The sequence below is a fragment of the Paraburkholderia dipogonis genome (assembly GCF_046027395.1).
Classification (GTDB): Bacteria; Pseudomonadota; Gammaproteobacteria; order Burkholderiales; family Burkholderiaceae; genus Paraburkholderia; species Paraburkholderia dipogonis_A.
Genome location: NZ_JAQQEG010000024.1, coordinates 56,164 through 113,834 on the forward strand (window position 1 = coordinate 56,164; position 57,671 = coordinate 113,834).

At 62.5% G+C, this 57,671-nt stretch carries 46 protein-coding genes (1 of these 46 running past the window's edge); 32 read left to right on the forward strand and 14 right to left on the reverse strand.

Annotated elements, in window-relative coordinates; translation table 11 throughout:
• The first annotated feature begins 4 nt into the window (after positions 1-4).
• The 4 genes from PQR32_RS24400 (at position 5) to PQR32_RS24415 (ending at position 4,587) form a co-directional block, all read left to right on the forward strand.
• A complete protein-coding gene (locus tag PQR32_RS24400) occupies positions 5-940 on the forward strand; it encodes a LysR family transcriptional regulator (RefSeq protein ID WP_408232722.1) in 936 nt (311 codons plus the stop codon).
• A 111-nt stretch (positions 941-1,051) separates the two neighbouring features.
• On the forward strand, positions 1,052-2,245 hold the full coding sequence (locus PQR32_RS24405; protein ID WP_408213521.1) for a CaiB/BaiF CoA transferase family protein: 1,194 nt from the start codon (positions 1,052-1,054) through the stop codon (positions 2,243-2,245).
• Positions 2,242-3,195: a hydroxymethylglutaryl-CoA lyase gene (locus PQR32_RS24410; protein WP_408232725.1), complete on the forward strand. Its 954-nt coding sequence runs from the start codon at positions 2,242-2,244 to the stop codon at positions 3,193-3,195. The genes PQR32_RS24405 and PQR32_RS24410 overlap by 4 nt, the downstream gene beginning before the upstream one ends.
• Positions 3,196-3,255: 60 nt before the next feature.
• Positions 3,256-4,587, forward strand: a complete 1,332-nt coding sequence (locus PQR32_RS24415; protein WP_408232728.1) for an MFS transporter — start codon at positions 3,256-3,258, stop codon at positions 4,585-4,587.
• A gap of 21 nt (positions 4,588-4,608) precedes the next feature.
• On the opposite strand, the gene PQR32_RS24420 is transcribed toward PQR32_RS24415, so the two are convergent.
• Positions 4,609-6,195: a Na+/H+ antiporter gene (locus PQR32_RS24420; protein ID WP_408232731.1), complete on the reverse strand. Its 1,587-nt coding sequence runs from the start codon at positions 6,193-6,195 to the stop codon at positions 4,609-4,611.
• A 423-nt stretch (positions 6,196-6,618) separates the two neighbouring features.
• Between PQR32_RS24420 and PQR32_RS24425 the strand changes: the two genes are divergently transcribed.
• Both PQR32_RS24425 and PQR32_RS24430 read left to right on the forward strand, forming a co-directional pair.
• A complete protein-coding gene (locus tag PQR32_RS24425) occupies positions 6,619-9,048 on the forward strand; it encodes a DUF6531 domain-containing protein (protein WP_408232734.1) in 2,430 nt (809 codons plus the stop codon).
• A gap of 20 nt (positions 9,049-9,068) precedes the next feature.
• On the forward strand, positions 9,069-9,503 hold the full coding sequence (locus PQR32_RS24430; protein WP_408232737.1) for a hypothetical protein: 435 nt from the start codon (positions 9,069-9,071) through the stop codon (positions 9,501-9,503).
• Between the two features lie 393 nt (positions 9,504-9,896).
• On the opposite strand, the gene PQR32_RS24435 is transcribed toward PQR32_RS24430, so the two are convergent.
• Complete coding sequence (locus PQR32_RS24435; RefSeq protein WP_408232740.1) at positions 9,897-10,622, reverse strand: GntR family transcriptional regulator; 726 nt, start codon at positions 10,620-10,622, stop codon at positions 9,897-9,899.
• 162 nt (positions 10,623-10,784) lie between these two features.
• On the opposite strand from PQR32_RS24435, the gene PQR32_RS24440 reads away from it, so the two are divergent.
• The 4 genes from PQR32_RS24440 to PQR32_RS24455 all read left to right on the forward strand — a co-directional run bounded on the left by PQR32_RS24440 (position 10,785) and on the right by PQR32_RS24455 (position 17,307).
• Positions 10,785-12,005, forward strand: a complete 1,221-nt coding sequence (locus PQR32_RS24440; protein ID WP_408232743.1) for a pyridoxal-phosphate-dependent aminotransferase family protein — start codon at positions 10,785-10,787, stop codon at positions 12,003-12,005.
• Between the two features lie 169 nt (positions 12,006-12,174).
• Positions 12,175-13,461: an MFS transporter gene (locus tag PQR32_RS24445; RefSeq protein WP_408232746.1), complete on the forward strand. Its 1,287-nt coding sequence runs from the start codon at positions 12,175-12,177 to the stop codon at positions 13,459-13,461.
• Between the two features lie 39 nt (positions 13,462-13,500).
• Entirely contained in the window at positions 13,501-14,250 is a 750-nt protein-coding gene (locus PQR32_RS24450) for a 2-keto-4-pentenoate hydratase (RefSeq protein ID WP_408232749.1), read from the forward strand.
• 33 nt (positions 14,251-14,283) lie between these two features.
• Positions 14,284-17,307, forward strand: a complete 3,024-nt coding sequence (locus tag PQR32_RS24455; protein ID WP_408232752.1) for an FAD-binding and (Fe-S)-binding domain-containing protein — start codon at positions 14,284-14,286, stop codon at positions 17,305-17,307.
• A gap of 40 nt (positions 17,308-17,347) precedes the next feature.
• Here the strand turns inward: PQR32_RS24455 and PQR32_RS24460 are convergent, their stop codons facing one another.
• Positions 17,348-18,265 (reverse strand): helix-turn-helix domain-containing protein, encoded by a 918-nt coding sequence (locus PQR32_RS24460; RefSeq protein WP_494471423.1) that lies wholly within the window; start codon positions 18,263-18,265, stop codon positions 17,348-17,350.
• Between the two features lie 158 nt (positions 18,266-18,423).
• Between PQR32_RS24460 and PQR32_RS24465 the strand changes: the two genes are divergently transcribed.
• From PQR32_RS24465 to PQR32_RS24485, 5 genes are all read left to right on the forward strand, one after another.
• Positions 18,424-19,323: a DMT family transporter gene (locus tag PQR32_RS24465; protein ID WP_408232758.1), complete on the forward strand. Its 900-nt coding sequence runs from the start codon at positions 18,424-18,426 to the stop codon at positions 19,321-19,323.
• 661 nt (positions 19,324-19,984) lie between these two features.
• The gene (locus PQR32_RS24470) at positions 19,985-20,701 is read left to right on the forward strand and encodes an ABC transporter permease (RefSeq protein WP_408232761.1); all 717 of its coding nucleotides are present in this window, start codon (positions 19,985-19,987) and stop codon (positions 20,699-20,701) included.
• Positions 20,698-21,594 carry a glycine betaine ABC transporter substrate-binding protein gene (locus tag PQR32_RS24475; RefSeq protein WP_408232764.1) on the forward strand — a complete coding sequence of 299 codons (897 nt, stop codon included), beginning with the start codon at positions 20,698-20,700 and terminating at the stop codon, positions 21,592-21,594. Before PQR32_RS24470 ends, PQR32_RS24475 begins: the two co-directional genes overlap by 4 nt.
• 15 nt (positions 21,595-21,609) lie before the next feature.
• Positions 21,610-22,263, forward strand: a complete 654-nt coding sequence (locus tag PQR32_RS24480; RefSeq protein ID WP_408232767.1) for an ABC transporter permease — start codon at positions 21,610-21,612, stop codon at positions 22,261-22,263.
• Positions 22,260-23,468 carry an osmoprotectant ABC transporter ATP-binding protein OsmV gene (locus PQR32_RS24485; protein ID WP_408232770.1) on the forward strand — a complete coding sequence of 403 codons (1,209 nt, stop codon included), beginning with the start codon at positions 22,260-22,262 and terminating at the stop codon, positions 23,466-23,468. Before PQR32_RS24480 ends, PQR32_RS24485 begins: the two co-directional genes overlap by 4 nt.
• Positions 23,469-23,478: 10 nt before the next feature.
• Here the strand turns inward: PQR32_RS24485 and PQR32_RS24490 are convergent, their stop codons facing one another.
• Both PQR32_RS24490 and PQR32_RS24495 read right to left on the reverse strand, forming a co-directional pair.
• Positions 23,479-24,468, reverse strand: a complete 990-nt coding sequence (locus PQR32_RS24490) for a LysR family transcriptional regulator (protein ID WP_408232773.1) — start codon at positions 24,466-24,468, stop codon at positions 23,479-23,481.
• On the reverse strand, positions 24,465-25,889 hold the full coding sequence (locus PQR32_RS24495) for an MFS transporter (protein WP_408232776.1): 1,425 nt from the start codon (positions 25,887-25,889) through the stop codon (positions 24,465-24,467). The genes PQR32_RS24490 and PQR32_RS24495 overlap by 4 nt, the downstream gene beginning before the upstream one ends.
• An 86-nt stretch (positions 25,890-25,975) precedes the next feature.
• Here PQR32_RS24495 and PQR32_RS24500 point away from each other — a divergent pair, with 86 nt between their 5' ends.
• The 4 genes from PQR32_RS24500 (at position 25,976) to PQR32_RS24515 (ending at position 30,177) form a co-directional block, all read left to right on the forward strand.
• Positions 25,976-26,620 carry a helix-turn-helix transcriptional regulator gene (locus PQR32_RS24500; protein ID WP_408232779.1) on the forward strand — a complete coding sequence of 215 codons (645 nt, stop codon included), beginning with the start codon at positions 25,976-25,978 and terminating at the stop codon, positions 26,618-26,620.
• 214 nt (positions 26,621-26,834) lie between these two features.
• Complete coding sequence (locus PQR32_RS24505; protein ID WP_408232782.1) at positions 26,835-29,018, forward strand: NHL repeat-containing protein; 2,184 nt, start codon at positions 26,835-26,837, stop codon at positions 29,016-29,018.
• A 110-nt stretch (positions 29,019-29,128) separates the two neighbouring features.
• Entirely contained in the window at positions 29,129-29,386 is a 258-nt protein-coding gene (locus PQR32_RS24510; RefSeq protein WP_012428738.1) for a hypothetical protein, read from the forward strand.
• A gap of 191 nt (positions 29,387-29,577) precedes the next feature.
• A complete protein-coding gene (locus tag PQR32_RS24515; RefSeq protein ID WP_408232785.1) occupies positions 29,578-30,177 on the forward strand; it encodes a LysE family translocator in 600 nt (199 codons plus the stop codon).
• Positions 30,178-30,197: 20 nt separating this feature from the next.
• On the opposite strand, the gene PQR32_RS24520 is transcribed toward PQR32_RS24515, so the two are convergent.
• From PQR32_RS24520 to PQR32_RS24550, 7 genes are all read right to left on the reverse strand, one after another.
• Complete coding sequence (locus tag PQR32_RS24520; RefSeq protein WP_408232788.1) at positions 30,198-31,433, reverse strand: winged helix-turn-helix domain-containing protein; 1,236 nt, start codon at positions 31,431-31,433, stop codon at positions 30,198-30,200.
• Positions 31,434-31,530: 97 nt separating this feature from the next.
• A complete protein-coding gene (locus PQR32_RS24525) occupies positions 31,531-31,803 on the reverse strand; it encodes a hypothetical protein (protein WP_408232795.1) in 273 nt (90 codons plus the stop codon).
• A 165-nt stretch (positions 31,804-31,968) separates the two neighbouring features.
• On the reverse strand, positions 31,969-33,699 hold the full coding sequence (locus tag PQR32_RS24530) for an FAD-dependent oxidoreductase (RefSeq protein ID WP_408232798.1): 1,731 nt from the start codon (positions 33,697-33,699) through the stop codon (positions 31,969-31,971).
• A gap of 90 nt (positions 33,700-33,789) precedes the next feature.
• Positions 33,790-34,782 carry a DedA family protein/thiosulfate sulfurtransferase GlpE gene (locus PQR32_RS24535; protein ID WP_408232801.1) on the reverse strand — a complete coding sequence of 331 codons (993 nt, stop codon included), beginning with the start codon at positions 34,780-34,782 and terminating at the stop codon, positions 33,790-33,792.
• Positions 34,783-35,123: 341 nt separating this feature from the next.
• Positions 35,124-35,375: a hypothetical protein gene (locus tag PQR32_RS24540; protein WP_408232803.1), complete on the reverse strand. Its 252-nt coding sequence runs from the start codon at positions 35,373-35,375 to the stop codon at positions 35,124-35,126.
• Positions 35,376-35,706: 331 nt separating this feature from the next.
• Positions 35,707-36,279, reverse strand: a complete 573-nt coding sequence (locus PQR32_RS24545; RefSeq protein ID WP_408232806.1) for a DinB family protein — start codon at positions 36,277-36,279, stop codon at positions 35,707-35,709.
• Positions 36,280-36,687: 408 nt separating this feature from the next.
• Entirely contained in the window at positions 36,688-38,388 is a 1,701-nt protein-coding gene (locus PQR32_RS24550; RefSeq protein WP_408232809.1) for a methyl-accepting chemotaxis protein, read from the reverse strand.
• A gap of 299 nt (positions 38,389-38,687) precedes the next feature.
• On the opposite strand from PQR32_RS24550, the gene PQR32_RS24555 reads away from it, so the two are divergent.
• The gene (locus PQR32_RS24555; RefSeq protein WP_408232812.1) at positions 38,688-42,275 is read left to right on the forward strand and encodes an ATP-binding protein; all 3,588 of its coding nucleotides are present in this window, start codon (positions 38,688-38,690) and stop codon (positions 42,273-42,275) included.
• Between the two features lie 25 nt (positions 42,276-42,300).
• On the opposite strand, the gene PQR32_RS24560 is transcribed toward PQR32_RS24555, so the two are convergent.
• Together PQR32_RS24560 and PQR32_RS24565 are read right to left on the reverse strand one after the other, a co-directional pair.
• A complete protein-coding gene (locus PQR32_RS24560) occupies positions 42,301-42,702 on the reverse strand; it encodes a RidA family protein (protein ID WP_408232815.1) in 402 nt (133 codons plus the stop codon).
• Between the two features lie 102 nt (positions 42,703-42,804).
• A complete protein-coding gene (locus PQR32_RS24565; protein WP_132383494.1) occupies positions 42,805-44,205 on the reverse strand; it encodes a GntP family permease in 1,401 nt (466 codons plus the stop codon).
• A 313-nt stretch (positions 44,206-44,518) separates the two neighbouring features.
• Here PQR32_RS24565 and PQR32_RS24570 point away from each other — a divergent pair, with 313 nt between their 5' ends.
• The 12 genes from PQR32_RS24570 to PQR32_RS24625 form a co-directional block, all read left to right on the forward strand.
• Complete coding sequence (locus PQR32_RS24570) at positions 44,519-46,000, forward strand: sigma-54 interaction domain-containing protein (protein ID WP_408232818.1); 1,482 nt, start codon at positions 44,519-44,521, stop codon at positions 45,998-46,000.
• A gap of 87 nt (positions 46,001-46,087) precedes the next feature.
• Positions 46,088-46,348, forward strand: a complete 261-nt coding sequence (locus PQR32_RS24575; RefSeq protein WP_408219477.1) for a hypothetical protein — start codon at positions 46,088-46,090, stop codon at positions 46,346-46,348.
• A 515-nt stretch (positions 46,349-46,863) separates the two neighbouring features.
• Entirely contained in the window at positions 46,864-47,067 is a 204-nt protein-coding gene (locus PQR32_RS24580; protein WP_408219583.1) for a hypothetical protein, read from the forward strand.
• A gap of 248 nt (positions 47,068-47,315) precedes the next feature.
• Positions 47,316-48,515 (forward strand): serine hydrolase domain-containing protein, encoded by a 1,200-nt coding sequence (locus PQR32_RS24585; protein WP_408232821.1) that lies wholly within the window; start codon positions 47,316-47,318, stop codon positions 48,513-48,515.
• Between the two features lie 135 nt (positions 48,516-48,650).
• Positions 48,651-48,941 carry an H-NS histone family protein gene (locus tag PQR32_RS24590; RefSeq protein ID WP_408219482.1) on the forward strand — a complete coding sequence of 97 codons (291 nt, stop codon included), beginning with the start codon at positions 48,651-48,653 and terminating at the stop codon, positions 48,939-48,941.
• Between the two features lie 614 nt (positions 48,942-49,555).
• On the forward strand, positions 49,556-50,080 hold the full coding sequence (gene fae, locus PQR32_RS24595) for a formaldehyde-activating enzyme (RefSeq protein WP_408232824.1): 525 nt from the start codon (positions 49,556-49,558) through the stop codon (positions 50,078-50,080).
• A gap of 88 nt (positions 50,081-50,168) precedes the next feature.
• The gene (locus tag PQR32_RS24600) at positions 50,169-51,206 is read left to right on the forward strand and encodes an aldo/keto reductase (RefSeq protein ID WP_408232827.1); all 1,038 of its coding nucleotides are present in this window, start codon (positions 50,169-50,171) and stop codon (positions 51,204-51,206) included.
• Positions 51,203-52,642, forward strand: coding sequence for an NAD-dependent succinate-semialdehyde dehydrogenase (locus PQR32_RS24605; protein ID WP_408232830.1), 1,440 nt, complete (start codon positions 51,203-51,205; stop codon positions 52,640-52,642). The genes PQR32_RS24600 and PQR32_RS24605 overlap by 4 nt, the downstream gene beginning before the upstream one ends.
• 80 nt (positions 52,643-52,722) lie before the next feature.
• Complete coding sequence (locus PQR32_RS24610) at positions 52,723-54,105, forward strand: MFS transporter (protein WP_408232833.1); 1,383 nt, start codon at positions 52,723-52,725, stop codon at positions 54,103-54,105.
• 435 nt (positions 54,106-54,540) lie between these two features.
• A complete protein-coding gene (locus tag PQR32_RS24615) occupies positions 54,541-55,110 on the forward strand; it encodes a fimbrial protein (RefSeq protein ID WP_408232836.1) in 570 nt (189 codons plus the stop codon).
• Positions 55,111-55,205: 95 nt separating this feature from the next.
• Positions 55,206-55,949 (forward strand): fimbria/pilus periplasmic chaperone, encoded by a 744-nt coding sequence (locus PQR32_RS24620; protein WP_408232839.1) that lies wholly within the window; start codon positions 55,206-55,208, stop codon positions 55,947-55,949.
• A 228-nt stretch (positions 55,950-56,177) separates the two neighbouring features.
• Positions 56,178-57,671, forward strand: the 5' portion of a protein-coding gene (locus PQR32_RS24625) for a fimbria/pilus outer membrane usher protein (protein ID WP_408232842.1). Its footprint extends 1,110 nt past the window's final position; 1,494 of the gene's 2,604 nt are visible here — the first part of the coding sequence; its start codon is at positions 56,178-56,180; the stop codon falls past the right edge of the window.

Here is a 57,671-nt window from a genome sequence, read left to right on the forward strand (position 1 = left end):
CGCCATGGTAATCAAAAACCTTCTCCGAAGGCTCGACCTCACCACGCTGCAACTCTTCCTCGCGGTTTACGAAGAAGGCACCCTCACACGTGCCGCCGAGCGCGAGGCGATTGCCGTGTCCGCGGCAAGCAAGCGTCTGCTCGAACTCGAACAGGCGGTTGGCGCCACGCTGTTCCAACGCAACGCGCGCGGCATGACGCTCACGCCGGCTGGCGAAACGCTGCTGCATCACGCGCGCCGCGTGATGCGCGACATCGAAAACATCGGCATCGAACTGGCCGGTCATGCGAGCGGCGTGCGCGGCTATGTCCGCATGATGGCCAACCTGTCGGCGATCGTCGAATTCCTGCCGGAGGATTTGCGCGCGTTCCAGTTGCAGCACGAGCGCGTCAAGCTCGATCTGGAAGAGCGGCCGAGCGGCGGCGTGGTCGAAGCCGTCGACGACAGCCTCGTCGACGTCGGCATCTGTTCCGGCGACGCCGACACGCGCGACCTGCACGTCGAACACTACCGGCACGATTCGCTGGTGCTCGTGATGCGCGACGATCATCCGTTGGCGGCGCGCGAAAGCGTCGCCTTCGTCGAAACGCTGGACGGCGATCACGTCGGTCTGCACGCCGCGAGTTCGATCAATGCTCGCACGCATCTCGCCGCGCGTCAGGCGGGCAAGCCGCTGCGGCTGCGCATCCACGTGCCCGGCTTCGACGCGGTCTGCCGGATGGTGCAGGCCGGCATGGGCGTCGGCGTGTTGCCGCTCAAGGTGTATCAACTCATGGGTCGTCCGCTGGGTCTCGTCGGCGCACCGCTCGAAGACGACTGGTCGGAACGCAGCCTCGTGCTGGTGGTGCGCGACGTCGACGCATTGTCGCCGGTGAGCCGCCTGCTGTTCGACCATCTGCGCTCGATCGAAGCCTCGGAAGCCCCGCCCACCACCGCTTGACGAGGAGCGTTCGCCGCTCGCGAACGGTCGTTGGCGAATTGCGGTTGGACGATGCGGCCGCGCCGCTCATAAGCTGTCTCTCAACACGAAACCAGCATCGGAGACAGCATTATGGGTGGACCTCTTCAGGGTATCCGCGTCATCGAGATCGGAACCCTCATCGCCGCGCCGTTTGCCGCGCGCCTCATGGCCGAGTTCGGCGCCGACGTCATCAAGATCGAAGCGCCCGAGACCGGCGATCCCCTTCGCAAATGGCGCAAGTTGCATGAGGGCACCTCGCTCTGGTGGTACCTGCAGTCGCGCAACAAGAAGTCCATCTGCGTGAACCTGAAGTCGGCGGACGGTGTCGAGATCGTCAAACGGCTCGCGGCCGACGCCGATGTCGTGATCGAAAACCTCCGTCCCGGCGCGCTCGAAAAGCTCGGCCTCGGCTGGGACGTGCTGCACGCCATCAATCCGAAACTGACGATGGTCCGCATTTCCGGCTACGGCCAGAGCGGCCCGTATCGTGATCGTCCGGGCTTCGGCGCGATCGGCGAAGCGATGGGCGGCATCCGCTACACGACCGGCGACGTGGACGGCGCGCCGGCGCGCGTCGGCGTGAGTCTCGGCGATTCGCTCGCCTCGCTGCATGGCGTGATCGGTGCGCTGATGTCGCTGCTGCGCGTAAAGACGGGTCAGGGCGAGGGCCAGGTGGTCGATGTCTCGCTCGTCGAGAGCGTGTTCAATCTGATGGAAAGCCTCGTGCCCGAATACGATCTGCTCGGTCATGTGCGCGAGCGCAGCGGCGGCGCGTTGCCGGGCATCGCGCCGTCGAATACGTATCGCACAGAAGACGAAGGCTTCGTCGTGATCGCCGGCAACAGCGACCCGATTTTCAAACGCTTGATGCAGGTGATCGGCCGTCCCGATCTCGCCGACGATCCCGCGTTGGCGCGCAACGACGGCCGCGTTCAACACTGCGCGATGCTCGATCAGGCGATCACCGCGTGGACCTCGCATCACTCCACTGACGACGTGTTGGCCGCGCTCGAACGTGCTGAAGTGCCGTCGGGGCGTATCTATTCGGTAGCCGACATCGTCGCCGATCCGCATTACCAGGCGCGGGACATGTTGTTGAACGCGCAACTGCCGGGCGGCGCGTCGGTGAAGATGCCGGGGATCGTGCCGAAGCTCTCGGACACGCCGGGCGAAGTGCGCTGGCAAGGGCCGGCGCTCGGCGAGCATACCGGCAGCGTGCTCAGCGAACTCGGATTCGCCAACGAAGATATCGAGCGGCTGCGCCGCGAAGGAGCCGTGCAATGACTGGCGTTTTGAACACCCCGCACTACGACAAACTGATCGTGCAGGAAGTGGCGCCGCGCGACGGCTTGCAGATCGAACCCACCTGGGTCGACACGCCCGACAAGATCGCGCTGATCAACGCGCTATCCACCGCGGGCTTCACGCGCATCGAGGCCGGCTCGTTCGTTTCGCCGAAAGCGATTCCTGCATTGCGTGACGGCGAGGCCGTGTTCCAGCAGATCGAGCGGCAACCGGGCGTGATCTACGTCGCGCTGATCCCGAATCTGAAGGGCGCCGAACGCGCGCTGGCTTCGCGTGCCGACGAACTGAACCTGGTGATGTCCGCGAGTCAGACCCACAACCGCGCCAACATGCGGATGAGCTGCGAGTCGTCGCTGGTGGCGTTCGGCGATATCGTGCGGCACGTGAAGGGCTCGGGCGTGCTGTTGAACGGATCGGTGGCGACTACATTCGGCTGCCCGTTCGAAGGCAAGATCGACGAAGACCGCGTGGTCAGCATTGTCGATACATATTGCGAGATGGGGATCGAGGGCATCACGCTCGCCGATACGACCGGCATGGCGAACCCGCGCCAGGTGACACGACTGGTCACGCGCGTGCTCGAACGACTGCCGGCCGCCGCGCTCACATTGCACTTTCACAACACGCGCGGGTTGGGGCTTGCGAATGTGCTGGCGGCATACGAAGCCGGCGCACGCCGCTTCGACGCCGCGTTGGGCGGTCTCGGCGGTTGTCCGTTCGCGCCGGGCGCGTCCGGCAACATCTGCACGGAAGATCTCGTGAACATGTGCGATGAAATGGGCATTCCCACCGGGATCGATCTGGGAAAGCTGATCGCGTTGTCGCGCGGCTTGCCCGCTTTGCTCGGCCACGACGTGCCGGGGCAACTAGCGAAAGCGGGCCGTAACTGCGACCTGCATCCCGTACCCGAATACGTTCTACAAATCTGACCCTCCCCTAATCGATTAAACGACCGGACGGCTTCGCCGAATCCGGCATTGGAGACGAACATGAGTGACCTGGGCGCAGTCGCAACCGGCAACCGTGAGCACAGCGCGAACGATGCTTCGGCCATCATCCGCAAAGTGGCGTGGCGGTTGATGCCGTTGATCATGATCTGCTATCTGTTTGCGTTCTTCGACCGCATCAACATCAGCTTCGCGAAGTTCCAGTTGCAGAGCGACCTCGGCTTGTCCGATACCGCATACGGTCTCGGTGCGAGCCTGTTCGTGATCGGCTACGTGCTGTTCGAAGTCCCGAGCAATCTGTTTCTGTACAAAGTCGGCGCGCGGCGCTGGATCGCGCGGATCATGATCTCGTGGGGACTGGCGACGGCCGCGATGGTGTTCGTCAGCAACGAATGGCAGTTCTACGGGCTGCGTTTCGTGATCGGCGCAATGGAAGCGGGCTTCGCGCCGGGCGTGTTGTACTACCTGACGCTGTGGTTTCCGCCGAGCCATCGCGGGCGTATCACGTCGATGCTATTTCTGGCGTCCGCGTTTTCCGGCCTGGTCGGCGCGCCGCTCGCGGGACTGGTGATCGGACACATGAACGGCGTGCTGGGCATGGCGGGCTGGCACTGGCTGTTTCTGCTCGGCGGTTTGCCTTGCATCGTGCTCGGCTATCTGGTGCTGAAACTGCTGAAGGATCGTATCGAAGACGCGGGTTGGCTGTCGCCGGCAGAAAAGTCCTTTCTGTCGGGGCAGATTGCGCAGCAAAGCCGTCATCCAGACACCGGACATTCGTTGATGGGGGCCATCAGAACGCCGGGCTTTCTCACGCTGGGGCTGGTATATTTCCTGATTCAGGTGGCGTCGTACGGCTTGAATTTCTGGGCGCCGCATCTGATTCACGTGGCGGGCACGAACAATCCGACGGTGATCGGTTTGTTGACGGCGGTGCCTTATATTGCCGGCGCAATCTGCACGGTGGTGGTGGGGCGCTTGTCCGATGCGAGCGGCGAACGGCGCAAGTTCGTGTTCGGCTTGCTCGTGATGTCGGCGATCGGCTTCTTTGCCGCTGGGTTCTTCGACAAGCAGACGGCGTTGCTGGTCGTCGCGCTGGCTGTGATGGGCGCGGGCGTGGTCGCTTCGATTCCGGCGTTCTGGGCGCTGCCGCCGAAGCTCGTCACAGGTGCCGGCGCGGCCGGTGGGATTGCCTTGATCAACACGCTCGGGCAACTCGGCGGGATTGTGAGCCCGATCATGGTGGGGCGCGTGCGAGACCTGACCGGTAGCACGACGCCGGCCTTGTATGTGATCGGTGCGATGAGCCTGGTGTGCGCGTTGATCGTGCTGTACGGATTGCCCGATGCATTGCGACGCAAGGAAGCCGCGCGATAAAGGCTGACCTGACGCGATCGGTCAGCCCCTGCTATGCAACGCGGCGATTTCCTGCAGGTCCAGATCGTGTTCGAGGACGGTTAGCAGTTCATCGTGAAGCAAGCCCGTTCGATGCAGATGCAATAGCTCGACACGTGCCGCCGAAACGGCTGCCAGCACCACATCGAAGTGCGCGGCGCGTTCTTCCGGGGGAAAGGCGGCTTCGTTTTGATAGGCCTCGGTAATGCGCGCACGATAGCTGTACTGTTCCAGCAAGCGTGGATGAATCACGCTGCCATCCGGCCCATGCACGAGCGGCTGGATGGCGGCGAGCTGCGCGGCTTCGAGCCGCGCCCACGCTTGCGGCTCGGTCAGATGCTGCGCGTTTCGGTCGGACGCGTGGTCGGGATTGACCCATTGGATCAGCGATCCGATCGTCGTGCCTTGACCGAGCACCGTCACCAGAATCACGGCGAATGAGGCGACCAGAATCAGATCGCGGCCGGGCATCGTCTCAGGCAAGGAGAGCGCGATAGCCAGCGTGACCACGCCACGCATGCCGGCCCAGCTCGTGACGGTGGCCGAGCGCCAGTCGGACGTGTCGCCCGCGCGGCGCGTCAATTTGCACGCCAGCGCTTTCAACCATTCCACAGCGAAGACCCACACGAAACGCGACAGCACGACCACCGCAAGCACCGCGCCGACGGCCGGCGCGAACGCCGTCAACGTGTCGCCGACGCCGCCTAGCCGCACGATCACGCCGCGCAGCGACAGTCCGATCAGAATGAAGACCAGCGCTTCCATCAGGAAGATCACGACCTGCCAGAAGGCCGTGCCGCGCATACGTACCGCCGCCGAGAAGATTTCGTGCTGATGCCAGCCGAGCACCATCCCGCAACTCACGGTCGCGATCACGCCCGACACGTCCAGCGTGTCGCCGACGATGTAGCTGATCCAAGCGGACAAGGTCGATGCGGTGATGATGAGGTACGCGTCGTCGAGATAGCGCAGCAGCTTGACGACCACAAAGCCGACCGCCACGCCCACCGCCACGCCGCCAAGGGCGAGCACGGCGAAGCGTCCGGCCGCATGCTCCGCGCTGAACGTGCCGGTCAGTGCGGCCGCGACTGCAAAGCGGAACAGCACGAGGCCGGCGGCGTCGTTGAGGAGGCTCTCGCCTTCGAGCAGCACCATCAGCCGGCGCGGCAGCGCGACGCGTTCGAGCACCGCCTTCGCGGCGACGGCGTCGGGCGGCGAGACGATCGCACCCAACGCGAAGCACGCGCCCCACGGCAGGGCGGGCACGACCCAATGCACGACCAGACCGACCGTGAGCGTGGTGAACGCGACGGCGCCGATCGCGAGCAGCAGGATGCCGCCGAGATTGCCCTTGAACTCGTCCCACACGGAGAAGTAGGCACCGTCCATGAGGAGCGGCGGCAGGAACACGATCAGGACCAGTTCGGGATCGAGATTGAAGCGTGGCAGTCCGGGCACGAAGGCCATCGCGGCGCCGCCGACCAGCAGCGCCGCGGCTGGCGGCAGACGTAGCCGCTTGGCGAGCAGTTCGAGACCGATGATCGCGACGAGCGACAGCAGGACGACTTTGAAGCCCATGACGGACGACATGTTCGGCCTCGGTAGATGGCTGGCGAATTACTTTTTATCACACGGCGGGTGGGGTGCCTGTGGTTGCGCCGGGACGGGATAGTCCTGTGGCGTCAGACACTTGGGTGGACTGTGCGCAGGTTGTCCACAGGCTTCTGACCAATTTGTGGGGATAAGTTTGGAGGGGTGTTAGCTCAGACGGTCCGCGCTTGGACTGAGCGCCTGTGAGATTTTCTTCATTTTGAACCTCCCGTTATCCTCGTGACGACGGGGTGATAGCCGACAAACGCCTGCATGTTTTCCTACGCAGTGAGTGGTGCGTAGTAAGGCATTGCTTGCGTAAAACGAAGGCAATTGTAATTTTAGGAGTTGTCGGATAGTCGGGATGCAACGCTCCTTATAGGGTGCTTGGGCTTCAAACAAGTACAACCAATAAGGATGCCTATGAAAAACAACAGAATCACTGAGGGGCAGGCGAGTGTGGTGGCTCGCCTGCTGATCGCATTCATGCTGCTCGTGGTCGCGTTCGGCGCAAACGCGGCTGATTGCAACGCGGTGTGGGCGGCTACTGGCGCAAAACCAGGCTCGCCCACCTGCCGCTGGGATGCCTATGCCGGCGTGCCTGGCGGCATACAGTACTACAACTGCGTTAGCTTGCCGCTTATCGACGCGTGGTGTGCGACACCGCCTGCCGACCAGCCGGAAGCCAGTTGTCCGGTTGCTGATCCGGTTCTTCCCGGCAGTGGAGCCGTCACGTTGACCGAGGCTGACTTTGTCAGCGGCGACGACATTCCATTGCAGTTCACGCGAACCTACCGATCGAAGTCGTTGGGTACCACCGCTGCCGGGATGGGACCGGTCTGGTTTCATAACTGGCAACGCAATCTAGGCCTGACAAACGCTAACAGCGGTAGCTCATCTAAGGTATTTGCCTATCGCGGGAACGGCGATCCCGTCACATTCAACTGGTCAGCGGGCACGTGGCGTTCTGCAGGCGGCAGTGGGCTTTCGTTGAGCCAATTCGGTTCTGGATGGACGCTCGTCGATCTCAAGACAGATACTGTCGAGTCGTATTCGACGCAGGGTGTACTGCTTTCGGAGAGCACGAAGACTGGATTTGTCCGTACGTTGACCTACGACGGTTCGGGACTGCTGACGACGATCACGCAGCATGCAGCAGGGACGGATGCGAACAAGGACATTACCCTCCGTCTCGACTATGACGACAAACGCCGTCTGTCACGCCTGAATGACCCGCTGGGTCGGATGACGCAATACGGGTACGACGCGAACGGTAATCTGATTGCAGTTACCTGGCCTGACGGCTATGCCCATCGCTACCTTTACGACGATGCGCGCTTCAAGAATGCGCTGACCGGCGAGATCGATGAAGTTGGCAACCGCGTTGCAACGTGGAGCTACGACGCTCAAGGTCGGGCAACGGCGGTTAGTCACGCTGATGCGTCCCGCAATGCACAGTTCAACTACGGACCTGGGACAACTTCCGTCACCGACAACAAGCGCACGACAACATTGAATTTCTCTTCCGTCGGCGGCATGCTGCGGCCCACTTCGAGCAGTTCTGCTGATGGTGCCATCAGTCTGACGTGGGATGCGTCCGGCAATTTGTTGAAAGACACGGGCGCAAACGGCAATTCCGAATATAGCTACGACGACGCGGGGCGACCGGTTCGGATAACAGTCAATAGCGCGTCCGGCGCGTTGATTACAACGATCCGATACGCGGATGCGGCAAGCCTGCATCCGCTGACCGTTGCGTCGCCCAGTGTGATTCAGTCCTTCGTCTACGACGCTCAGGGCAATGCGGCCGGTATGAGCGAAACGCCCACTACGGACAGCACGGGGGCACGCGGGTTTGAGGCGGCAAAGTCGGACGGCACGACCCGTGCATACGGCATGGTGTACGACGCATTTAACCGGCTTACTTTCGTGCAGATGTATGAAGGTGACGCGTTGGTGGGGCAGTGGAAGGTCGTGCGCGACTCTACCGGCAATGTTTATGCAATCGTACTTCAACAGCAGTTTCCGCAAGCGACGGAAATGGCGTCTCGCGATGCCGCGCACCGAGTTGAATATGGGTTCAACCCGACCGGCGATTTCAACCTTCACTATGATCGACGCGGTCGCATTGACAACTTCAAATTTAATGAATACGCGAGCCCGTCAAACGGCGGTGTAAGACGCGTTTTTAAGGTGAAGTTTGGCTATTCGCCGAACGGCGAGATCGCTTTACGTACGGGTACTGTCGCGAAGAATGGCAGCATTCTTGACATGGGTGACGGCACGGACATTCCGATCTCTAGCCAGGAGATTGACGAGTGGATCGACAACTACAACTTCGGAGAAGCCCCTGTAGGACCGCCGGCCAACCTTCAGGGCACGAGCCGGTTGCTCGGCGATAACTTCCTTGGCACGTCGACGGTATGCAGCGGTTGCCACTTTTCGGCTGGTCTGCCGGACGGCATTCTGCGTGGCATCTTGTTTGTCTGGCGACTGGTTCAGTATCCGGCAGTCCGCTATGGCATTGGGCAAGGCGCAAGAAAGGCTGCAGAAACAATCGAGCGTATCAAGGAGCAATGCAAGCCAGTTGTTAAGGATACGTCGGAGATAAACTTCGGGCGAAATGAAAATCAGCTCAACCACACGTTCCGTCACCTTGATGCAGAAGGTATTCCCCGCCAGCCGGTCATTGAGGCGATCACAAAAGACGTCGCGGAAAACAGCGGTGCAAATTTAGCGGTGGGAGACGGCGAAACTTTCTATGTCACCGTCGATAACATGCAGATCGGGTACTCTGCGCATCGGCAGTCCGCGAACGTCGTTCGGGTTGGCTCGATTCGGCCGCCACAGTAATTCAGCAGTGGAGTATATCTATGCAACGAACTTTCAAACCTCAAGAACGCCGGCTGGTCGAGTTTCTGATATCGGTCAACGCGTCGTTGTATCGCAGCGACGCACCGCGCTGGATGGATCAAATTCGAAACAGTACTGTTTGCGAAGTTAACGTTCCATATTGCCTTTCGATCAGCCACGCAGAGGAAAGTTTTGGAGGCTGGGAAAATTCCTACACGCTCGGACGTGAATTGATCGCACTCGATGAAGGAGTTCCGGTGCTTATCTACGCAATAGTCCACAGCACGCAAGTTGGTTTGGTCTTGGACTCTTTCAACATTGACCGCCTTGATGGCGAGCCGCTTGTTGCTTATCCTGAGCCAGGTGATAGCCTCATGATCGTGGAGGCAGGGAGACGCATAGGTGGGGCAGATTTGCGACATGTGTACAAGGAGTCGGACCGCCCCCCGCACTAAACTTTGCAAGCCTTTTAGTCACTCGGATCACGCGGTATGACAGCTGACTGATCCGATACAACACACTTTAGAAGTTCGGGCCAGCGCCCCTGTTTCTCGGGCGCGGTGGCCCTAGCTACTGACGGAAAATCATAGGGTGTGATTTGTGACCATAGTTTGAGAGGCCGTGCATTTCTGTAACCCATTGCTGGCGTCGCCTATTGCAAAGTCCCGCCTCTTGCTCACGCATCACCCGCAACCCAATACGTCCATCACATCAACCACTTGCCTGGGATGTAAGAAGGTTGTCCACAGGCTTGCCAACATTTTAGGTGGACAAGTTTTGCCTTCGGCGCGGACATGCAGACCACGCCGACGCCGAAAGCAAATGCCGCTTAGATACCTTAACTCAACTCAAGTCTTCAACGGCGACGCCGCCACCTCTTCCCGCGACTGCACCTGCAAAACCGCATCACGCTTATCAAGCAGATGCTGCCGAAGAATCGCGCTCAGCTTCTTACCATCCCGCGCTTCAAGTGCCTTCAGCATCTCATCGTGATCATGAATCGCGCTATCCCACTTAGGGACCTGGAAGTTCGACCGAAACCTGAGCGCCTGCAATCGCCGATTCACCGCGACATAAGTCTGCCGCAGTGCTGAATTCCTGGCCGCCTCATTGATCTTGTCGTGAATCGCCTGATTGCGACTGTAGTACCCGGCCAGATCATTCTGCGTACGACACGCGAGCATCGCGTAGTGCAGCGCCTTGATCTCGGCGAGTTCAGCAGCCGTCATCCGCTCTGCCGCCAACTCGCCGGAAAAAGCCTCGAGACCACTCATCAGTTCGAAGGTCTCGCGCAACTCAGCCTCCGACATCTTCCACACCGACGCGCCACGATTCGGCGAAATCTCGATCAACCCTTCCGCGGCCAACACCTTCAGCGCCTCGCGCAGCGGCGTGCGCGAAATGCCGAGCGTTTCGCACAGCTCGCGCTCGTTCAGTTTCTTGCCCGGCTCGAGCACGCCTTCGACGATGAAGCGCCGAATGTGTTCCACCACCGTGTCGTGCAAGCGCTGCCGCTCGACCTTCGGCATCAACGGGGAAGTAGCGACGCTCGCCTCGAAATCCGAATTTTGCATACAAAAACCCTCAACATCCCATTAGCTCAGATTTTATAGGAAGCTGAAAGATTAGTTAATAGCACGGGTAAACACCGGTGCCGACAGGCAATTTTCGCCTTGGGATCATCACGGTTCGTCTGATATAGTTTTTTGAATGCAAAATTCAATCGGAGGAGCCCAATGCTCAAGCTAGACTTTCACCCCGCTGGCCGTCACTTTTTGCAGATTCCGGGTCCGAGCCCGGTGCCCGACCGTATCCTCCGGGCGATGAGCTACCCGACCATCGACCACCGCGGTCCGGAGTTCGGCGAACTTGGTCTGAAGGTGCTCGACGGCATCAAGAAAATCTTCAAGACGCAGCAGCCGGTGGTGATTTACCCGGCCTCGGGCACGGGCGCCTGGGAAGCGGCGCTCTCGAACACATTGAGCCCCGGTGACCACGTGCTGATGTTCGAAACCGGCCACTTCGCCACGCTGTGGAAAAAGATGGCGGAAAGCCTCGGGCTGAAGCCGGAGTTTCTCGGCCTGCCGGGCATTGAAGGCTGGCGTCGCGGCGTGCAGCCGCAAATGATCGAGGAGCGTCTGCGCGCCGACACGCAACACGCGATCAAGGCGGTGTGCGTGGTGCACAACGAAACGTCCACGGGCGTGACCTCCGATATCGCCGCCGTGCGCCGCGCGATCGACGCTGCGGGTCACCCAGCCTTGCTGCTGGTCGACACGATCTCGGGCCTCGCCTGTGCCGACTACCGTCACGACGAATGGGGCGTCGACGTCACCGTCTCGGGCTCGCAAAAGGGTTTGATGCTGCCGCCGGGCATCAGCTTCAACGCGATCTCGCCGAAAGCCGTGGCCGCCAGCAAGCAGGCAAAACTGCCGCGCAGCTTCTGGGACTGGACTGACATCGTCGAGATGAACAAGACCGGCTACTGGCCGTACACGCCGAACACGAACCTGCTTTACGGACTTAATGAAGCGCTCGAGATGATTCTCGGCGAAGGGCTCGACAACGTGTTCGCCCGTCACGAACGTCTCGCCGAAGCGACCCGCCGCGCGGTGCGCGCATGGGGCCTGGAGATTCAGTGTGCGGATCCGTCGGTGTACAGCCCGGTGCTCACGGGCGTGATGATGCCCGATGGCATCGATGCCGATGCGGTGCGCAAGCTCATCTACGAACGCTTCGACATGTCGCTTGGCACGGGCCTCGGCAAGATGAAAGGGCGCATGTTCCGCATCGGCCATCTCGGCGACTGCAACGACCTGATGCTGCTGGCCACGCTGGCCGGCTGCGAAATGGGTCTGCGGCTCGCGGGCGTGCCGCTCAAGGAAAGCGGCATGCCTGCCGCTATGGAATGGTTGAGCCAGCCGACGAAGGCATCAGGCCTGAAAGCCGCAGCCTGAGCGCCGCGCACAGCCAACGACTCGCAAAAAAAAGGGACTCCCCCTCACGAAGCCGCGCATAGAACGCGGCCCCGATCAAATGCGATGGTCCCGCGGCGCGAGCCGCTGCCGGGCAACGACGCAGCGCGCCATCTCAGGCCGCCGTCGACACATGCAATGGAGAGAGACGATGAAGCGGTTTCGTGTGACCAGTGCGACCAGTATCGTTCTAGTGATGCTATGCATCATGTACTTCATCACCTACCTCGACCGCGTCAACGTCAGCACCGCGGCTGCGGGTTTCGGCAAGGAATTCCATCTCTCGCATACGGAAGTCGGCCTGGTGTTCTCGGCCTTCGCGTATCCGTATCTGATCTTTCAGATCATCGGCGGATGGGTCAGTGATCGCTTCGGTGCGAAACGCACGTTGATTTTTTGCGGCGCAATCTGGGGCGTCGCGACTTTGCTGACGGGTTTTGCCGGCGGCCTCGTTTCGCTGCTGGCCGCGCGTGTGCTGCTCGGCTTCGGCGAGGGCGCGACGTTTCCCGCCGCCACTTCCGCAATGGCGCGCTGGGTCGCCAAAGAAAAGCGCGGTTTCGCGCAGGGCATCACGCATGCGGCGTCGCGGATCGGCAATGCGGTGGCACCCGGCCTGATCGTGCTCGTCATGGCGACCTGGGGTTGGCGCGAGTCGTTCTATATCTGCGGTGTGTTCAGCTTGTTGTGGGTCGCCGTGTGGACCATCACCTTCACCGAACATCCGAAAGATCATCCGCGTATCACGAACGACGAGCTCGCCGCGCTCCCCGCGCCGAAGCCGAAAGTCGCTGGCGTGCCGTGGGGCAAACTGTTTCGCCGCATGTGGCCGGTCACGATCGTGTATTTCTGCTATGGCTGGACACTCTGGCTGTTCCTGAGCTGGATTCCCCAATACTTTCTGCACAGCTATCACCTGCAACTTCAGAAGTCGGCGATCTTCGCTTCGGTGGTGTTTTTCGCCGGCGTGATCGGCGACACGCTTGGCGGCATCGTGACCGACTGGATCTTCACGCGCACTGGCAACTTGAAGCGTGCACGCAGCTGGATGGTATCGGTCTGCATGTTCTTTTGCCTGCTTTCGCTGATTCCGCTGATGTTCACGCACAGCCTGTATCTGTCGATGGCGTGTCTCGCGTCCGGCTTCTTCTTTGCTGAAATGACGATCGGTCCGATGTGGGCGATTCCGATGGACATCGCGCCGGAATACTCGGGCACGGCGAGCGGCATGATGAACACGGGCTCGGCTTTGGCCGCGATCATCTCGCCGGTGGTCGGCGGCTTCCTGATCGACTACTTCGGTAGCTGGGAATTGCCGTTCGTCGGCAGCATGCTGTTGATGGCAATCGGCGTGGTGCTCGCGTTCCGCATGCAGCCGGAAAGCAAATTTGCCCTCAACGCAGCCGACAAGGCGCACGTCCCCACCGGCATGGGCGTTTGAGCGCACTACACCGTTCCCTCTCTCTTCGCCTTTGATGATATGACGACAGCACTCAGCCGGCTTCTTGCCGACGCACGCCGCAATCACGCCACGCTCGACACGTTGCCGGCGGAGCAAACACCCGCCGACGCCGCTGCGGCGTACGCGATCCAGCACGAAATCCTGGACGCATGCGGCGCGCGGATCGCCGGCTGGAAGATCGGCGCGAAGTCCGAAAGCGGTCCGATCCAGGGCGCGCCGTTGCCCGACATCGACTTGCATGCAGACGGTGCCCGTTTGCCGCGCGAAGTCTTCGCGCCGTTGGGCCTCGAACTGGAAATCGCGTTTCGCTTCGGACGCCGCTTTGAAGTTTCCACCACGCCTTATAGCGAGGCTGAAGTGCTGGCGGGCATCGGCTGGATCGGCGCGACCATCGAAATCGTGGCGAGCCGCTACGCGGAATGGCCCGCTGTCGACAAGCTCGCCCAACTCGCGGATTTGCAGAACCACGGCGCGCTGATCGTGAGCGAATTCACGCCGTATCGCGAGGACTTTCCGTTCGTGGCGCCGTCGCTGCATTTCAATTTCGACGGAAACGATGTGGTTAAAGCAACGCCTGCCAATCCGGCCGGCGATCCGCGGCGCCTGCTGACGTGGCTCGTCAATCACGCCACCTCGCGCGGCATTGCCGTGGCGCCGGAGATGATCGTCACAGCCGGTTCATATACCGGCATGTTCTTTCCGCAGACGGCGGGCACGGCGAGCGGGCGCATTGAAGGACTCGCGCCGGTCAGCCTCACGCTGTACTAGCCGCTTCCCCTGTATTTGCCATAGACCGACGATATGACGAACCCCACTTCCGCTTTACTCGTCAAGCCGATCCACCTGGTTCCGTCTTCCGCGCGCCTGACGAGTCCGCTCGCGCAGCATCTGCGCAAATCATTGCGTGGCGACGTGCTGTTCGATGCGGCGAGCCGTGGCCGCTACGCGACCGACGCGTCGATCTACCAGATCACGCCCATCGGCGTGGTGGTGCCGCGCGACCAGGACGATCTGCGCATCGCACTGGAAATCGCGCGCAGCGAGAAAGTGCCGCTGCTCGCGCGCGGCGCGGGCACAAGCCAATGCGGTCAGACGGTCGGCGAAGCGCTGGTGATCGATACGAGCAAGTGGTTGAACAACATCGTCGCCTTCGATGCCGAAGCGCGCACGGTGACGGTCGAGCCGGGCGTCGTGCTGGATCACCTGAACGCCTGGCTCAAGCCGCACGGTCTCTGGTTTCCGGTGGACGTGTCGACGGCCGCGCAATGCACGATCGGCGGCATGGCCGGCAATAATTCGTGTGGCTCGCGTTCGATCGAATACGGCAACATGGTGCACAACGTCGACGCAATCGACGCGATTCTCGCCGACGGCAGCGAAGCGCGTTTCGCCTCGCTGCGTGAAGCGCCGCAAGGCGCGCGCCTGGAGCAGATACTCGCGGGCGTGAAGCAGATCGCCGAACGCGAGCGCGACGAAATCGTGGCGCGTGTGCCGAAGGTTTTGCGCCGCGTGGCAGGCTACAACATCGACGTGTTCGATTGCCAGAACCCGCGCGCTTATACCGACGACGGCGTCGCGAACCTCGCGCATCTGCTGGTCGGTTCGGAGGGCACGCTCGCGTTCAGCCGGCAATTGACGCTCAGGCTCGCGCCGCTGCCCGCGCATAAAACGCTGGGCGTAGTCAACTTCCCGACCTTCTGGCAGTCGATGGATCTGACGCAGCATATCGTCAAGCTGAAGCCGGTGGCGGTGGAACTGGTCGATCGCACCATGATCGATCTGGCCATGAGCAATCCGGCGTTTCGTCCGGTGATCGGCAAGGCGCTGGTCGGCGAGCCGCAAGCCATTCTGCTGGTGGAGTTCGCGGGCGAGGACCGCGACGCGCAGCTCGTGTCGCTCAAGCAACTCACGGAACTGATGGCCGATCTCGGCTTGCCCGATTCGGTCGTCGAGATGCCGGACGCGAACGAGCAGAAAGCATTGTGGGAAGTCCGTAAGGCCGGTCTCAACATCATGATGAGCATGAAGGGCGACGGGAAGCCGGTGTCCTTCATCGAAGATTGCGCGGTGCCGCTCGAACATCTCGCTGAGTACACGAGCCGCCTGACCGAGGTGTTCCATCGGCATGGCACGGAAGGCACGTGGTATGCACACGCGAGCGTCGGCACGCTGCACGTGCGGCCGATTCTCGACATGCGGCGCGACGGTGCGCAGAAGATGCGCGCGATCGCCGATGAAGCGGCGGCCCTCGTGCGCGAGTACAAGGGCGCGTATTCCGGTGAACACGGCGACGGACTGTGCCGCGGCGAATGGGTTGCGTGGCAATACGGGCCGCGTCTGAATCAGGCGTTCAGCGAGATCAAGGCTTTGTTCGATCCGGACAACCGCTTCAATCCCGACAAGATCGTGCGTCCGCCGAAGATGGACGACGCGCGCAATTTCCGCTTCGCACCCGGCTACAAGGAACATCGCATCGACACGGCGCTCGACTGGTCGGCATGGAATGTCGAACGCGATCCGCTGACCGGACAGGTGACCTTGCCGGGCAGCGGCAACGATCTGTCCGGCGGGCTCGCGAAGGCCGTCGAGATGTGCAATAACAACGGCCACTGCCGCAAGTTCGACGCGGGCACCATGTGCCCGAGCTATCGCGTGACGAAAGACGAACAGCACGTCACACGCGGACGCGCGAACACGTTGCGCCTCGCGATTTCCGGTCAACTCGGCGAAGCGGGTCTCGCGAGCGACGACGTGAAAGAGACGCTCGATCTGTGCGTCTCGTGCAAGGGCTGCAAGCGCGATTGCCCGACGGGCGTCGATATGGCGAAGTTCAAGATCGAGGCACGGGCGGCGCGGGTCAAACGCCACGGGCTGCGTCTGCGTGACAAGCTGGTGGCTTTTATGCCGCGTTACGCGTCGACGGCGGGCCGCATGCCGGGGTTGATGGCGTTGGCCGACAACGTGCCGGTGCTGTCAGCTTGGTTCAAGCGGGCCGTGGGCTTCGCGCCCGAGCGTAGCTTGCCGCGCTTCAAGAAGTCGTTTTTGGCAGACGCGGTGCCGCCGTGCAAAGCATCTCAAGGCGCCTCGCTCAAAGAAGTGTTGCTGTTCGTCGATACGTTCAACAACAACATGGAGCCGGAGAACGCGCGCGCTGCGCACCAGGTGCTGGAGGCCGCGGGTTACACGGTGCACTTCAATACGCGCCAGGGCGAGCGGCCCGTGTGCTGCGGCCGCACGTTCCTCGCGGCGGGTCTGGTCGATGAAGCGAAGCAGGAAGCGCGGCGCATGCTTGATCTGTTCAAGCCGTTCGTGGAGCGCGGTGTGCCGATCGTCGGACTGGAGCCGTCGTGTTTGCTGTCGTTGCGCGATGAATTCCTGCACTATGGCTTTGGCGAAGAAGCGCAGCAACTCTCGAAGCAGGCGTTCCTATTCGAAGAGTTTCTCGTGGGCGAGGAAAAGGCCGGACGTTTGCAGCTTGCGTTGAAGCCTTTGGCGAAGCAGCAGGCGCTGGTGCACGGCCACTGCCATCAAAAGGCCTTCGACGCCTTCACGCCCGTGCAAACCGTGTTGAAGTGGATTCCTGAATTAAAGGTATCGACGGTGGAATCGTCGTGCTGCGGGATGGCGGGCAGTTTCGGCTATGAGGCGGAGCATTACGCGACATCGCAGGCCATGGCGGAGCTGTCACTGCTGCCGGCGGTGCGCAAGATGGACGGCAACACGCTCATGGTCGCGGACGGCACGAGTTGCCGGCATCAGATCCACGACGGCGCGGGCGTCGACGCAATCCATGTGGCGCGTGTGCTGGCGATGGCGTTGCAGTAAATGCAGTAGCAGCAGCAACGCAGAGCGCGCCGGCCCGCGCTCAGGCGGCGATAGCCTGCCGATACGCAGTCGGTGCGACACCGACACTCTCGCGGAAACGGTGGCTGAAATGGCTGGCGTTGGCATAGCCGCACTGCTCGGCGACCTGCGCGAGCGGCAGCGTCGTGGTGCGCAATAGCGTGCGGGCGCGTTCGAGCCGCTGCTGCGCGATCCACGCGGCGGGTGGCAGTCCGAACGAAGTGTGGAACATGCGCGCAAGATGAAATTCCGACAACGCCGCTACGCCGGCCAGTTCGCCGAGTGTGAGCGTCTGCGAGAGATGGCTTTCGATATAGTCATGCAGCCGCCGGCGAGTCGCGACCGACAAACCGCCTTTGAGCGACGCATCCGGGCGGCGCACGCCTTGCGCGCGCAACAGCAGACTCAGCACCTGATGCGCGGTCTCATTGGTGCGCAGCAAGCCGTCGGGGTCCTGCCAGTCTTCGTTCGCAAGCGATTGACACAACGTGGCGATGCGGGCGTCTTCGAAATACGTGCGATCGGCGAGCGTCAGTTCGCGCGGCTCGAGGTCGAGTTCCTGAACAGCGCGCTGCGTGAAGTGCTCCGGCAGGAAGTACAGGTGCATGAAATGCATGTGCCCGCGCACCCACCAGCGTGATTCGTGCTCGCCGGGCAGCGCACAGAGCCGCGACGGCGCGCCATAATGCCCCGGCATTTTCTGACGCTCGGTGCGATAGCCGCCGTCCAGATAGCACGACAACGTGTGATGTCCGGGCCGCTCGTAGACGGTCTCGGCTTCTTCCGTGTCGCGAGTCCAGACGGCGATGGCCAGCCGGTCGCCGAGCCACGCGAAGCGGTCCAGATTCGCATTGGCGCTGCTCAGCGTATGACACACCGAATGAAGGCCGAACGGCGTTTCGGTAGGGTGGGTCGCGTGGGCGGGCGGTCTGGCGTTCACGAAGCGGGCGAAATACTCGTCAGGACTGGATAAGCGCCAGTATACGGCCGCCCGTGCGCGGCGGCTTGCCACTCCGAAAAAGTGCGCAATCCTGGACAAGTGCGGCCGGCCAGGCTGCGGCATAGTGGGCTTCCGTATTTGCTGCTGCAGGCTTGACCATGAATTTGTCCCTTTATGCCGCCACCGTTTTGATTTGGGGCACCACGTGGATCGCGATCAAATGGCAACTGGGGGCGGTGCCGCCGCCGGTATCCATTGCCTGGCGTTTCTGGATCGCGGCGCTGGTGTTGTTCGCGTTGCTGCGTATCATGCGTCGGCCGATCTGGCCGCCGCGCGCTGCATGGCGATTCCTGGTCGCGCAAGGGTTGGCGCTCTTCTGCCTGAACTTTCTGTGTTTCTACTACGCTGAACAGGTGGTGCCGAGCGGCCTGGTGGCGGTGGTGTTCTCCACCGCGCCGCTGCTGAATTCGATCAACGGCCGCCTGTTCATGGGCCGGCCGTTGCAACCCACGGCGATCGCGGGGGCAGCGTTGGGGCTCGTCGGTATCGTGTGCCTGTTCGTTCAGCAGATGACCGGACACCTCGGCGATCATGCCGCGTGGTTCGGTCTCGGCATCGCGTTTCTTGGAACCCTGTGCTTTTCGGCCGGCAACCTGTTGTCGAGCCGCATGCAATCGATGGGCTTGCACCCGTTCGCCACGAATAGCTGGGCGATGCTGATCGGCGCAGGTGTCCTGACGGTGGGAAGCGTATTGGCCGGCTTCTCGTTCGCCGTCGAGCCGTCCGCACGTTATCTTGGCGCGCTGGCCTATCTCGCGATATTCGGTTCGGTGATTGGCTTCACGGCCTATCTGATGCTGGTCGGGCGCATCGGACCCGAGCGGGCTGCTTACTGCACGGTGTTGTTTCCGATCGTGGCGCTGGCGGTGTCGACGGTATTCGAAGGCTATCGGTGGTCCGCGCTGGCCGTCGTCGGATTGTTGCTGGTGGTGGCCGGCAATCTGGTGGCGTTCGATCTCACGCGGCGTATCTTCGTGCGGCGGGTGCGGACTTCTTGAGGGACGTTTTCCCGGCGAGGCGGCGCGCTAATCCGCCGCCGTGCCGAGAGTGCCGAAGAGACACCGGTTGCCAACGCGCCCCTTGATCAACGGTGATGAATCAGGTTGACCCGGCGGCACTTGCGAGTGTTTGAGGTGAGTATTTTCGGGAGCTCAAAAAGCAGTGAAGGAAGCCACGGGTGAGCTTTTTCAGGAGTGCGGAAATCAAGCAAAAATCAAAGCCAGCACCGTCACCACTTCGTCCGCATTAACCACATGGGTAGACGAAGCCACCCAACGCCCGTATAATCCCAGCACCCTAACCGCGAAATCGCAGCTAAATAAGCCAAGTTAGAAGGGGTTGTATGCAAACTAGCAGCACTTGCATCGTGGCCCATTGCCGGTAAAAAACCGGTATTCATAGGGGGCCCAAATCCCCGCCGGACAAGCAGCCCAGCGCTGCTGCCCAACTTCATCGATGGATCTGGCACCAGTTTTGCTGACTGGTCCGCCACCGAAGGCGAAACCCCATCGCCTTCGCGCCGGGCAAAGAAAACCCCGGCACCACTCGGTTCACCTCGCGGCATCTGCCGCGTCCCGAACTTCCCATTCGCAGCGTCATCTCGACGCCTGTGCGGCGCGGCTATTTCCGCGCGTCGCTCGAACAAGGAGGCGCATCTTCATGATTCAACGTCCTGCCAGACTGATCGGCAGTCTTGTAGCCATCGGTGTTGTCGTCGCGTTGCTGTGTCGCGCGATCGACCCCAGCGCGCTGCATCAGTACGCGCCTGATCTCGTCTACTACACGAAACGGCATCTGCTGCTCGTCGGCTATTCGATGGCTCTCGCGCTGCTGGTCGGCATTCCCGCCGGCGTATTGCTGAGCCGCCCGTCGTTCGCGCGTCACGCCGAACGCTTCATGCAGATCTTCAACATCGGCAACACGATTCCCTCGCTGGCCGTGCTGGCGATCGCGCTCGGCATCTTCGGCATCGGCGATATTCCGGCGCTCGTGGCGCTGTTTCTCGCATCGCTGCTGCCCATTACACGCAATGCCTACGAAGGCATGAAGAACGTCTCGCCAGCGCTGCGAGAAGCGGCGCGCGGTCTCGGCATGACGGGCTGGCAGTCGCTGTTGCGCGTGGAGTTGCCTAATGCCATGCCGATCATCATCGGTGGCGTGCGCACGGCGCTCGCGATCAACGTGGGCAGCGCGCCGCTCGCCTATCTGATCGGCGCGGACAGTCTCGGCACGCTGATCTTTCCCGGCATCTATCTGAACAACCAGCAGCAGCTATTGCTCGGTGCGGCGGCCACCGCGATTCTGGCGCTCGTGCTGGACGGCATCGTCTCGACCGGCAGCCGCTATCTGCTCGCGCGACGCGGGGTGACGGCATGACGAGTCTGTTCAAACGCAGCCGCTGGATCGCCGTCGGCGCATTGCTCTTCACGAATATTCACGCGAGCGCGGCGACACTCGTACTCGGCGGCAAAAATTTCACCGAGCAATACGTTCTTACCGAGATCACGTCGCAATACCTGCGCGCGAAGGGCTACACGATCGACGCCCGCACCGGTCTCGGCAGCACGCTGTTGCGCAGCGCGCAGGAGAACGGGCAGGTCGATATCACGTGGGAATACACCGGCACCGCCGCGATCGTCTACAACAAGATCACCGAAAAGCTCGATCCGAAGACGATGTACGAACGCGTGAAAACGCTCGATGCGAAACGCGGTCTCGTGTGGCTCGATTGCTCGCCGCTGAACAACACGTACGCGCTCGGTTTGCCGCAGCAGGTGGCGCAGCAAACGGGCATCCGCACGATTTCGCAACTCGCCGCGAAGATGGCGGCGGAGCCGAAAAAGAAGCACGTGTTCGCCATGGATGCGGAGTTCGCCAATCGCCCAGACGGCCTGAAGCCGCTCGAAGCCGCCTACGGCATGCAGTTCAGCCGCGAGGAAACGCGTCAGATGGATCCGGGCCTTGTCTACACTGCGTTGCATAACAACCAGGTGCCGATCGGGCTGATCTACACGACGGACGGTCGCGTGAAGGGCTTCAACATCATGCCGCTCGAAGACGACCGCCACTACTTCCCCGCGTACAACGCCACGCCGGTGGTGCGCAAGACGACGCTTGACCAGAACCCGCAACTCGCGCCGCAATTGAACGCGTTGTCCGACGCGCTGAACAACGACACGATGCTGGAGATGAACAAGCAGGTCGACATCGACGGCAAGCCGGTGCGCGAAGTCGCGGCGGAATTCCTGCGCACGCACAAGCTGCCCTGAGCGGAGATCTTCTTTATGACTGTATTCGACTATCTATCGGCCAACTGGCCTGAATTGCTGCAACTCACCGCGCAACACGTGTGGCTAGTAGGGATCGCGGTGGGTTGCGCGATTGCCGTCGGCGTACCCCTAGGTATCCTGATCAATCGGCACGAGTGGCTGGCGGCGCCGCTGCTGAGCATTGCAACGGTGGTGCTGACCTTGCCGTCCATCGCACTGTTCGGCTTGATGATTCCCGTTTTCTCGCGATTCGGCCAGGGCATCGGCGCCGTGCCGGCGATCACCGCCGTGTTCCTCTATTCGCTGCTGCCGATCATGCGCAACACCTACCTCGCGCTGCGTAACGTCGACGCCGGCATTAAGGAAGCGGGCATCGGTATCGGCATGACGGTGTGGCAACGGCTGCGGCTCGTCGATTTGCCGCTCGCCGTCCCGGTGATTCTCGGCGGCGTGCGCACGGCCGTCGTGATGAACATCGGCGTGATGACGATCGCCGCGGTGATCGGCGCCGGCGGTCTCGGCACGCTGATCATCCGCGCGATCGGCCAGAGCAACATGATGAAACTGTTGGTGGGCGCCGTGCTCGTGAGCGTGCTCGCGATCGTCGCCGACCTGCTGCTGCAAGCGCTGCAACGCTTGCTGACCCCGAAGGGAGTACAAAAGACATGATCGAACTCGACAAACTGACCAAGACGTTTACGCAGAAGGACGGCCAGCAGGTGAAGGCGGTCGACTCGGTGAGCCTGACCGTCGGCGAAGGCGAAATCTGCGTGTTTCTCGGCCCGTCGGGCTGCGGCAAGACCACCACGCTGAAGATGATCAACCGTCTGATCGCGCCGACTTCGGGCCGCGTGCTGATCAACGGTGAGGACACCTCGGGTCTGAACGAAGTCGAATTGCGCCGCCACATTGGCTATGTGATCCAGCAGATCGGCCTGTTTCCGAATATGACGATCGAGGAGAACATCACGGTCGTGCCGCGCCTGCTCGGCTGGGACAAGAAGCGTTGCCGCGAGCGGGCCAGGGAACTGATGTCGATGGTCGCGCTCGATCCGAAGCAGTATCTGAAGCGCTATCCGCGTGAACTGTCGGGTGGCCAGCAGCAGCGCATCGGCGTGATTCGCGCGTTGGCCGCCGATCCGCCGGTGCTGCTGATGGACGAGCCGTTCGGCGCGGTCGACCCGATCAATCGCGAGGCGATTCAGAACGAGTTCTTCCAGATGCAGCGTCAACTGAACAAGACCGTGATCATGGTGAGCCACGACATCGACGAGGCGATCAAGCTTGGCGACCGCGTCGCCGTGTTCCGTCGTGGTCAGTTGGTGCAATACGATCATCCTGACACGCTGCTGGCGCATCCGCGCGACGAGTTCGTCGGCGCGTTCGTCGGTCAGGACAGCACGTTGAAACGCCTCTTGCTGGTGAAGGCCGGCGACGCCGCCACCCAGCCGGAAACCGCGCATGCCGACATGCCGGTCGCGCGCGCGTTCCAGATGATGGACGACAGCGACAGCCGCTATCTGACCATCGTCGACGACAAGCAGCAGGCGCTCGGCTACGTGACGCGCCGCGCGGCGCGCGCGGGCCAGGGCGTGTGCGGCGACCATCTGACCGCGTTCAAGGCGACAGTCAGCGCGGACGAGCATCTGCGCATCGTGCTGTCGAAGATGTACCAGTTCAACTCGTCATGGATGCCGGTGCTGGATGCGGACGGCCGTTACGTCGGCGAAGTCACGCAGGATTCGATCGCGGACTATCTGAGCTCGGGCCGCTCGCGTCGGCAGACGGGGCAGCCGGCGATCGTATCGCCCGCTGTTGCGGCGGCGGAGGCGGCGGCCGCGGCCGCGCAAGCGGCGACTGCTGATCACGCGTGAAACTCGCCGCTCAACAAAGCGTCAGAGTGGCGTCGCGAGTCGAATCGAGCGCTGGCCACGGCGATGAATCGACCGCCTGCGCGTGGGTCGTTCTCACCATGCCGGGCGCGCTTTCGAATACCTCGACGAGCCAGTCGACGAAAGCGCGCACGCGCGGCGAAATCTGCCGGCTCTTCACATACGTCACAGCGACAGGCACCGGCGCGGGCCTGCACTTCGGCAACACTTCGACCAACTGTCCCGACGCGAGATACGGCGCGGCAATCGCGCGCCCAGGCTGAATCAAGCCGAGGCCTTCGAGTCCGCAGGCGAGGTAAGTGTGTTCGTCGTTCACCTGAATGAAGCTGTCCACTTTCACCTTGCTCGCTCGCGCCGCCACGCTGAAGTCGAAGTCCATGCGGCGGCCGGTTTGCGTCGACAGCCAGTGCACGGCGACGTGATCCGAGAGATCGTCGAGATGGCGCGGCTCGCCGAATCGTGCGAGATACGCAGGGCTCGCGCAGGTCACGCGCTCGATCAACCCCAGCCGGCGCGCAAGCAAGCGTGAATCCGGCAACTCACCTAACTCGATGCTGCAATCCACGCTCTCCCCGACCCGATCGGGCGAGCGATGATGCACGCCGAGCGCCAGTTCCACATGCGGATGCTGCGCATGAAACGTGGCTAATGCCGGCACTACGATCGACGCTGCGATCATGCCCGGCATGGCCACGCGCAAGCGGCCGCGCAAATTTTCCGGCCGGTTGAAAAGCCCCGATTCGACTTCTTCGATCGCCGCGAGAATCTGCGCGCAGCGCTCGTAGTAGGCGGCGCCTTCGGCGGTCAGCGTGACCTTGCGCGTCGTGCGCACCAGCAGTTGCACCCCGAGCAGCGACTCGAGCGCCTGCACGGTGGTCGTCGCGGTGGCCCGCGGAATTTCGAGCGATTCCGCGGCGCGCGTGAAACTGCTCATATCGACGATGCGTACGAAAATCCGCATGGCCTGCACGCGATCTATCACGATGCTTCTCCGTTTGAGCGCGGCTGCTGCCGTATCAATCCAGCTGCGAGCAGCGGCGCGATCGCAAAGATCGCGAACAGCCACACGGCGGTCTGTTGCGCGCCAGGCTGCGCGGGCAGCGTGGTGAGGCCCGCGCCGTTCGCGACGAGACCGGCGAGTGCCGAGCCCAGCGCCATCGCGAAGAGTTGAATGGTGGTGATCGAGAGCGATGCGAGGTTCTCCTCGCCGGATTGCGCGGCGGTGAACACGCGCGTCAGCAGATGCGGCCAGCCGATTCCGACACCCAGCCCGACGCTGACGAGCGCCGCGCACAGTGTCAGCGTTCCGCTCACGCTGTCGAACAGGCCGGCTTGCGGCATCAGCCACGCGAGCGCGGCAAGACCGAGCGCTTCGACGATCGGGCCCGCGCGGCTCAAGCGTTGCGCGGCGACGGCGGAACGTCCGGCGCTGAACATCGACCCGCACGACCAGCCGGCCGCCATCAAAGCGGTCAGATAGCCGGCCGCGAGCGGCGAACGGCCATGAATCGTCTGCAAGAAATACGGCACGAAGATTTCGCTGGTCACGCCGATGCCGAGCAGGCTCATGCACGCATAAATGCTGCCGATGCGCGTGCGGATCGAATACGAGCCGCTCGGCAACAAGCGCGTACGCGTGCTATCGCGTTCGAGTCTCGCGAGCAGCCAGACGAAGCCAAGGCCGGCCGCGACGCCGAAGGCGTTCCACACAATGTTCTCGCTCAAGGCGGCAAGCGAAATCACCAGAACAGAAGCGCTGAGCAGCATGACCTTGAGCAACGGAATGGGCGCCGCCGCGCCGGTCGCGTGCTTGCCATCCACCTCGCGATGCACGATCACGCCGAGCAGCAAGATGGCCGGCAGCAAGACCCAGAACGCGAGCCGCCAGTCGCCGAGTTCCGCGAAGACGCCGCCGAGCGCGGGCCCGCACAACGTGGCAACGCCCCACATGCCCGACACCAGTCCCATCGCGCGAGGCCATAGGCGCTCTTCGAACACGACGCGAATCAACGCATAGCTGAGTGCGAGCAGTATGCCGCCGCCGAGGCCTTGCAACGTGCGGCCGGCCAGCATCCACGGCATGGACGGTGCGCTCGCGCAGACCACAGTGCCCAACGCGAATACGGCGAGCGCGTTGAAATAAACGGCGCGCGCGCCGAGCCCCGCAAGCAGACGCACCGACAACACCGAACCCAGAATCGACGCGACCACGAATAGCGTGGTGTTCCACGCATACAGTTCGAGTCCGCCGATGTCGTGCACGACCGAGGGCAGGATCGTCGTCGCGACATAGACGTTGGTGGCGTGCAGCGCGACGCCGCCGGCCAGACCCAATGCCCGCCAGCCGTTGCTGCCACTGAGAAGATCGCTCCATGCGGGCGCATTCGATTGCAGATTTTTCATGTCGTGGACAGCCGTGCGAGGCTGGCTTATTATGCAAGTATTGGCTTGGATAATAATGGCACTCGATGAGATATGCAAATGAAAGCTTGGAAAATTCACCGGGCCTCGCGCCGGTGGATCGCATCCTGAATCTGTTGAAAGTGCAGGGGCCGTTGTCGACGGCATCGATCGCGAGCGAACTCGGTATCACCGTCGAGGCGGCGCGCCAGCAGATCCAGAAGCTGCTGAGCGGCGGATTGATAGAAGGACGTCAAGCGTCGCAAACGGGACCTGGGCGGCCGAGTCAAAGCTGGGCTTTGACGGAGGGGGGCAACGCGCGTTTTCCCGACACGCATCCGCAATTGACGGTGCAATTGCTCGGGTCGATTCGCCAGCTATTCGGCGAAGCGGGACTCGACAAGCTGATCGACCAGCGCGCCGTTGAAACGCGCGCGAATTATCTGGCGGCGCTCAAGCCGGTCAAAGGCCTCAAGGCGCGGCTCGCGAAGTTGGCGGAGATTCGCAGCGCCGAGGGTTACATGGCGGAGTTGCACAAAGACGGACGCGACTGGCTGCTGCTCGAAAACCATTGCCCGATTTGCGCGGCGGCGCGAACTTGCCAGGGATTTTGCCGCACGGAGTTGCAACTCTTTGCGGAGATCGTCGGGGAAGACGGATCGATCGAGCGCGAAGAGCATGTGCTGGCAGGCGCGCGTCGCTGCGTTTATCGCATCCGCGTGAATAGCAGGTAGCACCGCATTTTTGCGCGAGCTTATGCGCTCCGGATGGTTGGGGACAATTCAACTTTTAACGCGAATTTTTTATCAATATATTTCCGATTTTTCTATGCGAGGATAAAACGTCAACATTTACGCGTGCGCGATTGCCTATCGATCCGCATGCCTGCGAATCTGTCGCCCGACACGCCGGCCGTGCGCGCTTCGCACCTTGCAAGGAAATACCGTCGTGACATTGTTCTCTCGCCTGGGCGTGGCAGTTGTTATCTTTCACAGTCTTATTCCGCTGAATGCGTCGGCGCAATCTCAACTCAATTACACCACGTCATGGATCGGCAATAGCTTTGGTTTCGGCGACGGCAAATGGATGCAGCAGGATATCCAGGCTATCAGCGTCGGCGCCGACGGCACCGTTTACACCAACGCGCCCTGGGACGAAAGCGGAAGCGAAATCGCAGCCTACCGCGCGGGCGACAAGATCGCCGTCGCCGGTTCGACGCATGGCTGGGGCGCGGCGGGTGGCGACGCGGTCGCGGTGAATCACACGTACCTGTATGCGGCGATGTCGATCGGCAACGAGAGCAACGCCCTGGTCGGCGCGGATTATCCGGCGGCCAACCTGACCTGGTACGGCATCACGCGCCGCACGCTCGCCAATCTGGCGACCGGCGCGCCGTTCAGCGGCGGCACCGGCAATAGCGCCAATGCGACGAAGAACAGTTTTCTGCCGCTCGAGGCGGCTGCGACCGGCACCGATGCGAGCATTCGCGGCATGGCCGCCACCGACAGCGAACTGTATGTGGCCGATACCTACGCCAACCGGATCGTCGTGTTGGACGCGAATTCGATGCAGCGCTTGCGCTCTTGGAACGTAACGTCGCCGGGACGCATCGCGGTGGATACCGACTCGACGCTGTGGGTGATAAGTGGCGTCTCTTCTGGAAACCTAACTATTCAACACTGTGCGGCAAATGGCACCGCGCTCGCCGGTAGGTTGACGCTGCCCGCGGGCGCCGTGCCGGTTGATATCGCGGTCACGCCGGCGGGGCAAATCCTCGTCGCGGACAATGGTCCGTCGCAACAGATTCTTGTCTTCAACAAGGACGCCAACGATCAACCGCAAGCCGCCGCGGCGATCGGCACGCGCAACGGCATCTTTCACACGGTCAAGGGCGTGCCCGGAAATTGGCGCTTCAACGGCATGACGGGCATCGGCGTCGATCCAGCAGGCAATCTGTACGTCGCGCAGAACGGCGAAGGGCCGCGACCGGTCGGATCGGCATCGGTCGGACAAGGCGCGGTGCTCGAAAGCTACGTGTACAGTTCGCACGCTTTCAATTGGCGCTTGTACGGCCTGACGTTCGTCGATAGCGCAGCGTTCGATCCCGCCACGCCCAATTCCGTCTACACAGGCTCGAAGCGCTTCACGCTCGATTACAACCAGCCCGTCGGCCACGAGTGGTCGTACGCGGGTTTCACGCTCGATCGTTTCGACTATCCGGACGACCCCGCGTTTCACGAGCCGCGTGGAGTGCGGGGCGAGCCGATGGTACGTCGAATCAACGGCCAGCCGTTTCTCTACACACTCGATCCGGGCGCGCATTATCTGAACGTTTATCGCTTCGACGCCGCGCACGGTGAAATGGCGATTCCGTCTGGCCTGCTCGCGCAAAATCCGCTGCCGGGCGCGTGGCCCGCGGCGCAGCCTACGTATGGTGAATGGCTGTGGCGCGACAGCAATGGCAACGGCAGCGTCGACGCCAGCGAGATCAGCAGCAATCCGTCGACCGGCAGCACCGTGGGCAACGGGTTCTGGTGGGTCGACACGCTAGGCAATGTCTGGCTCGCCACGCCGTTGAGCGGCGTCCGCGAAATGCCGTTGCAGGGTTTCGATTCCGCCGGCAATCCGATCTACACGTACGCCAGTTCAAAGATGTTCGCGATGCCACAACCGTTCACGCGGATTGCGCGGATCGTCTACATTGCGGCCACCGATACCATGTACATCTCCGGCTTCACCAGCGCGATCCCGTGGGATGCGACGCATTGGAAAGAGGCTGGCCCGGTGCTCGCGCGCTATGACAACTGGAGCTCCGGCACGCCGACGCAGCAGTACACGATTTCGCTGCCCTGGAACACGCAGAGCAATCCGCAAACGACGACTGTGGGCGTCGCGGTGGCGGGCAATTACATTTTCGTGGCGGAGTTGTACACGCAGAAGGTGGATGTGTACGACGCGCGCACCGGCCAGGCCGTCGGCTCAATGACGCCGGGCGCGAGCGTCGGCAGCACGAGCGGCTGGGTCGACGTGTATCTTGGTATCAGCGCCGTGCAACGCGACAATGGCGAGTACGCTGTCCTAGTCGAAGACGACGCCCGCGCAAAAATTCTGATGTATCGATGGACGCCTTAACGCAGATCGCGTTCGGCCCGATCCCGAATGGACGGCAACGCACGATCGGTATATAACAACATGAAAGGATGGCTTGTTCACCGCTGCATCAACAGGAGCGAAGTTTCATCATGACGCAAGACGTAACGCCTAAGCCACCCACGGGCGACCGGCCCGATCTGGAAAACCTCGACGCGGCGCTTAGTCACGTGGATCAGCAGGTATCGTCGGGCAGCATTGCATCCGGTGCCGCGAAGGGCATTCTGTATAGCCTGATCGAAACGCTCGGCACGTTTGTCGGCGATCCCGATTTACCGGAGCATGCGCGTTCGGGTTACGAAGGGCTGCTGGAAGCCGCTCGCGAGCTACGCGCGAAGCTGGATCACTAAAGGCGACCGCGCGCTGTCCGTGGGCGGCGCGATTCGCATCGGCATGCGTGCCGATGTCGAAAGGCCGTTGCTTCTGTTTCGCGTGCCGGCATAAAGCGGTTGCGATTCATCATCGCATTCGGCCGCTGCATTTCGGCGCCGCCGCCGTCTATGATAAAAAGGCGCACTGTCTCCAACATTGCGCCTTTTTTATGCTCTCTGCGTCTGCTATCGCGTTGCTGGCCGTCGGCATTGTCGTCGTGCTGATCACGCCCGGGCCTACCAATACACTGCTTGCCGCGGCCGGCTTGCGCCAGGGCGTACGGAGCTCGCTGCCGCTGATCGTCGCCGAACTGGGCGGTTATCTCGTCTCGATCTCTGTGTGGGGGCATTTCCTCGTCCAGGCGGCGCATGCGCTGCCGTGGTTGCCCTCGCTGTTGCGTGTGGCGGCCGGCTTGTACATCGCCTATCTCGCCGTCGATATGTGGCGCGCGGCGGTCGCCTTGCCCGACTCGGCGCAGCGGGCGAGCGGCATGCGCACGTTGTTCGTGGCGACGCTGCTCAATCCGAAGGGCTTGCTGTTCGCCGGCACGATCTTTCCGGCTATCGCTTTCGCGCACCTGCCGGCCTACGCCTTCTCGATGCTGATGTTCGCCTGCCTGCTGATGCCGATCGCACTCGCGTGGATCTCGTTCGGCGCGGCGCTCGGCAGCGGCAGGCTCACCTGGCTCAATCCGGTCAAGATGCAGCGCGGCGCTTCGATCGTGCTCGGCGTGTTTTCCTTGTCGCTTGCGTGGGCGGCGCTGCATTGAGTGCGGCGCTGATGCGACGTTCAGGCGGCCACGCTGTCGCCTAAGGCGTCGTCGACGCTTAGCGCGTCGAGCCATTCCGGCGGCGCGGAGGTGATTTGCAGTTGCGGCGTGCCGTGCCAATCCGCGCAGCGTTGCAACGCGCGGCGCAGATCGCCGGCGAGACGGGCGCTCAGACGCACGCCCGGTTCGATGTGCAGCGACTTCAGCTCGAACACGCCTTGGGTCCGATGCGCTTTTGCATCCACGCGGCCGACCAGACGCCCGCGGCTCAGCAGCGGCAACACGAAATAACCATATTTGCGCTTCGCGGCCGGCGTATAGCATTCGATCGCGTAGTCGAAGTCGAACAGCGCCGCCGCGCGCTTGCGGTCCCACACCACCGGATCGAATGGCGACAACACCGTGGTGACCGTCGACGAGAGCTTGCCGCTCGCGGCATCGTCGAGTATCGCGGCGAAGTCTCGATGCACGTACGTGTCCTGCTTCCAGCCTTCCACGCTTACCGGGATCAGCTCGCCCTGGTCGGCGAGCGCATGCAGTTCGTCACGATACGGGCGACGCGGCAGCCGGTAGTAATCGGCGACCCAATCGGCGCGCGCGACGCCGAGCGCACGGCACGTGCGGCGTAACACGGCTTCGGTCACGGTGTGCGCGGGCGGCAGATCGCGCGCGTCGTCCCAATCCGGCAGCACGCGCTCGGTCAGATCGTAGACGCGGTGAAAATTGCGCCGCTCGGCCACCATCAATTGCCCGATCGCGAACAGCACTTCCAGATGGCGTTTCTCCGGCTTCCAGTCCCACCAGCCGTTGCCCTTGCCGGCCTCGCGGGCAAAATCCGCGGAGCGCACCGGACCGGTCGCGCGAATGTGGGCGAGCAGCTTCTCGATGTCCTTGCGATACTTCTTGTGCCACTCGGCCGCGTATTTCCAGCCCATGCCGCTCGGATCGAGCATGCGATGGCGCAGCAGGCCGTATTCTTCAATCGGCACGAAACAGGCTTCATGCGACCAGTATTCGAACAGCTTGCCTTCGGCGAGATGCTCGTCGAGCCATTGCTGCGGATAGGCGCCGAGCCGGCTGAACAACACGAGATAGGGGCTGCGCGCGACGACGTGAATCGTGTCGATCTGCAATTGCGCCATGCGGTGGATCGTGTCGAGCACGTCGGCCTTGACGGCTTTGCGGCGCGGCGGCGTCAGCAAACCTTGCGCGGCCAGATGCAGGGTACGGGCGGCGGAAAGCGAAAGAGTCTTCACGCGGGTATTGATCAGTGAGTGACTGCGATGGGAGCGGACGCGGGACCCAGTCTGGATCAGCAGCCGCTACTGTAGCGTGAAGCGCCCAAACTTGCCTTTACCACCCGCGGCCGTGATGCCGATCCCAGCCGCGATGACGGCCATGATCGTGGTGCCAGTGGCGGCCGCGATAGTAGTCGTCCCGGTAGCCGTAACCGTAGACCGGTTGAGGCGCATACACGACCGGCGGTGGTGCATAGACCGGCGGCGCCGCGTACACCGGCCCTGGTGTATTGACGAACACGCCGACGTTCACCCGCGCCGAGGCGGCAGTCGATGCGCACGCGGCGGCAAGGCCGAAGGCGGCGAAAATGATCGCGCGTTGGATCATGCTTGTCTCCTGCAAGATTGCGGTCGAAAGAGCAGGCCATTCACTGTCGAATGGCTGACGGCAATATTACGAGGCAGAAAGCAAGCCAGGTGCAACCAGTTGAAGGCGTGTGTAACAGCAGGTTACCCGCCGGCAGTCGCAAGGCCGGCGGGCGGTTGAGAGCATTCAGGCGCCCAGCGGAACCGCTTCTCCCGCCGAAACCGCCAGCAGTTGATGGATCTGCGCGACCACGGCGGCGCCTTCGCCGACGGCCGCCGCCACCCGTTTGGTCGAGCCGGCACGGGCGTCGCCGATCGCGTACACGCCCTCGACCGTCGTCGCGAGATCGCAGACCGACGCGCCGTCGGCGCTCGTGCCGGTCAGCACGAAGCCTTTCTCGTCGAGCTCCACGCCGCAGGTACGCAGCCAGTCGGTATTCGGATCCGCACCGGTGAAAAGGAACAGATGGCGTGTGTCGAAATGATCGGTGCCGTCGGGCAACGGCTTTTTCAGGGCAACCGACGACAAACCGCTTTCGTCGGCATCCAGCCGGCCGATCTCCGAGTTCGGATGCACGATCACATTCGGCAGCGAGCGGATCCGATCGATCAGATAGCGCGACATGGTGGCTTCAAAACCGCTGCGCCGGATCAGCACGTGGACCTTGGCCGCGTGCGTCGCCAGATAGACGATCGCCTGGCCGGCCGAGTTGCCGCCGCCCACCAGCACGACTTCCTGGCGCTTGCATAGCTTGGCTTCGACCGGCGACGCCCAGTAGTAGACGCCGCGTCCCTCGAAGCGGTCGAGCCCTTCGAGCGCCGGGCGCCGGTAGACGGCGCCGCTCGCGATCACAATGGCACGCGCCGTGATATGCCCGCCGCACTTCAGTTCCAGCCGATGCGGCCGTTCCGCGCAATGCAGCGCCTTCACGTTGACCGGAATCGCGACGTGCGCGCCGAATTTCTGCGCCTGCACGAACGCGCGGCCCGCCAGCGCCTGACCGGAGATGCCGGTCGGAAAGCCGAGGTAGTTCTCGATCCGCGAACTCGCGCCGGCCTGGCCGCCTGGCGCGCGACTGTCGAGCACGATCACCGACAGGCCTTCGGAGGCGGCGTACACCGCGGTGGCGAGCCCCGCCGGTCCGGCGCCGACGATCGCGACGTCGTACACATGCGCATCGTCGAGATCGGGCAGCAAGCCGAGGCACGTGGCAAGTTCCGGCATGCTCGGATGACGCAGCACCGAGCCGTCCGGGCAGATCACCAGCGGCATGTCTTCTTTCTGTGCGGCGAATTGTTCGATCAGCCGCAACGCGTCTTCGTCGCGTTCGTCGATCACGGAATGCGGATGGCCGTTGCGCGACAGGAAGCCTTGCAACATGACGAGCCGGGCGTCGCTGCTGTTGCCGATCAGGATCGGCCCGCCCGCGCCCTTTTCGATCAGCGACACGCGCCGCAGGATCAGCGCGCGCATGATGCGCTCGCCGAGTTCCGCCTCAGCGACGATCAACGCGCGCAGCTGCTCCGGTGGAATCAGCAACGCTTCCACCGAGCTGAGCGCCATGCCGTTGACCAGCGCGGGCCGTCCCGACAATTGGCCGACTTCGGCAAGGAAATGCCCGGCGCCATGTTCGTTGATCAGGACTTCGCGCCCGATGCCGTCGCGCTGATACACCTTCACGCGTCCTTCGAGCAGCACGAACATGCCGGGACCGGTGAGGCCGGTCTCGAACAGCAGCTCACCGGCTTTCCAGTGGCCAATCTCGCCGAAACGGCGCAGACGGCTGATTTCCGCGCAGGTGAGCGCGGGGAACATCTGATGCATGCGCGTCGAGAGCGACGAAAACGGCGCGTCGGCGACGACGTCCTGCTGTTGCCCTACCGCTTGTTGCACTTCAGGTTCTTGAGTCGAAAGCATTGAACCGCTCCTTCGGTGTTCATTGATGGATCGAACGAGAGGCGAAGCGGCGCGGCGCCCGAAGGCGCGAATCCAGGTGCGCTGCTTGCGCTACACGGCCTTCGGCGCGACGTCGTCGACCGCCACGTCGGGCGGCGGCGTGTTGGGCAGCGAATCCACCGGCTTGCCCGAGTCGCGCCAGGCTTCCATGCCACCGCGCAGCGGCAGCACGTCGGAGAAGCCGGCTTCGTTCAATTGCTTGGCCATCCATGCCGCGGAAATCTCATTCGGGCAGGAACAGTAAATCACCAACTTTTGATCGTGCGGATAGGTCGCGACGATCTCGTCGAGTTGCCGCTCGTCGGCGAATTGCGAGCCCGGAATCACGAACGGATCGAGCGCACGCTTCTCGTGCGAACGGATGTCGAACAGCACTGGCGTTTTGCCAGCCTTCACGAGCGACGCCAATTCGTCGACTTCGATGCGCGCGGTCGCGAGCTTCGAAATCAACTGACGCCGGCGCACCCAGCGATACGCGGCATACGCCAGCAGCAGGCCGACGGCGACCAGCGCGGCCGTGCGGCCAAGGCGCCCGGCCATGGCGAACAGCATGTCGATCTGCCTTGCGAACAACGCGCCGATGATCAGGCCGGTGCCGGACCACAACGCGGCGCCGATGCTGTCGTATGTGAGGAACGTGCGGTAGCGCGTGCCCATGGCGCCTGCCATTGGGATCGATACGATCGACAGTCCCGGCACGAACTTGGCCACGGCCAGCACGCGCACGCCCCAGCGACCGAAAAAGCGTTCGGTCTTCTTTACGCAGGTGTCACGCGAGAGCGACAGGCGGCAAATCGTTTTCAGCGTATTGCCGCCGTACATACGGCCAGCGAAATACCACGCGCTGTCGCCGATCAGCGTGGCGAATATCGACAGGATGAGCACCGGCGCCAACTGCGTGCCCACGGAACCGGGATGCATGGCCGCCATCGCCCCGAACAGCACGAGCGACGGCATCGCCGGAACCGGCAGCCCGATCGAGGCGGCGAGCACGTTCACGAACACGAGCGCCGGCCCATATTGCTCGACGAGATCATGTAGCATCGGCTTACATCCGCAGCCCTTTCGGGCGCGGCGCAGGTAGAAAATGCAAAGGAGAATGCAAGGATTATGGACGCATTTTCAAGACGTGCAAACGCCTTGAAAAGATGCCCTTTAGTTGGGTGTGGAAAGCGCTATCTCAAGCCCACTGAACCGCTTGAAGACGCATTAGCAGCGCGATTCGAACAAAACAAAAAAGGTGCGAATGACGCGCCTCATGCTGAAACGGAAATAATGCCCGATGGACGGGCGGCAGAAGCCCGCTCAGCAAGTGACTGATGACCGGTAACGCTTAAGCGTCACGCGGCATTCGCACCCGAAGTGCAATTGCCGCATGACGTATTTCATTGACGATGATTGTGCTGTTCGCCCGGCAATTCGGCGCCGTGCGCGCGAATCGCGGCAATCAGTTCGGCCGGCGTGATTTCGTAGCGCACTTCGCGGTGTATGCCTGGCTTGCGCTCATCGACTTCGATCAAAAGAATGCCTTTGCCGTCTTCTGTCGATTCGAGGCGCAGCGAGCGAAGTTCGCGCGCGGTTGCGTCGTCGTATTCGGCGAGCAGGGCCATTGACCCGGAGGACCCGGTAGTGCGCATCGAAGTTGTCCTTGTTCCGTTGTTGATCGAACCATTGTACGGGCAGGATAGTGCAGCGTCTGTCGCGCCACCGTCACGCTTCACGTAGTTGCCCGGGCATTTGCCTGTTCATCTGCCTGCGTGCCATACGCCGCCAGGCGCGTTGACTGGCGCGGCCCGCCGGGCAGCGCGTGTTGTGACGTCCCGCCGTGACAGCCAGTTTAACGCGACTCTCGGCAACGACGGATGCATTTTTCGTGCCCCGTGACGGTGCGATCCTTCTCCATGGCTGTCACGCTGTTGACGCGCGCTCCGGTTAAGGGAAATGGGCGCGGCGCGGCGTACTTCGTGGCTAGCGCATCTTGTCCAGATCGCCGAGTTCGGCAACGCGCAGCGGTGCGTCGGCGGCGAGGAAAAACTCGTCGAGTTGCGGCGGGGCGGCCGCTGTGCCGCTCAGCATCGCGTGAACTTGCCCGCGATGATGGATCTGATGGACGAAAACATGCGGTAGTACGCGGCCGACCTGCTCGCATTGCACCCCCACCGACGGACCGCGGTCGATCTGGACTTCGCGTTGCAGATCGTCGTCGGTGAGCGATGCGCAGAAGGCGAGCAGTTGCTGGTCGCTCCGAGCTTGTGCATCCCACAAGTCGGCTGCGCGCAGATAGGGCAATTCGTTGTCGAAAATGGTGAGGCCCGCGCCGCCGCCGATCAGCGCATCGAAGTAATAGCGGTCCACCAGAAGGATGTGATTCAACGTGAGCTGCAACGATGGGAAGAAGCTCACCCTGCGCTCGGCGAACGCTTCGTCGGTCAATGTGAGGCAGGCGCGGTAGAGGCGCAGGTTGGACCATGCGTTGTTGCGCGCCATGGCGGTGAGGTGCGAAGACAGCGGATTGACGCGTGGCGGGTCGGAAGGGGTCACGTCGGCCTCCGGTGGCGGGAATCGGCATGAGGGTGCGCCGGGTGCGCTTGCGCGTCGTCGTGGGAACACGTGGCGCGAGAATGGAAGCGCTGCCTGTCTAGCGTAGCATCGCTTCGCGCGAGGCAATCGACGTGCGCCGCGTTCATGAAGACGCGCTCCTGTATTCCCTCACCATTCGCCTTATCTGCTGCACCGGCTGCAACGAATGATCGAAGTCAAAACCTCAACCATCCTCAACTGCGCACATCAGCGTCAGCCCACAAAAAAAATAGGCCCGTCCACGGAGGGGGCGGGCCGCTAAACGCCGTTGTTACTCGGGTCAGCCTGCCCTTGCAAACAACTGGGCGCTGACGGTGCCATCGTGCTGCGTCAATACTGGACTGTCGAGGTGGGAGTAACGCCGATCTATCAGATCAATGCGGCTTCTTCCTGCTCGACATCGTGTGCGGTGACTGGCGCACGGTGTCGTTTGATCTCGGGCGCCGACGTTTGTGCTGCGTCAGCGGTGAACGCCTGACGCTTCGTGTCGGCGGCGCGTCGCGCCGGCGCTGCGTCGGCGACGGTGAACAGACGCACCGCTTCATCCAGCACGTCCGCCTGTTCCGCCAGACGCTGCGCAGTGGCTGCCGCCTGCTCGACGAGCGCCGCGTTCTGCTGCGTGGCGCCGTCCAGATGCGAGACCGCCTGGTTGACCTGGCGAATGCCTTCGGCCTGCTCGCTGCTCGCGTTCGCCACGTCGACGATGATCGACGATACGCGGCCCACCGCCTCGTCGATCACGCGCATCTGCGACGTTGTCCGCGCAACCAGTTCGGTGCCGGCCGCGACCTCGGTGGCACTTGCTTCAACGACCGACTTGATTTCCTTCGACGACGCCGCGCAGCGTTGCGCCAGCATGCGCACTTCGCCCGCGACGACCGCGAACGAGCGGCCTGCTTCGCCCGCGCGCGCCGCTTCGACGGCGGCATTCAGCGCAAGGATATTGGTCTGGAAGGCGATGCCGTCGATCACGCCGGTGATGTCGGCGATACGCCGTGATGCCGCGGTGATGCCCGCCATGGTCTGCTCGACCTGGCCCGCGATCTTGCCGCCGACCGCTGCCGCCGCCTGGGCGTCTCTCGCCAGATCGAGCGCGCGCACGGTCGCGTCGGCGTTGGCTTGCACGGTGGTCGTCAGCTCTTCCATGGTGGCGGCGGTTTCTTCAAGCGACGCCGCTTGCAACTCCGTGCGTCTCGCCAGATCGACATTGCCGCTGGAAATTTCGCGCGCGTTGTCGAGCATGCCGGTGATCTGGGCGCGCACGTCGTAGACGATCGCCGCGAGATTCGCCTTCAACTGATTCAGCGCCTGCAACACGTCGCCGAGGTCGTCGTGGCGGGCGATCTGCAGATCGGCGGTCAGATCGCCGGCGGCGAGACGCGTGGCGAATCCCGACATGTCGCGGATCGGCGCGGCGAGTTGTCGCGTCAGCACCTGCCACGACACGATACTGACCGCCGTGGTGACGCCGAACGCCATCCAGAACGGCACAGGCGGCGCGCCTTGCCACGCCGCGAGACCGGTCAGCAGCAGCGCCAGCGGCGTGATCGCGTAGCCGATCGCCGCACGCGTCGCGACAGGAAGGCGCATCAGCGACTGCAAACGCCCCAGCACGCCGCTGCGCACCGCCACGCCGCGGCGCAGCTTCACGCCACGTGACGCGCCGGTGCGCATGCGCGCGTACAGCGCTTCGGCGGCGCGCACCGCATTGCGTTCCGGTTTCACGCGCACGCTCAAATAGCCGACGACCGTGCCTTTCTCGACCACCGGCGTGACGTTGGCATGCACCCAGTAGTGATCGCCGTTCTTACGGCGGTTCTTCACCAGCGCCGTCCAGGGACGGCCATCGCGGATCGTTGCCCACATGTCGGCGAAGGCTTCGCGCGGCATGTCCGGATGGCGAATCAGATTGTGCGGCTGGCCGATCAGTTCGTCGCGCGTAAAGCCCGAGACGGCGATGAAGGCCGGATTGCAGTACTCGATGCGGCCGGTCAGGTCGGTCGCGGAAACAAGCATGTGTGACGACGGGAATTCGTATTCGTGCCCGGTGACAGGCTGGTTGTTGCGCATGGCTTTCCTTGCTGGTGCTAGCCCGCGCGTGGACGCGGCGCTTACATGGTTGCAAGGAATATCGGCAATTAACCCCGCGGCCTTGAGGGTTTCCCAGTAAACCACTCAGGTTTAGGTCGGCCCAAGCCGTTAATGCATGGTTGTTTGACCCATCTTGGATGACCGCGTGAAAACGGTGCCGGATGCGTCGCGCAATCCCTTCAAAAGGACTACACTGCGCCCGTATAAGGGCTGCAGATGCATCTCGCCCCTCGATTTCGCCGCGGTCTGCCGCGCGAATCCGCTACCCATGCGAGCTGATGCAGAAGATTCTCGACCGCACTCAGGAGTCGTTGGCGCAGGCCTTCGCCACGCTCGCCCAGAGCGCGAAGCGCCAACAGCGGCTTTATCTGGCGACGATCGGTTCGCTGATGCTGATCGTGGTGATTTTCGCGCTCGTGCTGGTTGTCGTCGCCGGGCTCAAGCAACTCGACTATCGCCGCACGCTCGCCGCGCAGAGTGCCACCGACCTCTCGCTGCTCCTGCATCAGGAGGAGTCGTTCCTGCGGCGCGCCGAGCTGACGCTCGATTTTTATCACGGCGCCGCCGCGCCGCGGAGCGCACCGGATGCGATACAGCAGGCAATCCTCAAGACCGGCGTTGCTCGCGGCACGATAGACCGGGTGGATGCGGATTTCGACCTGGTGGTCGGCGAAACCACGCGCAATGCGTGGGGCCCGCAACTGGGCGAAAATCTCGGCCGCCTCTACGAATCGGCGCGATCGACGCTCGTGACCCAGGAGGCGTTTGAACTGCGGCAACGGGCGACGCTGATCGGCTTGAACGAAGACTATGCGGTGATCCTGCCGTCGCTGGCGCATCCTCTCGCGGGCCAAACCGGCGCAGCCGGTCAGGCCGCTGCGTCGGCGCCGCAACCGGCGATCGTGATCCTGCTGCGCGAGACGCTCGAACGCCAGCTCGAGGCGCAAACCGGCAAGCTTGTGCCGGGAAAAGGCGAACGAATCTGGCTGGGACCGTACCGCGACCCGCTCCAGAACCGCCCGGTGATATCCGCGGTCAGCGCCTACTATGGCGGCGACACGCCCACCACGCTGATCAGCATGAACATTCCGCTGGACGTGTTCGCCTCACGTATCGCGCAGGCCGACAGCGAGGGCGTGATCCTGCTGATGACGGTGGACCGCCGCATCGCCGTGTCGTCGACGCCGCTCGACACGTCAACCGTCAAACTCGTGCAACAGGCGGTCGCCGCTACGCCGACCCACGTCTTTCACTACAGCCGCGAAGGCGCAATCTTTCACGAACCGCTCGGGCCTGGTTTCGGCTTCCTGGTCGGCTACATACCGTGGCGTGCGTTGATCGTCGCGCTCGGCTGGCAATTGGCCGTGATCGGTTGCCTCGCGGCGTTCACGCTGCTCGGCATCGCGCTGATGGCCCGCTATTTCGGGCTGCGGCTGTTACGCAATTCGTTTGCCGAAACGTCGCGCGCGCTGCAAAGCGAAACCCTGAACCATATTCTCGTCAGCGCGACGCCAGTTGGGTTGTGCATCGTCAGGCAGAGCGACTATTCGATCCTGACCGCCAATGCACTCGCGGCCGAGTCGCTCGGTATCGAGGCAGACGGCAGCAGGCTTCCGACGCATATCGTCGGCGAGTTTCTGGCTCAGGCGCCGGATCAGACGTCGGCCACGGCGTTTGCCCGAGTGAGTGCATTCGTCGCGCCCGCGCAGCCCGCGTATCAGTCTGCACCTCCGTCGCAAATGGAGCGGCAACCCGCGTCGCAAAGAGAGCCGCAAGCCGCCGCCTCGCAAACGGAGTCGCAACCCGCGCCGCAAACAGAGCCGCAAACCGCGTTGCCGTCAAACAAAGGCGGCGCGCCTTCGCGGTTCCTGCAATTCATCTACGCGCCCGCGCGTTACGCCGGCGAGAACGTGCTGTTCTGTGCGATTCTCGACGTCACCGCACAGACCATGCTCGAACAGCAATTGCGGCACGCCCAGCAGACATCCGAGGCGCTGATGCGTGCGCGTACGAATTTCTTCGCCGCGATGAGCCACGAGATCCGTACGCCGTTGAACGCGCTGCTCGGCAATCTCGAACTGTTCGCCCGCACGCCGGGACTCGAGGCGCATTCGCAGCGGCTTGCCACATTGAGCCTCGCGGCCGATGCGCTGCGGCGCGTCGTCAACGACATCCTCGACTTCTCGAAGATCGATGCCGGCGAGATGCTGCTGATCAGCGAGCCGTTTCATCTCATCGACGTTTTCGAAAACGTCGCGCTGTCCTACGTGCCGATGCACGGCGACCGTCCGATCCGTTTCTATGCGCTCTTCTCTCCGACGCTCGATCAGACCTTGGTCGGCGATCGCATGCGCATCGCGCAGATCGTCAACAACCTGCTGAGCAATGCGTTCAAGTTCACCTCGACCGGCAAGATCACGTTGCGCGCCGAAGTGACGGACGATTCGCCGGATCGCGCGATGTTGACCTGCCGCGTCTCGGATTCGGGTGCCGGCATGAACGAGGAAACGCTGGCGCGGCTGTTCAAACCGTTCGCGCAAGGCGAGCTGGGTGCGTCGCGCGGCGCTGGCGGCAGCGGACTCGGCTTGGTGATCTGCGCGCGTTTGTGCGAGCTGATGGGCGGCCAGATTGCCGCGGAGAGCGTGCCCGGCGTGGGCAGCGCGTTTCGCGTGACGATCCCGCTCGCCAAGCCGGCCGTCGATTCGCTCGCGCCGGCGGCAGTTCCCGAACCGCGCGGGACGGTGCTCGTCCTGTCGCAGGAGCAGGAAGCCGGCGAGTTGATGGACCGCTGGCTTAAGCGCGGAGGGTGGGCAGGACATCTGGTGACCTCACCGGCCGTTGCACAAGCGTGGTTGCGCGTGAATGCTCCCCCTGACCTGTTGATCGTCTCCGGCGAATACGATCTCGAGGTGATTGCGACGCTGCGTGCTTTGCAGCCGGTGGGGGTCGTGTGGATCACGCGTGGCGGCCCGCATCATCCCGAGGCGCGCGGCGACGGCGTGCTCGAGGTGACTGAATTCAGCCGCACTGCGGTTCTGTCGGCGATCGAACTGGCGCGCGAGGGCACGTCCGCGACTTCGGCGCCGAGCGCCGCGCGGGCGGGGGCCGATTCGGTGGGAATCCATCCGACGCTGCGAGGTTTGTCGGTCCTGGTCGCGGAAGACAATCCCTTGATCCAGAATCTGATCGCCGAACAGCTGGTCGAGTTGGGATGCGTGCCTACTATCGCTCATGACGGCAAACACGCGCTGAGGTTGTTCGAACAGACAAGTTTCGAGGTGGTGCTGACCGACATCCACATGCCGGAGATGGACGGTTACGAACTGCTGGCCGCGTTGCGCGAATTGCATGCGCCCGCGCCGGTGCTCGCCTTCAGCGCCGTGGCCGAACATGAGGAGGCGCACAACTGGCGCGAGTGCGGCTTTAGCGGGTCTGTGCCCAAGCCGGCGTCGTTGAGCGAGTTGCAAGCCGCGTTGCTGCAGGTGGCGCCGGCACCAACGCGGGGGGCTCCAGAGAAGATAGCGTTGGCCGAGCCCACAGCTTCGGCTTCCAACGTAGCGAGCACGCTCAGCGCCGACGACAAGGCGCGCTACACGGCGATGCTCAAAGAGCACTTGCAAAAGGATCTGCCGAGACTGCTTGCGATCGTCGAAGAGGAAGACGTGCAGGCGTTGGCCGGCTGGGCGCATAGCGCGAGCGGTGCGTTCGTCGTCGTGCAGGAGCCGCAGTTCGTCGACCAATGCCGGCGGTTGCAGCGGCTCTGCCACGACAGCGGACACTGGACAACCGAGATGGACGAGGTCGCGATCTCGCTGCACGAAGCCTTATCCGATCACTACGGACTCGACGAGCAGTCGGCGCACTGATTTGCCGCGTTCGGCCTACCCGCGCTCAACCCGGCCGTTTGACGATGAAGTCGATTTCGACCAGCGCGTCGCGCGCCAGTGCGGTGACGCCGATGCAGGTTCGCGCGGGCAGCGCATCGGCGGGGAAGTAGGCGCGGTAGATCTCGTTCATCGGCGCGTAATCGCGCTTGAACTCGGTCAGGAAGATACGTGAGGCCACGACGTTTTGCAGGCCGAGGCCCAGCCCTTGGAGGACCAGCACGAGATTGTCCATCACGCGCCTGGTTTGGGCGACGACACCTTCGGGAAGCGGCGCGGCGTCGTCGGTCGGGGAGGTCGGCATCTGGCCAGTCAGGAAGACCCAGCCATCGGCCTCGGCAGCATGCGAGAACGGGCCGACCGGCGTGGGTGCTGAGGGAATCATCCAGAAAGAAGGAGCTGAGCTCATGGCAGGTGTGCTGGGCAAGTTCGGATGTCGGGATGACAAGGTAACCGATCAAAACTCACGATGCGTGCGCGTTGCCGGCATCGTGCCCAGCCTGCCACCCGCTTAGACCAACCCAGTCGCGTAATAAACCGCGATCACGAAGAACACCGCCATCGTCTTGATGACCGTGACCGCGAAGATATCGCGATACGACTGCCGATGCGTCAAGCCCGTGACCGCCAGCAGCGTGATCACCGCGCCGTTATGCGGCAGCGTATCCATACCGCCGCTCGCCATGGCGACGACCCGGTGCAACACTTCCATCGGAATATGCGCGGCTTCCGCGCCCTTGATGAACGTGTCGGACATGGCCGCGAGCGCGATGCTCATGCCGCCCGACGCCGAACCCGTGATACCTGCCAGCGAACTCACCGACACGGCTGCATTGACGAGCGGATTGGGAATGCTCTTCAACGCGTCGCTGACCACCAGAAAGCCCGGTAACGCTGCGATCACACCGCCAAAACCGTATTCCGACGCCGTATTCAACGAAGCCAGCAGCGCGCCCGCCACCGCGGCCTTGGTGCCGATCGCGAAGCGCTCGCGCACGCGGTTGAACGCCGTCACGACGACCATCACGATACCGAGCAGCAGTGCGCCTTCGACGGCCCAGATGGCGACCACGGCCTTGATCGTGGTCGTGACCGGTGCGTGGATGCCCGGCAGGATGTCCGGCGCGACCGTGTACGACGCGCCGTACCAGTTCGGAATCCAGCGGGTCAGCAGGAAGTTCGCGACGCCGACTAGAACCAGTGGCGCAACCGCCAGCAACGGATGCGGCAGTTGCTTCGATTCCACGCGCTCCGGCTCGTTGACGAGTTCCGTGCCGTAACCTTCGCCGGTCGCCATCGCCGAGCGGCGGCGCCATTCCAGATACGTCAGGCCGACCACGATGATGAACAGCGAACCGATCACGCCGAGCGCGGGCGCGGCCCACGAGGTCGTCTTGAAGAAAGTGGTCGGGATGATGTTCTGGATCTGCGGCGTGCCGGGCAGCGAATCCATGGTGAACGAGAATGCGCCGAGCGCGATTGCGCCGGGCATCAGGCGCTTCGGAATATTGCTCTGGCGGTACAGCTCGGCGGCGAACGGATAGACCGCGAACACCACCACGAACAGCGAGACGCCGCCGTAGGTGAGCAGCGCGCACACCGCAACGATCACCGCGTTGGCGCGCGAGCGGCCGATATAGCGGATCGCGGCGGCCACGATCGATTCCGAGAAGCCCGACAGTTCGATGACCTTACCGAACACGGCGCCCAACAGGAACACCGGGAAGTACAGCTTCACGAAGCCGACCATCTTCTCCATGAAGATGCCGGTGAAAACCGGCGCGACGGCAGCTGGATCGGTCAGCAGCACGGCGCCGAGCGCGGCGATCGGCGCAAAGAGAATGACGCTGTAGCCGCGATAAGCGGCAAACATCAGAAACGCCAGCGCGGCGAGGACGATGACAAAGGACATTGAGTCTCCAAAGCTTGGTTGTTCTACATGGTCGCCGTCCCGAAGGGTGCGACGGCACGGCGCCGGGCAAACGCAGGTTCCGTGCCACGCGCACGGCAACGGCCAGCCGCCTGATTCTGCGGACCGAAGGTCGAAATGTGATCGGGCCGATTGTACCCAAACGTCTCTAAAACGGGACGTAAATTGGCCGAAGATAGGCCAAACCGAGGTTAAACCCTTATGCGGCAAGCTTGCTGGCGATCTCGTCAATGAGATAAGCTTGTCTACGAAATGAGACGCGCATAATAAAACGATAGCCGGAGACAGCGACAGCATGATGAACGACTGGGCGGGCCTTCCCGCCACCTACGGCGACGTACTGCGCCGGGCGATGGACTCGCTCTTCCGCACATTCGAAAATTTCAGCGAGGGCACGTTTATCGTCGATGCCGACGCGCGCGTGGTCTGGATCAACAAGCGCTATGCGGCGCGCTTTGGTTTTTCGGACCCGGAGCAGGCCATTGGCCGCGATTGCGAAGCGGTGATCCCGAACAGCCTGATGCGCGAGGTCGTCAACACCGGCAAACCGATTCTCCTCGATATTCTGGAAACGGACCGCGAACCGCTCGTCGTGACGCGTTTGCCGCTGAAGGACGACGCGGGCGCCACGGTGGGCGCGGTGGGCTTCGCTCTCTTCGACGAACTGAAGGCGCTGACGCCGCTCTTTTCCCACTACTCGCGCGTGCAGGAAGAGCTGATCGCGACGCGCCAGTCGCTCGCGCAGGCGCGGCGGGCCAAATATACGTTCGGCAGTTTCGTCGGCACGAGCGCGGCCAGCCTCGAAGTGAAGCGCCAGGCGCGCCGCGCGGCGCAGCTCGAGTCGCCGGTGCTGCTGCTCGGCGAAACCGGCACGGGCAAGGAGTTGCTCGCGCATGCCATCCACGGCGGCTCGGCGCGCGCGAATCAGCCGCTCGTGACGGTCAACGTCGCGGCGATTCCCGACACCTTGCTCGAAGTCGAATTCTTCGGCGCCGCGCCCGGCGCCTACACCGGAGCGGACCGCAAAGGGCGCGTCGGCAAGTTCGAGCTGGCGAACGGCGGCACGCTGTTTCTCGACGAAATCGGTGATATGCCGCTGCCTTTGCAGGGCAAGCTGCTGCGGGTGTTGCAGGACAAGGAATTCGAACCGCTGGGCTCGAACCGGATCGTGCGTGCCGACGTCCGGATCATCGCGGCGACGTCGGCCGATTTGCCCGCGCTGGTCGCCGCGGGGCGGTTTCGCGCGGACCTGTTCTATCGGCTGAACGTGCTGACGATCCATGCGCCGCCGTTGCGCGAGCGAGCGTCCGATATCGAGGCACTGGCTTACGCGATGCTCGAGGATCTGTCGACGCAAGCGCGCAGCGGCAGTCACTTCGAATTGCAGGACGACGCGCTGCGGCTGCTGTGTTCGTACGGCTGGCCGGGCAATGTGCGCGAATTGCGCAACACGCTGGAGCGCGCCGTGATGCTGTCTGACAGCGAGCGGATCGATGCGCGGGCGCTGGCGCCGTTTATCGGCTCGGCGCACGGCGGCGGGCATCGTCCGAATTTCGTTTCCACCAACGAGGCGCTTCCGTCGGCGCACGCTGCAGGCGCGCAGGTCGGCACGCCTGAACCGGCGTCGTGGAGCGAGGCGATGGCGGCCTTCGAAAAGCGATTCCTGAGCGATGCCTTGCGCGCCAACGGCGGCCGCGTGATCGAGACGGCGAACCGGATCGGCATGGGTCGCGCGACGCTCTATAAGAAGATCGCGGCGTACGGCATCGACGTGTGACAACGTTCGGCGATGGCAATTGACGCAGCGTATTTGACGCGTGGCACAATCGCGTGATCGAAAAACAAGACGTGATCGGGGTTTCAAATGAAACGCAGTCTCTCCTTCTTCGCGCGCCGGGCCTGCGCCACGCTGGCGGCCGGCGTCATGGTCGCGCTGAGCGGTTGCAGCAGCAGCGCGCCGCTGTTTCTGCCGGACGGCCGCGCGACCACGCTGGTGCAGTGTCCCGCCGGTTCCGACTCCTGCTCGCAGCAGGCCAACGCGAGTTGCGGCGGCGCATTCGATGTCGTGCGCCAGTCCACTGAGAATGGCACGCTCAACCTGATTTACGCCTGCCGGGCAAAATAACGGCCCGCCGGCGTAAGGCCGGCGCGACCAGCGCCTCAAGCATCCTTCCTTCAGCCCGCGGTTCGGCAACGAATGCGGGCGCCTCGATCGCCGCACCGATTTCAGTCGCGCGCGGCAAACTTGTTCACGCGATGCTTCAAGGTTGTCACGATAAGCGTATGGCCGTCATAAAGACCTGTGTCTAATGCGGTTTCTCTCCGCGTCTATGATGCGCAGTGGGTATTAATGTCGCGCTTCAGATTATTTTTCTTGTCGCCGGGCACAATTAAAAACGCCTCGATTTTCGCCGTTTAGCCAAGTCGGTGCGGCACCCAACGGAACGCGAAGTTCTGCCGCAGTACTCTTTTGCCAGTGGCTCAAGATTCAAGTTGCAAGCAGGTTTTGCCGGTTTGGTCACTATGCGGAACGTGTCAGGAAGGATTTTCCGTTCAGGCCAAAACCGGGAGTAATTGCGGCACGCTTCATGCTTCGATTTACGCATTGAAAATAGTTCAACGAGTAATCCGGGGAAAGCAATGAATCATCACCAACTCGAAAAAGATATTGAGCATCTTGAACACGTAATTTCGCATATCTCCGCTGAAGACCGCATCCCACTGTCCTATTGGCGAAACCGCATCGATTCCGTTTCCGGCGCGGCACTGGTGCCGTCGCAGGCGACCCGCGTCAAACGGCTCAACGCCGCGCTCTCGGCGCTGGAGCGACGGCAAAAAGCCTGAACGCCTGCGCAGTGGACCGCTGTGACGTACTCTTCGATCGGGTAACGTTTTCTGCAAAAATAAGGGAACGTAACGGCCACGCACCCGACGCGGTGTAGCGCGTTGTCTCGACACGGTGCAAGCCGCGTCATTTGTTGCGCACGCGCTAACGGCGCCCAGCCGGCGGATATCCGCCGGCTGCGGACGGAAGGCGCGCGTCAGGCAAGGGCGCGCAGGCCGCCACCTCCATCCACTGATTCAGGACAAACATGCAACCAGCAGGACTTTCCGCGTCTCGGCTGACGGCGCTGACCAATGCCATGCAAGGCTATGTGGAGCGCGGTGAAGTGGCGGGCGTCGTGTCGATGGTCTGGCGGCGCGGCGAGATCGGCTATTTCGAGCCGCTCGGCTTGCGCGACGAAGCGGCGCAGTTACCGATGGAGCGCGACACGCTGTTCCGCATAGCCTCCATGACCAAGCCGGTGACCAGCGCGGCCATCCTGATGCTGATCGAAGAAGATCGGCTCGCCCTCGACACGCCGATCTCACTCTGGTTGCCCGAACTGTCCGCGCCGCGCGTGCTGCGCGACCCCACCGGCCCGCTTGACGAAACCGACCCCGCCAGAGCGTCGCTCACCGTGCTGGATCTGCTGACGCACCGCGCCGGCTTTGCCTATCACTTCACCGCGACCGGGCCACTGGCCGAGGCTTACGAAGCCGCCTTCAACGGATTCGAAGCGCGCATGGACGGCAACGCCTGGCTTGCCCGCATCGCGGATTTGCCGCTGATGTTCCAACCCGGCTCACGCTGGCACTACGGCATCGCGACCGATGTCCTCGGCGTGCTGATCGAACGCGTGAGCGGGGTGTCGCTCGGCGAGTTTTTCCGGACGCGGATTTTCGAGCCGCTCGGCATGCGCGATACCGCTTTCTGGGTGCCTGACGCGCAACTCGCCCGGCTGGCCACGGCTTACGGCGTCGAACAGGCGACGCGGCAGCGTATCGTCGAGGACCATCCGTCTGCGAGCCGGTGGGCGGATCCGGACCGCTTCCAGAGCGGCGGCGGCGGGCTGGTTTCGACGGCGCAGGACTATTTGCAATTCGCACAACTGCTACTCGGCCGCGGACGGGTCGGCACGACGCGTTTGCTGTCGCACCGCTCGGTCGATCTGATGCGCTCGAATTTTCTGACGCGCGACCAACGCCGCGTGTCGGCCTTTGGTCATGTGCTGTGGGCAGGCCAGGGGTTCGGCCTCGGCGTGTCCATCGTCGACGATCCGGCGCAGCAGTTGCCGCTCGGCTATCGTTCGATGGGCTCGTTCGGCTGGCCGGGTGCGTATGGCACGAGCTGGTTCGCCGATCCCGTGGAAGACCTGATCGGTCTGATGCTGATTCAAAGGCGCTCCGTCGAACCGTTTCCCATGGCAGTGGACTTCGAATGTCGCGTGTACGATGCAATTGACGATTGAGCGAAGCGGCTGCGTCCGGGCCGGCGTCTTTTAAGCGTGTTACCCGCTCGCGGTGTCGGGCTTCTCTATCCGGCAATTTATTCGTCTGATAGTGTCCGCACTTCAGTTCTCGTCAAAACGATCGGAGCACCCGTCATGGCCTCGTACAAGCAGTTGACTGCCCAACTCGAAAAACTCCACAAGGAAGTCGCGGCGGCGCGCGAGAAGGAAATTGCGCAGGCGATCGCCGAGATCAAGCAGAAGGTGGCCGAGTACGACCTGACTGCCGAAGAACTGGGCTTCACGAGCAAGGGCACCGCGGCCCGGAAAACGCCCTCGGTTGCCAAGTATCGCAACCCGAAAACCGGCGAGACCTGGAGCGGCCGCGGCCGTTCGCCCGCCTGGCTCGTAGGCAAGAATCGCGAGCGCTTTCTGATCGAAGGTTGAAGTGCTTCAGCGCATGACCTGTCCGTTCGTCGTGCGCCGGATTGTCTAAAGTGATGTCGCGCGCGGTTTTTCTCGCACCTTTCTTACACGCTGAGCAGGTCCCGAAAACGCTCACCTTTCGCGTGAACCTGGCGCGTGAGTCTTGAACTCGGCGACGTGGTCAACTCAAAGCCTGGTTGCTTCGGTGAGCCTGGTTTTATCGAATCACGCACCTTGCGGCAAGCTCGCCGCGGCAGGCCGCCGTGACTGACCCACTTCCTCCGAAACCCGCGCCAGCCTTTGCTGGCGGCCGTTCCCAGGCTCTGCGAAGAATCGCTGCGGCCAACGCTTGAGTCTCCTTCAGTTGCGTCTGCCGCGTTAAACCGCTGTGCAGAATTTCGCTGCGCAGGTGCGCGACCGATCATCGACACGCTCACCTTTGCGGTGATTCAAGCATGCACGTGCGAGAGTCCCGAAAACCCTCACCTTTGCGCTTTCTGATACCCGCAGGCCACTGCGCTCAGGACTAACCCGGAGTTGAGTTCCTCTCATACCTCGCATCAGAACTCATCGATACATGGTCGCGGAAGCCGAACCTCACAATCGGTTATCCACTCAACCCCGACGGAAAGACCATGAGCGCATCGACGGACAAACCACTCTTTATCGGCGAAGGATTCGAAGGCCCCGGCGTCAATCTCGCGCACATCAACGTGCTGGTCGGCCCGCGCAACGGTCCGGCCGGGCAGGCCTTTGCTACCGCATTGGCGACGCCTTCGGCGGGCCACGCACCGTTCGTCGTGATCGCGCGTCCGGGCGTGCCGACCAAGCCGCTGACGCTGTATGTGAACAAGGCGCAGATCGGCAGCGACTTCCACGGCAACGCGACCTGGGGCGCCTCGCAAGCCGGCATCGCGAAGGCGGTGGCCGAGTCGCTGGAGAACGGCACGCTGCCGCCTGAAGCGGAAAACGACTGGGTGGTGGTGTCGGCGAACTGGGTCAACCCGTCGACCGACGACCTCGACGCCGTCTTCGACAACAACTACCGCGCGTGCAAGAACGCGATCCTCGCGGCGATGAAGGGCCTGCCACATCGCGATGAAGTGTTCGCCGCCGCGCGCGACGTATCGAACCCGTTCTACACACCCAAGCAACGTTGATGGCACGCAGCGCGGTTCGGCGCGCGTCCTGGAATGCGCAACTAACTGTCCGCGCTGCTGGATCCCGATCAGGAAGGAGACACGCACTATGGAATACATTCGCCTCGGCCAATCCGGTCTGAAGGTTTCGCGTCTGTGCCTCGGCACGATGAACATGGGCACGCCGCAATGGAAGCCGTGGATTTTCGACGAGGCGCAGAGCGAGCCGATCATTCGTCATGCACTCGAAGCAGGCGTCAACTTCATCGACCTCGCCGATTTCTATTCGACCGGCGTCGGTGAAGAAGTAGTGGGCCGCATTCTGAAGCGTCTCGCGCGTCGCGAGGAAATGGTCGTGGCAACCAAGGTCGGCTATGACATGGGCGCGTATCAGAACGCCGGTGGTCATTCGCGCAAGCACATCATGGACGGCATCGACGGCTCGCTGACGCGTCTCGGCATGGACTACGTCGACATCTACATGCTGCATTTCTTCGACGTGAATACGCCGGTCGAAGAAACCATGGGCGCGCTCAACGATATCGTGCGCGCCGGCAAGGCTCGTTATATCGGCGTTTCGACCATGTACACATGGCAGTTCGCCAGGATCATGCAGGTCTGCGAGCGCAACGGCTGGCACAAGCCGATCAATATGCAATTGCAGTTGAACCTGGCGTACCGCGAGGAAGAGCGCGAAATGATTCCATATTGCCAGGATCAGGGCGTCGGCGTGTCCGTGTTCAGTCCGCTGGCGCGCGGGCTGTTGACGTGCGATCCGCACTCAACGCGCAATCAGACCGACTTCTTCACCGCGCAAATGTATGGCGATGTGGCTTCGCGTGAGATTGCCGCATCGGTGGCGCGCGTGGCCGCGCGGCGTGGCGTTTCCGCCGCGCAGATCGCGCAGGCGTGGGTGCTGAACCACGGCGGTGTCGCGAGCATGCTGGTCGGCGCGGATACGCCGGCGCAGTTCGACAGCGCGCTCGCCGCGCTCGGCACGACGCTCTCAGCGGACGAACTGTTCGAGCTCGAACGCAACTACACACCGTGCGATCTGATCAACGACTACACCGCGGGCAAACGCGTTGCGCGCGAACCGCGCCGTGCGCAGGGCATGTTCGTCGAAACATTGGAGAAAGCGGCATGAACGAATTTCTCCGCACCGGGCATTACATCGGCGGCGAGTGGTACGAAGGCGCCGACACGTATGACGTGTTGAATCCCGCGACCGGCGAGGTGGTCGCGCAAGTGGCCAAAGGTGGCGCGGCGGAAACCGCGCAGGCCATCGCGGCTGCCGGGCGCGCGTTTCCCGCATGGCGTTCGCTGACCGCAAAAGAACGCAGCGCGCGCGTGAAACGCTGGGGCGAGTTGATGCTCGAGAATCGCGACGTGCTCGCCGAACTGCTGACGCTCGAGCAAGGCAAGCCGCTTGCCGAAGCGCGCGGCGAAGTCGGCTATGCGGCGAGCTTCTTCGAATGGTTCGCGGAAGAAGCGAAGCGTGCTTACGGCGATGTGATCCCGAGTCCGAATCCGAACGCGAAGATCATCGTGACGCGCGAACCGGTCGGCGTGGTCGCGGCAATCACGCCGTGGAATTTCCCGCTTGCCATGATCACGCGCAAGGCCGGTCCCGCGCTCGCGGCCGGCTGCACGATGGTGCTCAAGCCATCGGAAGAAACGCCGTTGTCCGCGTTTGCTTTGGCGGTGCTGGCCGGGAAGGCGGGCATTCCGCCCGGCGCGTTCAACATCGTGTCCGGCGATGCCGTCGCGATCGGCGGCGCGCTCACCGAATCCGACGTGGTGCGCAAGCTGTCATTTACCGGCTCGACGCGCGTCGGCAAACTGCTAGCGAAGCAGTCGGCGGATACGTTGAAGAAGTTGTCGCTCGAACTCGGCGGCAACGCGCCCTTCATCGTATTCGACGACGCGGATCTCGCCGCCGCCGTGCAAGGCGCAATGGCTTCGAAATTCCGCAACACCGGGCAGACGTGTGTGTGCGTCAACCGCTTCTACGTGCAGGACGGCATCTACGATGCGTTCACGTCCGCGTTGACGCGGGCGGTGCGCAAGATGCGCGTCGGCAACGCGCTGCAAGGCGAAGTCGAACAAGGTCCGCTGATCAATCAGGCTGCATTGAAGAAGGTCGAAACGCACGTGGCCGATGCATTGGAGAAGGGCGCAAAGATCTTGACCGGTGGCAAGCCTCACACGCTCGGCGGCACCTTCTACGAGCCGACCGTTCTGGTCGACGCCAACCGTTCGATGCTGATCGCCGAGGAAGAAACCTTCGGGCCAGTGGCTGCGTGTTTCCGCTTCAAGACCGAAGCGGAAGCCATCAACGCGGCCAACGATACGCCGTTCGGCTTGTCGGCGTATTTCTACACGCGCGACCTGGCTCGCGCATGGCGTGTCGGCGAAGCGCTGGAAAGCGGCATGGTCGGCATCAACGAAGGGATCGTGTCCACGGAAGTCGCACCGTTCGGCGGCGTCAAGCAGTCGGGCCTCGGTCGCGAAGGCTCGAAGTATGGGCTCGATGAATACACCGAACTGAAGTACATGATGATGGGCGGCCTCGGACGCTGATCTTCACACCGCGCGACGCAATCGGGCGCACGGCAACACGCCAGCCACGCCCGGCGATCCATACTAACGAAGGAGACAGCGTGAGTAATCAGGATATGCAGGCGGCCACTCTCGGCCTCGCCCCCACTTTGCCGGCGGCAGCGGCGTCCGCGCACGGCCCCATTCCTCTCGACGACGTTCCGCTGAACGCCTTTCACGTCAAGATCGCCGGGTTGACGTTCGGCGCGCACTTCACTGAGGGTTTCGCGCTCGGCACGATCGGCTACGCACTCGCGTCACTGAATCGGCAGATGCCGCTCGACGCATTCTGGATGGGCATGATCGGTAGTTCCGCGTTGATGGGCATTTTTGTCGGCAGTCTGGTATTCGGTTGGTTGTCGGATCGCCTGGGACGCCAGAAGATTTTTCTGCTGAGCTTTCTGATTATCACAGCGGCTGCGTTCGCGCAGTTCTATGTGCGCTCACCGCTCGAACTATGTTTGCTGCGCGTGTTGATCGGCTTCGGCATGGGCGGCGATTTTGCGGTGGGCCATGCGATTCTCGCGGAGTTCTCGCCGCGCAAACATCGCGGCACCTTGCTTGGGTCGTTCAGCGTGGTGTGGACGATTGGCTACGTGGTGGCGAATGTGCTCGGCATGCATTACGCCGATGCCTCGCCGGATGCGTGGCGCTGGTTGCTGGCATCGGCGGGTGTGCCGGCGCTGATCGTACTCGTGTTGCGCATGGGCACGCCAGAGTCGCCGCGCTGGCTGCATGGCAAAGGCCGCACGGCGGAAGCGAAGTCGATCGTGCTGAAGCATTTCGGCGCGAACGTCATTCTGGATGGCGGTCACGACGAGCACGCTCAATCGGCGGGTGGTTTCATGCGGCTGTTCAAACCGGATCTGATTCGGCGCACGATTTTCAATTGCGCGTTCTTCGTGTGTCTCGTGATTCCGTATTTCGCCATCTATACGTTTTTGCCGACCATCCTGAAGGCGATTCATTTGAACAATGATTCAAGCGCGGACTTTCTGCTGAACGGATTCCTCGTGCTCGGTGCGTTGATCGGCATCTGGCTGACCATCAAATTGCCGCGTCGTGTTTTCCTGATTGGCTCGTTCGCGGTAACGTGTGTTTCGCTGATCGCGTTGAGTTTGCTGCCGGAGTCGGCGACGCTCGGCATGATCGTCGCGTTTGGGATCTTCACGCTCACCATGTCGGCGTTCTCGAATCTCGTCGGCGTGTTTCCGCCGGAGTGCTTTCCCACTGAAGTGCGCGCATGTGGTGTTGGGCTCGCGATTGCGTGCAGCCGTCTTGGGTCGGCGGTGGGGACGTTTCTGCTGCCGCTCGGCATTGTGCATCTGGGCTTCCACATTACGATGATGGTGCTCGCGGCGGTGTTGCTGATCGGCATGGTGGTGTCGATTGCGTGGGCGCCGGAGACGAAGCATTTGACATTGAACGAAGCTAGCGGCGCTTAGTTCGCTAGAACGCTGTAGAAAACCCGCCGCATCGACAACGATGCGGCGGGTTTTTTGTTTTGGACCGCCCGTCAAGGCCTGCGGGGAAAAATCTGCTTGCCATGCGACGCGATGAGCGGCCCGCCGAAGACTAGGATTTTTCTTAATCCATCCCGCCTGACGCATCGCAAAAATTCTTATTAAATCCCGCAAGGCTATACCAGAAGCGGCAAGGATGCCGTGTCGTGCTCTTAACGTTATCCCATTAATTTAAGACTCGTCTGAGCGACTGTCGGGCCATGTTTTTTTAAGATTCTATTCATGGTGATCAACGCTTCGGTGGATACAGACACGGAGTCAAGCGAAAGCAGCGATAACCTGGGCGGTTCGACGTGACGATACGAAGTGGCCGCTGAATCCGAAACCGTTTAATTGATTGAATCTCAGGAGCTTAAAATGAAACAACGCATGATTTCCGGACTGTTCGTGGCCGCCATGGGTGCAGTCGCCCTGTTTTCGATGAAGGCCCATGCCGCGGACGGCACCATTACGTTCACCGGCGCTGTTTCGGACACGACCTGCTCGATCAACGGCATGACCTCCGGCACCCCGGCCGATATCGCCGTCACGCTGGCGCCGGTCTCCGCAGGCGCATTGGCAACGTTAGGCGCGACTGCCGGCACGACCAGCGCGGGTGCCATCCAGATGCAGTTGAGCGGCTGCTCCGGCGTGGCCACCAAGGCGATCGCGCACTTCGAAAACGGGTCGACCGTCGATCAATCGACCGGTTACCTAGCCAATCAGTCGATGGTAGCCCCTGCGCAAAACGTCGAAATCCGCTTGCTGAACGCGAATATGCAACCGATCAGCATCCTCAGCGGCAGCAACAACGACATCGCCACCAACGGCGCGCCGATTGCCGCGGGCAACGCGACGGTGAAGTACTTCGCTCAGTACTTTGCGACTGGCAAGGCGGTAGCAGGCTCGGTGACGTCGTCGGTTCAGTACACGATGCAATATCAATAAGTAGCGAAAAAACGGCGTTTGTTGCGGCAAACGCCATTTTTATGGACTAATTTTGAGATTAGTCGTGATCATGCTTGAAAAGAAGAGGAACGGTGATGAAAGCGATGCGTCGATGGATGGCGGTGGCGGGTATGGCGGGTGCGTTGTTCGCGGGCGCGGCGCACGCGAGCGTAACGATCGGTGGCACGCGGGTCGTGTATCCGCTGGATCAGCGCGAGGTCACGGTCAAGCTCGAAAACGATAGCCGCAACCCGTCGCTCGTACAGGTGTGGATGGATGACGGCAACGCCGACGCGAAGCCCGGCGAGACCAAGGTGCCGTTCGTGATCACGCCCCCGATCTTCCGGATGGACCCGCAGAAATCGCAGACGCTGCGTGTGATGTACAGCGGCGAAGCGTTACCGCAGGACCGCGAGTCCGTCTACTGGCTGAACGTGCTGGACATTCCGCCCAAGGCCGCGAACACCACCGACGCCAACACGCTCCAGTTCGCGTACCGCACGCGGATCAAAGTGTTCGTGCGGCCGCCGAAGCTGCCGGGCCGGCCCGAAGAGGCGCCGCGTCAACTCGACTGGAAGGTCGTGCCCGCGCCGAATGGCAAAGGGCAGGCGTTGGCAGTGTCCAATCCGGGCGCCTATTACGTGTCGTTCAGCGCGATCGATGTGATGGCGAACGGCCACACGTACAAGAACGACAACGGCGGCATGGTGGCGCCGCACGGTACGCAGATCATTCCCGTGCCGCAGATGACCGGCGTGCAGGCGAGCGCCAAGGTCCACTACACCGCCATCAGCGATTTCGGCGGCCCCATCGAGGGCGATGCGACGCTGAGCCAATAACGCGAGGCCCGTTCCTCGCGTCATCGCAGAGGGCGGCTTCACGCTGCCCGTCTCGTTTCAGTTCAAGCCCGTCCGTATCGCGCAGGCCGCTATACGCGGCGTCCCGCGCCCCTTCATTCGCCTATCTCGTAATTCAGAACTGTCCTAGATATTCCTATCTTGTAAATCCATAACATCGACTTGTACCTCATCAAGAGGCCGAAGTTTTCTGCAAGCGGTGTTACGGTCATGAAATCCTCGCGTCAAATTCAATCGAATTCCCACTCCAACGGCGATTGCGGTTCGTTCGGCCTCAAGCCGGTCACTGCTGTCGTGCTTTCGGTATTTGCTGTGTTGGGTTATATGGCGCAGGAAAGCGTCAGCGCAAAGGATGCAGCGCAGGTAGCCAGTGCCGTCACGTTCGACACGACCTTCCTGCAGACCGATGCGAAACAGACCGTCGATGTCTCGCGCTTTGCGCGTGGCAATACCGTGTCGCCCGGCGTGTACTCGGTCGACGTGTTGGTCAATGATGTGCGCGTAGCACACGACAACGTGCGCTTCGTCGCGACGCGCGATGGCGAAAGCGCGCGTGCATGCTTCGATCGCAAAACGCTCGAAGGCTATGGCATCGACTTCGCCAAGGTCGACGCAGAGCGCAACGAAGGCGCGACGAAGTCCGCAGCGAACGATTGCATCGACGTTGCCGCAGCAGTGCCGGAAGCGAGTATCGAGTTCGACTTCACCGAACAGAAGGTTGCGATCACGGTACCGCAGAAATACATGCGCAACTCGGCGCGCGGGTATGTGCCGCCCGAGTTGTGGGAGAACGGCGTGAACGCCGGCTTCGTCAGCTACAACGCGAACGCCTATCAATCGAACAGCGGCGGCGTGCATTCGACGCAGGAGTATCTCGGCCTCAACGCCGGCGTGAACATCGGAGCGTGGCATTTCCGTCATCAGTCGTCGGTATCGGCGGCGACGGGCCAGGCGACGCAGTTTGACAACATCGCCACCTACGTGCAGCACGACGTCGCGAAGCTGCGCTCGCAAGTGACGCTCGGCGACGCGCAAACGACAGGTGACGTATTCGACAGCGTGTCGTTTCGTGGCGCGCAGATCGCCACCGACGACCGCATGCTGCCCGAATCGCTGCGCGGTTACGCACCGGTCGTACGCGGCACGGCGGATTCGAATGCGCGCGTGACGGTCCGTCAGAACGGTCAGGTGATCTACGAGACGAGCGTGTCGCCGGGTCCGTTCGAGATCAAGGATCTCTATGCAACCGGTTACGGCGGTAATCTCGACGTGACCGTCACCGAAGCGGACGGCCGCACGAAGAGCTTCACGGTGCCCTACGCAGCGGTCGCGCAATCATTGCGCCCCGGCACGACGCGTTTTGCGGTGACGGCTGGCCAGTTGCGCGACGACTCGCTACAGACGAAGCCCGGCTTCACACAGTTCACGATGCAGCGCGGCCTCACGAATCTGGTCACGCTGTACGGCGGCGCGATCGCATCGAGCGGGTACGTGGCGGCGAACATGGGCGCGGCGTTCAACACGAAGTACGGCGCGGTTGCCGCCGACATCACGACCGCACGCACCGAAGTGCCGGGTCACGAATCGTTGCATGGCAACAGCCTGCATATCGGCTACAGTAAGTTCATTGACCCGACGGGGACGAATATTTCGGTGGGCGCTTACCGTTACTCGGACGCTGGTTATCTGAACTTCGCGGACGCT

What these genes read in the sequence shown, in the direction of transcription:
- PQR32_RS24555 (WP_408232812.1), top strand. Translation starts at nt 38,688, where the DNA reads ATGCAGAAGATTCTCGACCGCACTCAGGAGTCGTTGGCGCAGGCCTTC.
- PQR32_RS24440 (WP_408232743.1), top strand. Translation starts at nt 10,785, where the DNA reads ATGCTCAAGCTAGACTTTCACCCCGCTGGCCGTCACTTTTTGCAGATT.
- PQR32_RS24560 (WP_408232815.1), bottom strand. Translation starts at nt 42,702, where the DNA reads ATGAGCTCAGCTCCTTCTTTCTGGATGATTCCCTCAGCACCCACGCCG.
- PQR32_RS24465 (WP_408232758.1), top strand. Translation starts at nt 18,424, where the DNA reads ATGAATTTGTCCCTTTATGCCGCCACCGTTTTGATTTGGGGCACCACG.
- PQR32_RS24420 (WP_408232731.1), bottom strand. Translation starts at nt 6,195, where the DNA reads ATGTCGTCCGTCATGGGCTTCAAAGTCGTCCTGCTGTCGCTCGTCGCG.
- PQR32_RS24525 (WP_408232795.1), bottom strand. Translation starts at nt 31,803, where the DNA reads ATGATCCAACGCGCGATCATTTTCGCCGCCTTCGGCCTTGCCGCCGCG.
- PQR32_RS24535 (WP_408232801.1), bottom strand. Translation starts at nt 34,782, where the DNA reads ATGCTACATGATCTCGTCGAGCAATATGGGCCGGCGCTCGTGTTCGTG.
- PQR32_RS24415 (WP_408232728.1), top strand. Translation starts at nt 3,256, where the DNA reads ATGAGTGACCTGGGCGCAGTCGCAACCGGCAACCGTGAGCACAGCGCG.
- PQR32_RS24580 (WP_408219583.1), top strand. Translation starts at nt 46,864, where the DNA reads ATGAATCATCACCAACTCGAAAAAGATATTGAGCATCTTGAACACGTA.
- fae (WP_408232824.1), top strand. Translation starts at nt 49,556, where the DNA reads ATGAGCGCATCGACGGACAAACCACTCTTTATCGGCGAAGGATTCGAA.
- PQR32_RS24430 (WP_408232737.1), top strand. Translation starts at nt 9,069, where the DNA reads ATGCAACGAACTTTCAAACCTCAAGAACGCCGGCTGGTCGAGTTTCTG.
- PQR32_RS24410 (WP_408232725.1), top strand. Translation starts at nt 2,242, where the DNA reads ATGACTGGCGTTTTGAACACCCCGCACTACGACAAACTGATCGTGCAG.
- PQR32_RS24575 (WP_408219477.1), top strand. Translation starts at nt 46,088, where the DNA reads ATGAAACGCAGTCTCTCCTTCTTCGCGCGCCGGGCCTGCGCCACGCTG.
- PQR32_RS24470 (WP_408232761.1), top strand. Translation starts at nt 19,985, where the DNA reads ATGATTCAACGTCCTGCCAGACTGATCGGCAGTCTTGTAGCCATCGGT.
- PQR32_RS24445 (WP_408232746.1), top strand. Translation starts at nt 12,175, where the DNA reads ATGAAGCGGTTTCGTGTGACCAGTGCGACCAGTATCGTTCTAGTGATG.
- PQR32_RS24435 (WP_408232740.1), bottom strand. Translation starts at nt 10,622, where the DNA reads ATGCAAAATTCGGATTTCGAGGCGAGCGTCGCTACTTCCCCGTTGATG.
- PQR32_RS24405 (WP_408213521.1), top strand. Translation starts at nt 1,052, where the DNA reads ATGGGTGGACCTCTTCAGGGTATCCGCGTCATCGAGATCGGAACCCTC.
- PQR32_RS24495 (WP_408232776.1), bottom strand. Translation starts at nt 25,889, where the DNA reads ATGAAAAATCTGCAATCGAATGCGCCCGCATGGAGCGATCTTCTCAGT.
- PQR32_RS24400 (WP_408232722.1), top strand. Translation starts at nt 5, where the DNA reads ATGGTAATCAAAAACCTTCTCCGAAGGCTCGACCTCACCACGCTGCAA.
- PQR32_RS24570 (WP_408232818.1), top strand. Translation starts at nt 44,519, where the DNA reads ATGATGAACGACTGGGCGGGCCTTCCCGCCACCTACGGCGACGTACTG.
- PQR32_RS24515 (WP_408232785.1), top strand. Translation starts at nt 29,578, where the DNA reads ATGCTCTCTGCGTCTGCTATCGCGTTGCTGGCCGTCGGCATTGTCGTC.
- PQR32_RS24620 (WP_408232839.1), top strand. Translation starts at nt 55,206, where the DNA reads ATGAAAGCGATGCGTCGATGGATGGCGGTGGCGGGTATGGCGGGTGCG.
- PQR32_RS24565 (WP_132383494.1), bottom strand. Translation starts at nt 44,205, where the DNA reads ATGTCCTTTGTCATCGTCCTCGCCGCGCTGGCGTTTCTGATGTTTGCC.
- PQR32_RS24590 (WP_408219482.1), top strand. Translation starts at nt 48,651, where the DNA reads ATGGCCTCGTACAAGCAGTTGACTGCCCAACTCGAAAAACTCCACAAG.
- PQR32_RS24510 (WP_012428738.1), top strand. Translation starts at nt 29,129, where the DNA reads ATGACGCAAGACGTAACGCCTAAGCCACCCACGGGCGACCGGCCCGAT.
- PQR32_RS24425 (WP_408232734.1), top strand. Translation starts at nt 6,619, where the DNA reads ATGAAAAACAACAGAATCACTGAGGGGCAGGCGAGTGTGGTGGCTCGC.
- PQR32_RS24480 (WP_408232767.1), top strand. Translation starts at nt 21,610, where the DNA reads ATGACTGTATTCGACTATCTATCGGCCAACTGGCCTGAATTGCTGCAA.
- PQR32_RS24540 (WP_408232803.1), bottom strand. Translation starts at nt 35,375, where the DNA reads ATGCGCACTACCGGGTCCTCCGGGTCAATGGCCCTGCTCGCCGAATAC.
- PQR32_RS24615 (WP_408232836.1), top strand. Translation starts at nt 54,541, where the DNA reads ATGAAACAACGCATGATTTCCGGACTGTTCGTGGCCGCCATGGGTGCA.
- PQR32_RS24455 (WP_408232752.1), top strand. Translation starts at nt 14,284, where the DNA reads ATGACGAACCCCACTTCCGCTTTACTCGTCAAGCCGATCCACCTGGTT.
- PQR32_RS24600 (WP_408232827.1), top strand. Translation starts at nt 50,169, where the DNA reads ATGGAATACATTCGCCTCGGCCAATCCGGTCTGAAGGTTTCGCGTCTG.
- PQR32_RS24550 (WP_408232809.1), bottom strand. Translation starts at nt 38,388, where the DNA reads ATGCGCAACAACCAGCCTGTCACCGGGCACGAATACGAATTCCCGTCG.
- PQR32_RS24585 (WP_408232821.1), top strand. Translation starts at nt 47,316, where the DNA reads ATGCAACCAGCAGGACTTTCCGCGTCTCGGCTGACGGCGCTGACCAAT.
- PQR32_RS24485 (WP_408232770.1), top strand. Translation starts at nt 22,260, where the DNA reads ATGATCGAACTCGACAAACTGACCAAGACGTTTACGCAGAAGGACGGC.
- PQR32_RS24530 (WP_408232798.1), bottom strand. Translation starts at nt 33,699, where the DNA reads ATGCTTTCGACTCAAGAACCTGAAGTGCAACAAGCGGTAGGGCAACAG.
- PQR32_RS24450 (WP_408232749.1), top strand. Translation starts at nt 13,501, where the DNA reads ATGACGACAGCACTCAGCCGGCTTCTTGCCGACGCACGCCGCAATCAC.
- PQR32_RS24475 (WP_408232764.1), top strand. Translation starts at nt 20,698, where the DNA reads ATGACGAGTCTGTTCAAACGCAGCCGCTGGATCGCCGTCGGCGCATTG.
- PQR32_RS24605 (WP_408232830.1), top strand. Translation starts at nt 51,203, where the DNA reads ATGAACGAATTTCTCCGCACCGGGCATTACATCGGCGGCGAGTGGTAC.